Source organism: Aquisphaera insulae, assembly GCF_011064615.1.
In the GTDB taxonomy this organism is placed as follows: Bacteria; Planctomycetota; Planctomycetia; order Isosphaerales; family Isosphaeraceae; genus Aquisphaera; species Aquisphaera insulae.
This window is the reverse complement of sequence record NZ_JAALJH010000040.1, coordinates 1-57,671: the sequence shown is the minus strand read 5'-3', so window position 1 is coordinate 57,671 and position 57,671 is coordinate 1. Positions and strand designations below refer to the sequence as shown.

General features: G+C 68.8%; 38 protein-coding genes. 22 read left to right on the top strand and 16 right to left on the bottom strand.

Annotated features, from left to right (window positions below; genetic code table 11):
* Window positions 1–151: 151 nt before the first annotated feature.
* The 6 genes from G6O54_RS20305 (at window position 152) to G6O54_RS20280 (ending at window position 10,359) form a co-directional block, all read left to right on the top strand.
* Window positions 152–550 carry a BlaI/MecI/CopY family transcriptional regulator gene (locus G6O54_RS20305; RefSeq protein WP_165227494.1) on the top strand — a complete coding sequence of 133 codons (399 nt, stop codon included), beginning with the start codon at window positions 152–154 and terminating at the stop codon, window positions 548–550.
* Between the two features lie 5 nt (window positions 551–555).
* Entirely contained in the window at window positions 556–3,639 is a 3,084-nt protein-coding gene (locus tag G6O54_RS20300; RefSeq protein WP_165227493.1) for a carboxypeptidase regulatory-like domain-containing protein, read from the top strand.
* Window positions 3,629–5,008 carry a DUF1800 domain-containing protein gene (locus G6O54_RS20295; RefSeq protein WP_165227492.1) on the top strand — a complete coding sequence of 460 codons (1,380 nt, stop codon included), beginning with the start codon at window positions 3,629–3,631 and terminating at the stop codon, window positions 5,006–5,008. The genes G6O54_RS20300 and G6O54_RS20295 overlap by 11 nt, the downstream gene beginning before the upstream one ends.
* A 14-nt stretch (window positions 5,009–5,022) precedes the next feature.
* Window positions 5,023–6,195 carry a DUF1501 domain-containing protein gene (locus G6O54_RS20290; protein ID WP_165227491.1) on the top strand — a complete coding sequence of 391 codons (1,173 nt, stop codon included), beginning with the start codon at window positions 5,023–5,025 and terminating at the stop codon, window positions 6,193–6,195.
* A gap of 268 nt (window positions 6,196–6,463) precedes the next feature.
* Window positions 6,464–7,093: a sigma-70 family RNA polymerase sigma factor gene (locus G6O54_RS20285; RefSeq protein ID WP_165227490.1), complete on the top strand. Its 630-nt coding sequence runs from the start codon at window positions 6,464–6,466 to the stop codon at window positions 7,091–7,093.
* Window positions 7,090–10,359 carry a WD40 repeat domain-containing serine/threonine protein kinase gene (locus G6O54_RS20280; protein WP_165227489.1) on the top strand — a complete coding sequence of 1,090 codons (3,270 nt, stop codon included), beginning with the start codon at window positions 7,090–7,092 and terminating at the stop codon, window positions 10,357–10,359. The genes G6O54_RS20285 and G6O54_RS20280 overlap by 4 nt, the downstream gene beginning before the upstream one ends.
* On the opposite strand, the gene G6O54_RS20275 is transcribed toward G6O54_RS20280, so the two are convergent.
* Complete coding sequence (locus tag G6O54_RS20275) at window positions 10,351–11,049, bottom strand: hypothetical protein (protein ID WP_165227488.1); 699 nt, start codon at window positions 11,047–11,049, stop codon at window positions 10,351–10,353. The genes G6O54_RS20280 and G6O54_RS20275 overlap by 9 nt on opposite strands.
* Before the next feature lie 149 nt (window positions 11,050–11,198).
* Here G6O54_RS20275 and G6O54_RS20270 point away from each other — a divergent pair, with 149 nt between their 5' ends.
* The gene (locus tag G6O54_RS20270; protein ID WP_165227487.1) at window positions 11,199–12,632 is read left to right on the top strand and encodes a glycoside hydrolase family 113 protein; all 1,434 of its coding nucleotides are present in this window, start codon (window positions 11,199–11,201) and stop codon (window positions 12,630–12,632) included.
* A gap of 21 nt (window positions 12,633–12,653) precedes the next feature.
* Here the strand turns inward: G6O54_RS20270 and G6O54_RS20265 are convergent, their stop codons facing one another.
* From G6O54_RS20265 to G6O54_RS20255, 3 genes are all read right to left on the bottom strand, one after another.
* A complete protein-coding gene (locus tag G6O54_RS20265; protein WP_165227486.1) occupies window positions 12,654–13,328 on the bottom strand; it encodes a hypothetical protein in 675 nt (224 codons plus the stop codon).
* Window positions 13,329–13,438: 110 nt separating this feature from the next.
* Window positions 13,439–14,233, bottom strand: coding sequence for a 3'-5' exonuclease (locus G6O54_RS20260; RefSeq protein WP_165227485.1), 795 nt, complete (start codon window positions 14,231–14,233; stop codon window positions 13,439–13,441).
* A gap of 77 nt (window positions 14,234–14,310) precedes the next feature.
* Window positions 14,311–14,598, bottom strand: a complete 288-nt coding sequence (locus tag G6O54_RS20255; protein WP_165227484.1) for a DUF3892 domain-containing protein — start codon at window positions 14,596–14,598, stop codon at window positions 14,311–14,313.
* A 295-nt stretch (window positions 14,599–14,893) separates the two neighbouring features.
* On the opposite strand from G6O54_RS20255, the gene G6O54_RS20250 reads away from it, so the two are divergent.
* The 13 genes from G6O54_RS20250 to G6O54_RS20190 all read left to right on the top strand — a co-directional run bounded on the left by G6O54_RS20250 (window position 14,894) and on the right by G6O54_RS20190 (window position 32,080).
* Window positions 14,894–16,474 (top strand): sigma-54 interaction domain-containing protein, encoded by a 1,581-nt coding sequence (locus G6O54_RS20250; protein ID WP_165227483.1) that lies wholly within the window; start codon window positions 14,894–14,896, stop codon window positions 16,472–16,474.
* 139 nt (window positions 16,475–16,613) lie between these two features.
* The gene (locus G6O54_RS20245) at window positions 16,614–19,991 is read left to right on the top strand and encodes a DEAD/DEAH box helicase family protein (RefSeq protein ID WP_165227482.1); all 3,378 of its coding nucleotides are present in this window, start codon (window positions 16,614–16,616) and stop codon (window positions 19,989–19,991) included.
* A gap of 3 nt (window positions 19,992–19,994) precedes the next feature.
* Window positions 19,995–21,083 carry a hypothetical protein gene (locus G6O54_RS20240; protein ID WP_165227481.1) on the top strand — a complete coding sequence of 363 codons (1,089 nt, stop codon included), beginning with the start codon at window positions 19,995–19,997 and terminating at the stop codon, window positions 21,081–21,083.
* A 3-nt stretch (window positions 21,084–21,086) separates the two neighbouring features.
* Window positions 21,087–22,601, top strand: coding sequence for a class I SAM-dependent DNA methyltransferase (locus G6O54_RS20235; RefSeq protein WP_165227480.1), 1,515 nt, complete (start codon window positions 21,087–21,089; stop codon window positions 22,599–22,601).
* Window positions 22,598–23,836: a restriction endonuclease subunit S gene (locus G6O54_RS20230; RefSeq protein ID WP_165227479.1), complete on the top strand. Its 1,239-nt coding sequence runs from the start codon at window positions 22,598–22,600 to the stop codon at window positions 23,834–23,836. Before G6O54_RS20235 ends, G6O54_RS20230 begins: the two co-directional genes overlap by 4 nt.
* A 35-nt stretch (window positions 23,837–23,871) precedes the next feature.
* Window positions 23,872–24,441 carry a hypothetical protein gene (locus G6O54_RS20225; RefSeq protein ID WP_165227478.1) on the top strand — a complete coding sequence of 190 codons (570 nt, stop codon included), beginning with the start codon at window positions 23,872–23,874 and terminating at the stop codon, window positions 24,439–24,441.
* 16 nt (window positions 24,442–24,457) lie between these two features.
* Window positions 24,458–25,471, top strand: a complete 1,014-nt coding sequence (locus G6O54_RS20220) for a 5'-nucleotidase (protein ID WP_165227477.1) — start codon at window positions 24,458–24,460, stop codon at window positions 25,469–25,471.
* On the top strand, window positions 25,468–26,295 hold the full coding sequence (locus G6O54_RS20215; protein ID WP_205678941.1) for a TIGR02391 family protein: 828 nt from the start codon (window positions 25,468–25,470) through the stop codon (window positions 26,293–26,295). Before G6O54_RS20220 ends, G6O54_RS20215 begins: the two co-directional genes overlap by 4 nt.
* 10 nt (window positions 26,296–26,305) lie before the next feature.
* Window positions 26,306–26,599: a hypothetical protein gene (locus tag G6O54_RS20210; RefSeq protein ID WP_165227476.1), complete on the top strand. Its 294-nt coding sequence runs from the start codon at window positions 26,306–26,308 to the stop codon at window positions 26,597–26,599.
* Between the two features lie 1,953 nt (window positions 26,600–28,552).
* Complete coding sequence (gene fabG / locus G6O54_RS20205) at window positions 28,553–29,335, top strand: 3-oxoacyl-[acyl-carrier-protein] reductase (RefSeq protein ID WP_165227475.1); 783 nt, start codon at window positions 28,553–28,555, stop codon at window positions 29,333–29,335.
* Between the two features lie 525 nt (window positions 29,336–29,860).
* Window positions 29,861–30,100: an acyl carrier protein gene (acpP, locus tag G6O54_RS20200; RefSeq protein ID WP_165227474.1), complete on the top strand. Its 240-nt coding sequence runs from the start codon at window positions 29,861–29,863 to the stop codon at window positions 30,098–30,100.
* A 227-nt stretch (window positions 30,101–30,327) separates the two neighbouring features.
* Complete coding sequence (gene fabF / locus G6O54_RS20195; protein ID WP_165227473.1) at window positions 30,328–31,569, top strand: beta-ketoacyl-ACP synthase II; 1,242 nt, start codon at window positions 30,328–30,330, stop codon at window positions 31,567–31,569.
* A gap of 136 nt (window positions 31,570–31,705) precedes the next feature.
* Window positions 31,706–32,080 (top strand): GxxExxY protein, encoded by a 375-nt coding sequence (locus tag G6O54_RS20190; RefSeq protein WP_165227472.1) that lies wholly within the window; start codon window positions 31,706–31,708, stop codon window positions 32,078–32,080.
* 140 nt (window positions 32,081–32,220) lie between these two features.
* Here G6O54_RS20190 and G6O54_RS20185 read toward each other — a convergent pair whose 3' ends face one another.
* From G6O54_RS20185 to G6O54_RS20160, 6 genes are all read right to left on the bottom strand, one after another.
* Window positions 32,221–35,139 carry an MMPL family transporter gene (locus G6O54_RS20185; RefSeq protein ID WP_165227471.1) on the bottom strand — a complete coding sequence of 973 codons (2,919 nt, stop codon included), beginning with the start codon at window positions 35,137–35,139 and terminating at the stop codon, window positions 32,221–32,223.
* A gap of 308 nt (window positions 35,140–35,447) precedes the next feature.
* Window positions 35,448–36,557: an ABC transporter permease gene (locus G6O54_RS20180; protein ID WP_165227470.1), complete on the bottom strand. Its 1,110-nt coding sequence runs from the start codon at window positions 36,555–36,557 to the stop codon at window positions 35,448–35,450.
* 6 nt (window positions 36,558–36,563) lie between these two features.
* Window positions 36,564–37,718, bottom strand: a complete 1,155-nt coding sequence (locus G6O54_RS20175) for an ABC transporter permease (protein WP_165227469.1) — start codon at window positions 37,716–37,718, stop codon at window positions 36,564–36,566.
* A complete protein-coding gene (locus G6O54_RS20170; protein WP_165227468.1) occupies window positions 37,715–39,457 on the bottom strand; it encodes an ATP-binding cassette domain-containing protein in 1,743 nt (580 codons plus the stop codon). Before G6O54_RS20170 ends, G6O54_RS20175 begins: the two co-directional genes overlap by 4 nt.
* Window positions 39,454–40,572, bottom strand: coding sequence for a secretion protein HlyD (gene hlyD / locus G6O54_RS20165; protein ID WP_165227467.1), 1,119 nt, complete (start codon window positions 40,570–40,572; stop codon window positions 39,454–39,456). Before hlyD ends, G6O54_RS20170 begins: the two co-directional genes overlap by 4 nt.
* Window positions 40,569–41,276 carry a TetR/AcrR family transcriptional regulator gene (locus G6O54_RS20160; RefSeq protein ID WP_165227466.1) on the bottom strand — a complete coding sequence of 236 codons (708 nt, stop codon included), beginning with the start codon at window positions 41,274–41,276 and terminating at the stop codon, window positions 40,569–40,571. Before G6O54_RS20160 ends, hlyD begins: the two co-directional genes overlap by 4 nt.
* Window positions 41,277–41,742: 466 nt before the next feature.
* Between G6O54_RS20160 and G6O54_RS20155 the strand changes: the two genes are divergently transcribed.
* Both G6O54_RS20155 and G6O54_RS20150 read left to right on the top strand, forming a co-directional pair.
* Window positions 41,743–45,414, top strand: a complete 3,672-nt coding sequence (locus G6O54_RS20155; RefSeq protein WP_165227465.1) for a serine/threonine-protein kinase — start codon at window positions 41,743–41,745, stop codon at window positions 45,412–45,414.
* Window positions 45,415–45,775: 361 nt separating this feature from the next.
* Window positions 45,776–48,877: a serine/threonine-protein kinase gene (locus G6O54_RS20150; RefSeq protein WP_165227464.1), complete on the top strand. Its 3,102-nt coding sequence runs from the start codon at window positions 45,776–45,778 to the stop codon at window positions 48,875–48,877.
* Between the two features lie 135 nt (window positions 48,878–49,012).
* Here the strand turns inward: G6O54_RS20150 and G6O54_RS20145 are convergent, their stop codons facing one another.
* From G6O54_RS20145 to G6O54_RS20120, 6 genes are all read right to left on the bottom strand, one after another.
* Entirely contained in the window at window positions 49,013–52,966 is a 3,954-nt protein-coding gene (locus G6O54_RS20145) for a serine/threonine-protein kinase (RefSeq protein ID WP_165227463.1), read from the bottom strand.
* 28 nt (window positions 52,967–52,994) lie between these two features.
* Entirely contained in the window at window positions 52,995–54,026 is a 1,032-nt protein-coding gene (locus G6O54_RS20140; protein WP_165227462.1) for a DUF1559 domain-containing protein, read from the bottom strand.
* Between the two features lie 105 nt (window positions 54,027–54,131).
* Window positions 54,132–54,830, bottom strand: a complete 699-nt coding sequence (locus G6O54_RS20135) for an NF038129 family PEP-CTERM protein (RefSeq protein ID WP_165227461.1) — start codon at window positions 54,828–54,830, stop codon at window positions 54,132–54,134.
* Between the two features lie 19 nt (window positions 54,831–54,849).
* On the bottom strand, window positions 54,850–56,157 hold the full coding sequence (locus G6O54_RS20130; RefSeq protein WP_165227460.1) for a hypothetical protein: 1,308 nt from the start codon (window positions 56,155–56,157) through the stop codon (window positions 54,850–54,852).
* Between the two features lie 372 nt (window positions 56,158–56,529).
* Window positions 56,530–57,168: a PEP-CTERM sorting domain-containing protein gene (locus tag G6O54_RS20125; protein WP_165227459.1), complete on the bottom strand. Its 639-nt coding sequence runs from the start codon at window positions 57,166–57,168 to the stop codon at window positions 56,530–56,532.
* Between the two features lie 80 nt (window positions 57,169–57,248).
* Window positions 57,249–57,671, bottom strand: a 423-nt coding sequence (locus G6O54_RS20120; RefSeq protein ID WP_205678939.1) for a hypothetical protein, incomplete at its 5' end; no start/stop codon positions are given.

Here is a 57,671-nt window from a genome sequence, read left to right as displayed (position 1 = left end):
GGCACAACCGGCGAGGACTCAACCCAGGCCCGCGTCCCCCCCTCCGACAAAAGTGCGGCCAGCAATTTCCGCGAGATTTCGCTTGACCTCCCCGAGGCCGGGATCTACTATCCACCGAAGTACTACTCTTCATAGTATTAAAGAGGTCGCCATGGACGAGGAGACGCTCGACAACCTGGGGGACCTCCAGCGGGCGGTGCTGGAGTCGGTCTGGGAGATGGGCGAGGCGACGGTCCAGCAGGTCCGGGACCGGATCGCGGAGGCCCGACGGGGGGAGCTCGCCTACACGACGGTGCTCTCCGTGATGCAGAAGCTCGAGAAGGCCGGCTGGCTGGGCCATCGGGCCGAGGGGCGGGTGTACGTGTACGCTCCCACGAAGTCGCGCGACGAGGCGGACTCCTCCACGGCCCGGGCACTGCTGCGCCGGGTCTTCGGGGGCGATCCGCTCCGGCTCTTCCAGCACCTGATCGCCGACGAGGACCTGTCCGACGGCGACCTCGCCGCCATCCGCAAGATGCTCGAACGCAAGCGGGCCGACAAGAAGAGGTGATCGTCATGACGGGACTCCCCTGGCTGCAATGGCAATCCGCCCCCTGGCCGGCGATCGCGGTTCAGGTCGCCTGGCAATCCACCGTCGTCCTGGCGCTCGGCCTGGTCGCCGCTCGCCTGATCCGGATGCGGCCGTCGCGGGCCCATCGCCTGCTCCTGGCCACGGCCATCGGCGGGCTCGTCGTGACGCCCGCCGCCCTGGTCGCGAAGCGGCTCGACGTGGGCCTGCTCGGGCCGGGGGCCGAGCCGACGACCACGCTCGCGGCCGCGCCGGCGCCGGCATCGCCGGGGCCGCCGACGATGGGGCCAGCGCAGCCGATGCCGACGCCAACGCCAACGCCCAGCATGGTCGACGCCCGCGACGTGACGCCCGAACGACCCGCGATCTCGCCCATCCCGTCGACCTCGACGATCCTCGTCGCGAGCTGGCTCTTCCTCGCGGCCCTCGGCCTGCTGCGTCTGCTCGCCTCGTTCGCCGCGGCCGCGCGGGTCAAGGCCCGTGCCCGCGTCCTCGACGACTCGGCCGTCCTGGCCGCGGCCGATGCGGCGGCCGCGAGCCTCGGATTGCCGTGGTCGCCGCACCTCCGCGCCTCCCGCGAGGTCCATTGCCCGGTCGTCTGGTGCTGGGGACGCCGCCCCGTGCTCATCGTCCCCGACCACTCCCAGGCCCAGCCCGACGATCGCCTCGCGGCGATCCTCTGCCACGAGCTGGCACACTGGAAGCGGGCCGACCACGCCTCCGCTCTCGTGGCCGAGCTGCTCACCTGCCTCCTCCCCTGGCAGCCGCTCGCCTGGCTCCTCCGGTCGCGGATGGCCGACCTCGCCGAGCTCGCCTGCGACGACTGGGCGCTCGCCCATGCCCGCAGCGTCTCCCCCGACGACTACGCCGAGGCCCTGCTCAACCTCGCCGCCAATCGACGCCGCCCGCTCGTGCCGGCGGCCGTTTCCAGCCGATCCGGGCTGGTCGCCCGCGTCCGCCACATTCTCAAGGAGGGATCTCCCATGCCGCGCACCGGTCGATTGTGGAGCGTACTCATCGCCGGGGCCTGCCTCGGCCTGGTCCTCGCCCTGGCCCTCGCCCAGGAACGGCGGGCGAAGGCCCTCGCCGCGGGCGAGCGGCCCCCGACGAAGGAGGCCTCGGACGATTCACAAACAGACGGAAAGGAGACCACCGTCGAGGGCGTCGTCCGCGGCGCGAAGGGCGAGCCGATCGCCGGCGCGGAGGTCCTCTGGATTGGGCCCGATAGCCCCCTCCAATCCAACCTCACGCTACCCCACGACCACCCCGACTACGGGAAGCGGGGCATGAAGATCCTGGCCCGAGCGACGGCCGACGACCAGGGCCGCTTCACCCTCCGGGCTCGGGTCAAGAAGCCGGGGACCAACGAGCCCCGGTCGATGGTCGTCGCCCACCAGCAGGGGCTTGCCCCGAGCTCCGCCTCGGTCGCCCTCGACGACAAGCCCGTGGAGATCCGCCTCGATCCTGCCGTCGGGATCGTCGGCCGGCTCTTCACGCCCGGCGGTGAGCCCGCCGCGGAGGCTACCGTGCGACTCAAGGACTACTCCAGCGGCGACTGGCGAAACTTGAAAGTTCTCCGGTTCATGGACTACAAGCTGGAGGTCCCCGATGATGGCCTCCCCGCGTTCTTCCCCCGCGACTTCCACACCGACAAGTCGGGCAAGTTCTTCATCGACGGCCATGTCCCCGCCGGCATGTTCGCAACGATCTCCGTGCATCACCCGGACTATGCGGTCGAGGAGCTGACGATCTCCACCGGCGAGAGCACCAGTCCCACACCCTGGCAGGAGGCCTTCAGCGTCAAGCCGCTCCCCCGCGAGTTCTCCCACACGCTCACCGTCGCCCGGCCGGTCGTCGGAACAATCACCGACGCGGCCACGAAGAAGCCGCTCGCCGGCATTACCGTCGGCGTCACGCCGATGCGGAAGCACGGCGGCATGGCCATTCGGACGAAGACCGACGCGAACGGCCGCTACCGTGTCTCCGACAAGGAGGGCGAGAGCTACTGGGTTCACGCCTACCCCTCGGCGAGCTCCGGCTACATGTCCGCGCAGAAGGGCGTGATGCGGTGGCCGGCCGGCGAGCCCGAACTGCGGATCGACCTGGCCCTGCGGCGCGGGCCCGTGATCCGCGGCAAGGTCGCCGACGAGGACACCGGCAAGCCCCTCGCGAACGTGAGCGTCCAGTACCAGCCGACCCGGAAGAACTCTAAGGTCACCCGCGCCGACGACTTCCGCAGCCCCGCGCTCACCGACGCCGACGGCCGGTTCGCGATCACCGGCGCCGCCGGCCCGGGCGTGATCGGCGTGGAGGCCCCGGACAAGGGCTACATCCGGTTCGAGGCCAAGCCGCTCGATTTCGGGTACGAATCCGCACCCCGTCTCCATGGCCTCGCCCGGATCGACGTCCCCGAGGAAGGGAAGGGGAGCCCGCCGGAGGTGACGATCAAGCTGAGGAGAGGCACCCCGCTCGAGGCGAGGATCATACTCCCCGACGGCTCGACCGCCGGCGACGTCCTGGCCTGGTGCCCGGAAATAGCGGCGCGTCTCTTCAACAACTGGGTCTCCCCCCAGCCGTTTTCCGATGGCCTCTTCCGCCTCACCGGGGCCGAGCCGGGGCGGACCTATCGCGTCTTCTTCCTGTCGACGGACCAGAAGCACGGCCTCGTCGCCGAACTGAAGGCCGACCCCGCGCGCCAGGGGCCGATCGAGGTGACGCTCCTGCCAACCGCCTCGATGCACGGCCGCATCCTGGACGCCGACGGCAAGCTCCTCGAAGGGTCGCAGATCCTGCCCTGGATCCAGCTCGCGGACAGCGGGGCGCAGGTCAAGGAGCTCGATCACGATGGATCCGCCGAGGTCTACCAGCAGTTCACGACGGAGCCCCTGAAGCAGGTCTACCCGGCCGACTTCCGCTACACCGGCCTGATTCCCGGCGTCCGATTCTTCGTGGGCTGGTACACGCCGGGCGCCGGCCACTCGTTCAAGGCCGTGGAGCCTCTCAAGCCGGGCGAGGATCGCGACCTCGGCGACATCTCATCGAGCAAGAAGGAGGGCCAGGATGGCAACTGAGATCACAGGGGCATGGCAGCACGACCCGGCCGCGGCCTGGGAGCCGTATTCTCCGCCGCGGGACGGGGCATTCCACCTCGCCCGCGCGGCCCACCTGCACCGGCGGGCGGGCTTCGGGGCGAGCCCCGCACGGCTCGAGAGGGACGTGCGGCTCGGCCACGAGGCGGCGATCGCGGCCATCCTCGCGGGCGATCCGGAGGACGCCGCCGGCCGGTCCCGCAGCGAGCTCGACGAGATCGCCGCGGCGATGGTCGACTCCACTCGCCGCGACCCGTCGATGAGTCGCGTCCGCCTGGCCTGGATCTTCCGGCTGCTGAACAGCCCGCACCCGCTCCGGGAGCGGATGACGCTGGCCTGGCACGGGCATTATGCGACGGGCGCCCGCAAGGTGGAGAGCCCGCTCGCCATGCTCGATCAGAACGAGGCGATGCGGGCCCTCTGGGATGCCCCGATCTCGAAGCTCCACCGCGCGATGATCGACTCGGTCGCGCTCCAGACCTGGCTCGACGGCGCGGACAGCGACCGGGAGAAGCCCAACGAGAACCTCGGCCGCGAGTTCCTCGAGCTCTTCGCCCTCGGCGAGGGCTCCTACCGCGAGGCCGACGTGAAGGCCGCCGCCCGGGCGCTCACGGGGTATCGGCGCAGGAACGACGACGACATGCAGACGCGCGTCGTGTTCGATCCGAGGCGCCACGACGACGGCGAGAAGGACCTGCTTGGGCGGACCGGCCGCTGGGGCCCGGCGGACCTCGTCCGGATCGCTTCCGCCCACCCGGCCGCGGCCAACCGGATCGCCGGGCGGCTCTACGTCACGTTCCTCGACGACATCGAGCCGCCGCCCGCCGCGCTCGTCGCCGCGCTCGGGGACCGGATCCGGACCGCCGACGACGTGGACGTCCGCAAGGGGATCGAGATCATCCTGAGCTCGCGGATCTTCCATTCCGAGGCCGTTCGCGGCCGGCGGGTGAAGTCGCCCGTCGACTTCGCGATCGGCCTGGTCCGCGCCAGCGGCTGGCGGCGGCCCGCGCCCGACCCGGCGACGATCGACGTCCACCTCGTCCGGATGGGCCAGACCCTCTTCGACCCGCCCAGCGTCGCCGGCTGGCCCGGAGGCTTCTCCTGGCTGGGTGCCCCCTGGCTCATCGCGCGGGCCAACTTCGTCGCCGAGGCCACCGCGGGGCAGGGGGTCGAGCCGCGGCTCCGCGATCCCGGATCCGACGCTTCGCCCTCCGCCTGGGCCGCCGCCGTCGCCGACTCCTTTCTGGCCGGCGGCGGGGGCCGGGCGGAGGAGATCCGCGCGGCCGCGCCGAAGTCGCACGTCGAGGCCCTCCGCCTGCTCGCATCGTTCCCGGAAGCCCATCTCGCCTGAAAGGAGGATTCGCCATGAATCGCCGCCAGTTCCTCGCGAAGACGAGCTCGGTCGGGGCACTCGCCGGCCTCCCCGGCCTCTGGCAACGGGCCGCGGCGGCCGCGGGGCCGGGCCGGGACGATCGCGTGCTCGTCGTCGTCGAGCTGACCGGGGGCAACGACGGCCTGAATACCGTCATCCCCTACCGCGACGACCTCTACCACAAGGCCCGGCCCACGCTCCGGATCGAGCCCGACAAGGTCCTCAAGCTGGACGACCATCTGGGCCTGCACCCAGCGATGAAGGACCTGCACAAGCTCTGGGACGCGGGCAAGCTCCGCACGGTGATGAACGTCGGCTACCCGAAGCCGAATCGCTCCCACTTCCGATCGATGGAGATCTGGCAGTCCGGCGGCCTCGAGCCGACCCCGACGGCCGGCTGGCTGGGCCGCGCGGCCGACTCCCGCACGGGAGGCGTTCCCCCGTGCTTCGTCGGCCAGGGGGCCGCACCGCTGGCCGTCCAGGGTCGCTCCGTCGCTCCCTTCGCGGTCGCGGACCTGGACAGCCTGCGCCTCCGCCAGGGGGCGCGGCTGGGGGACAACGCCTCGATTCGAGGCGACGACACGGACGACCCAACCCGCCGCGTCGCGCGGGCCATGGCCGCCGCGAGGTTCATCAGCGCGAAGGCCGCGTCCGCCCATCGGGACGTTGCCGTTTCGGAGCCGGGGGGCCTCGAGGCCCGCCTGGCGACGATCGCCGGCCTGATCGCCGCGGGCGTCGGCTCGCGTGTCTATTACGCGTCGCTCGACGGCTTCGACACCCACGCCGGCCAGCAGTACGCCCACCAGGAATTGCTGCGGCAGCTCTCCGCCGCCCTGGCCCGCTTCCAGGCCGGGCTCGCGGAGAGGTCGCTCGAGGATCGCGTCGCCCTCGTCGTCTTCTCCGAGTTCGGCCGCCGGGTCGAGGAGAACGGGTCGCACGGCACCGACCACGGCGCCGCGGCCCCGGTGCTCGTCCTCGGCTCGTCCGTCACCCCCGGCCTGGCCGGCGGCGTGCCCGACCTCAAGAACACGACCGAGGGCGACGTCGCGTTCACGGTGGATTTCCGCGACCTGTACGCCTCGCTCCTGGCCGGCTGGCTGAACCTCGATCCATCGTCGGTGCTGCCCGGCCGGACGCACGCGCCGACGGCACTCTTCCGGTCCTGAAATCCCCGGCCCTCGCACGGTCCCGTCGATGCGTCGAGCCGAGCGGGGCTGAGGACTTTCGCGAGCTCGCGCTTGCGATCCGGTCGGTGGGCTGGTTACCTTCAGTCGGTCGCATGTGGGCGTGAATGAAGGCGGACCCCGGCGCCACGGACCGTCGGCCTCGCAACGGTCCGCAAGGAGCTTGCGACGACGGCCGGCGGCAAGGTCACGCGATCTCGCGAGCGTTCCGCGCCATGACCGGCGGACCCAGGGGTTGGAGGGGGCAAGGATGAAGGCCGGAGAGGTCGACACGGAGGAGCTGCTGAGGCGAGCGGCGGGTGGCGACGCGACGGCCGGCGGCTCGTTGCTGGAGCGGCATCGCGCCAGCCTGCGGCGGATCGTGGCCCGTCGCCTCGATCGGCGGATCGTGGCGCGTGTGGACCCCTCGGACGTGGTCCAGGAGGCGATGAGCATCGCCATCGCCGAGCTTCCTCGGTTCGCGCGGGAGCGGCCGGTCTCGTTCGCCTGCTGGCTGCGACGGCAGGCGATCGTCCGCCTGGGCTGGCTGCATCGGTTCCACCTCCGGACCGGCATGCGGAGCGTCGCGCGGGAGGTCTCCTGCGACCGGGGGGGCCGGTCCGAAGAGGCCGCGGCCATGGACAACCTCGTCGATCCGGGGACCGGCCCGAGCACGGCGGCCACCCGGGCCGAGCGTGCCGAGCATGTTCGCTCGCTGCTGGACGCGATGGCCCCCGCCGACCGCGAGATCCTGGTGCTCCGATACGCCTCCCGGCTCTCGCTGGACGAGATCGCGGAGCGGCTGGAGATCAGCCCCGGCGCCGTGAAGATGCGATACGCCCGCGCCATGGAACGTCTCCGCGCCCTGGTCCGGGGATCGACGGGAGGGAGCCGGCCGTGAGCCTCGGCCAGGACCTGGACTCGAGCTCGAGCCTTGGCCCGAAGGATCGAGACGCCGAGGGCCTGACCTGCTTCGAGCAGCAGGCCGAGTATCGCTCCCTCGTCGAGATCCTTGACCTCGCCTGGCCGGATGGCCGCGAGGAGCCCGATACGGACGAGCTGCCCGGCACGCTCGGCGACTTCGCGATCGGCCGGGTGATCGGCCGCGGCGGGATGGGCGTCGTCTACGAGGCCATCCAGAAGTCGCTCAACCGGCGAGTGGCGATGAAGATCCTCCCGGCCGGCTCCGCCGACGAACCCCGCCGCCTGGAACGATTCCGCCTCGAGGCGATGGCCGCGGCCTGCCTCCGCCACCCCCACATCGTCCCCGTCTACCTGACCGGCTCGGAGCGCGGCGTCCATTTCTTCGCCATGCAGCTCATCGAGGGCCAGACCGTCGCCGCGCTCATCCACCGCCGTATCCCCCACCGCCGGGCCGCCGAGCTCGCCCGCCAGGCCGCGGACGCGCTCCAGTACGCCCACGAGCGCGGGGTCATCCACCGCGACATCAAGCCGTCCAACCTCCTCGTCGACGATTCCGGGTGCCTCTGGGTGGGCGATTTCGGCCTCGCCCGCGTGGCCGGCCAGTCGGACCTGACCCAATCCGGCGCGATCTTCGGCACCATCCGCTACATGAGCCCGGAGCAAGCATCGGGCTCGCGATCCGTCATCGACCATCGGACCGACGTGTACTCCCTGGGAGCGACCCTTTATGAGCTGATCACCGGCCGCCCCGTCTTCCGCTCCGAGGGGGACAACCGCCTGGACCTGATCCGCCGGATCGCCGAGGGGCAGCCGCGGCGCCCCCGGCTCCTCGACGCCTCGATCCCCCGCGACCTGGAGACGATCGTCCTGAAGGCGCTGGCGAAGGACCCGGCCGGACGATACGCGACGGCCGGGGAGATGGCCGAGGACCTTGATCGATTCCTCCGCGATCGCCCGATCCTGGCGAGGGCCCCGGGGCCGCTCGATCACGCGGCCATGTGGCTCCGGCGGAACCGCCGGCCGGTCGCGGCGACGGCGGCCCTGGTGCTCGCCGCGCTGGTCGGTTCGGCCGATCTGCTCCGCCGCCACAACGTCGAGCTCGCCGCGGCGCTCGTACGGGCCGAGGACCAGGAGCGGACCACGCGCCGGCTCCTCTACGCCTCCCGGATGCGGCTGGCCCAGCAAACGGCCACCGCCGGTCAGGTCGAGCTCGCCCAGGAGATGCTCGCCGGCCTGGGCTCCGATGGCAAGGGGGGCGACCTCCGCGGCTTCGAGTGGCGCTACCTGAACCGGGTGCTCCATCGCGAGATCACGGTCCTCGCCGACCACCGATCGACGGCACTGATGATCGGGCCGGGCGGCGACATCCTCTACTCCGGAGGCGGCGACGGGACCGTCCTTCTCTACGACCTCGCCCGCGGCACCGAGATCGCCCGCGATCGAGATCTCGGGAGTGTCGTCAACGACCTGACGCTCTCGCCGGACGGCACGCTCCTCGCATCAAGGCAAGACGGCGAGGTCGGCCGCGGTGGGGTCAAACTCTGGGACGCCCGCTCGGGGACACGGCTGGCGACTCTGCCGGACGAGGACCAGGTCATCACAAGCGCCTGGTTCCTCGGCGACGGACGCACGGTCGCCGTCCAGGATCTCGAACGGCCGACCCCCTCAAAGCACCGCGAGGGTCGGCTCCGATTCTGGCAACTCGCTCCGGGGGGAGCCGCCCCCGCGCCGGGGCTGGAGCCGATCCCCTGCTACTGCACGAGCGCATCCCCGGACGGCCGCACGCTGGTCACCGTAGCGGGGAAAATCTTGACGCTCAGGGACGCGGCGACGGGGCGACCGCTCGGCGAGTTGGCCCGATCCGCCAGGATGATCCACGAGGTCGTACTATCGTCCGACGGCGACACGATCGCGACCGTCGCCGACTCGATCGAATTCTGGGACGTCCGAACGGGCCGCCGGATCGGCGCGGTGCCGGGCAGGCCGGTGGCCCATCCGAGGTTCTCGCCCGACGGCGACAAGCTCGCCGGGCTCCAGACCCCCGACCGACTCTTCCTGGCCGTCGACGTCAGGACCGCGCCGCGGCTCGTCCCTCTCGAGGGGCTCTCGGGCAATCGGATGACGTTCGCCTTCTCTCCGGACGGCCGCGAGCTCGCCGGCGGCGGCGGCGAGTGCCCCGTGAGGCGGTGGGACGCCGCGACCGGCCGCCAGTTGGCCGAGTATCCCCGCGGGCTCCAGGTGGTGCATGCCATTGCCTATTCGGCCGACAGGACGAGCCTGTACTTCTCGGGCGACGACGGCCGCATCCGCGCCCGCCGGATCGGCCCGGCTCCCGCCGCGTTCGACCGGATCGCCGCCCATTCGTCCGAGATCTGGAGCCTGGCCTTCTCCCCGGATGGATCGACGCTCTTCTCCGCCGCGGACGATCACACCATCAAGCTCTGGTCGCCCCGCGACGGCTCGCCGATCGCCACGCTCGCCGGCCACACCTCGATGGTCGTCTCGCTGGCCGTCTCACCGGACGGCCGGACCCTCGCCAGCGCCAGCTTCGACCGGAAGGTGCGGCTCTGGGACCTGCCCGGCGGCAAGGTCCGGCACGTGCTGACGGGGCCCACGGACCGGTTGCGCTCCGTGGCGTTCTCCCGCGACGGGCGGCTCGTGGCCGCTGCGGGCAACGGCGACACCGTATGGCTCTGGGACGCAATCGACGGCCACTCCATCGCGGCCATCTCGACTCCGGCCACGATGATCCGCGCCGTGGCCTTCGCCCCCGACGAACCGCTCCTGATCGTTGCGGACAACGACGGGATTCTCCGGGGACTCGAGATCCCCAGCGGTCGCGAGCGATCCTCGATCCCTCTCCCTCGGCGATTCGGCTCTCTGGCCTTCTCCCCCGACGGCAAGACCCTCGTCGCAGGCGACGACTGGGGGGGCCTGACCATCTGGGACACCGGCATCAACAAACCCACCAGAGTCGCCCGCGACTCCGACGCCACCGTCACGAGCCTGGCCTTCTCGCCCGACGGCAGGACCCTCGCCGCCGCCTGCAGCGACGCCAAGGTCCGGCTCTGGGATCCGAGCACCGGTCAGGTGACCCTGGTCCTGGAAGGCCATACGAAGCGGATCAACGCCGTGGCCTTCTCCCCCGACGGCCACACGCTCGCGTCCTCGGACCACGCCGGCTCGATCATCCTCTGGAGGGATCGCGCCGGCGGACCGGGCGGGCCGAGTGAGTCAGAGTAGGTCGTCCAGCCCCGGCCCTCGCGGCTTCGCGCGAGCGACGCGATCGGCGAGCAGGGCCCGGAGCCGATCGGTCGTGGCGGGCTGGCACGCCGCGTACCGGATCGTCGTGCCGTCGCGGCCCCGGATCGCGACCGGGCCGGATGGGATCGACTCGACGACGGCGATCTCCGCCAGCGAGATCCGCTTCTCCGGGACGATGCCGAGCCAGGGGTGGAATGTCCGGACCTCGTCCCGGTCCACGATCAGGCGATACTGGGCCAGCCAGGTCGAGAGCACCATGAGCGTGCCGAATCCCACGATCAGGTGATGGGGCCACAGGTCCGGATGTCCCCCCTGGATCCGGATCGCGTTGCCGATCCAGAGGCACGCGACCGCCAGGGTCATGACGGCCAGCATCCGAAGTGTGATCGCCTCCGGGAAGACCTCGGGCTCGACGTCCGCCGGCAAGGCCGGCCCTTCCTTGCCGGGGAGGATCTCGCACACGAGCTCACGGCGAGACAGCGCCCAGCGCACGTAAACGAAGAGGGCGAGCAGGCCCCCGGCGAGGATCACCACGAATGCCGTGGCATTGACCCTTTCCGGGAGCCGTAAGAACAGGCCGATGGCCAGCACCGGCACGAGAAACCCGCCGCCGAGGATCAGCAGGACCTCGGGGAGCGGCGCCCATCGTCGCTCGATGAATCGGGCCATGGCTCTTGCCTCCCTCGGCCACCAGACCTCATCGCCAGCCGCGATCTTACCACGAATCTTCCCACCGACCGCTGCCCTTCCGATCCGCGAGCGTCTATCCTGATCGGGCGAGGGGCCGCCGACCCGATCCAAGAAGTGAGGACGATACCTTGTCCGCGATCCTGACCGCCCTCGTGATCCTGGGGTGCTCCTCGGACGATTCGCCGGCGACCGGTCCCTTTGCCCGGCGCGGCTACTACGTCACGCTCATGCGGATGCCGACCTACGACCTGGCCGACTGGCGGCGGATCGTCGACGGCATCCGCGACGACGGCGGCAACACGGTGCTCCTCTGGGTCGGCGGGGCCTTCCGGAGCGCACAGTACCCGATCACCTGGAGGTACAACGCGGATCACGAGAACGTCCGCAAGGACTTCGTCCGCGACCTGATCGACCACGCCCACGGGCGAGGCATCAAGGTGCTCCTCGGCTTCACGCCCTTCGGCTACGACGGCGTGAATCAGTATCCCCTCGAGCACCCCGAGGCCCGGGCGATGGGCAAGGACGGCAGGCCCGCCGCCGCGTTCGGCATCGGCTGCTGGGGCTACAACCTCTGCCCCTCGCGGCCGGAGTCCCTCCAGTTCATGCTCCGGTACGCGCGGGAGCTTGCCTTCGACTTCTACCCCAACGCCGACGGCCTCCTGATCGAGTCGTCCGATTACGCCATCTGCCACTGCAAGGAATGCGGCGAGCACTTCTTCGAACGCGAGTTCGCCTTCGTCCGCCAGATCTCCGAGGAGCTCTGGGCGCGGAAGCCCGACGCGACGATCGTCGTCTTCCCCCATTACTTCAGCGGGGCGCAGGTCCCCGGCTTCGGCGTCCGGGCGGCGCGGCTCCCCTTCGATCCCCGATGGTCGCTGGTCTTCACCCCGCACAGCGCCAACCCGGAACCCGCGCTGATCAAGCGGGCCCGGAGCAGCCTCTGGTGGGACGATTCGCCGTCCCTCCGCCGGCCCCGCGACATCGCGGCCGGAGCGAGGAAGGCGCGGGACCTCGGCGTGACGGGTTACGTCCCGTCCCTGGAAGCCTTCACGTATGTTGCCACCGAGGCCGAGGAGGGCCAGCCCTGGCTCAAGGGCAAGCGTCAGGTCCCGCTCGGCTTCGGCTGGCTAAGGCCCGGCGACGAGCCCTTCGATGAGCTGCCGATGCGGGTCAACCGGGTCGCCTACCGCGAATTCAGCCGAAACCCCGATCTCCCCTTCGAGGCCTACCGGGAGATCCTCGGCCGCGAGCTGTTCGGAGCCTCCTCCACCGCCCAGGCCGTGGACGATGCCCTGGAGCTCCAGGCGATCTTCAGCACCGAGCGGACCTGGTCCCAGCCGTCTCCCCTCGCATCCCCCGACCGCGTCCGCGCGATGAAGGAGCGGGGCGAGCTCTCGGCGAGGAAGCAGGCCGATTATCGTGCGGCGCTCGGGCGCCTGCGGGCGATCGAGCGTCGGCATCGGGAGCCGAGATCCCCGGGCGAACGCGAGCTCGCCCGGATCGCCCGCTGGGTGCTCGATCGCTGGGACAAGGAAGCGCTCGGGCTTTTGGGTGAGCCGTGAACGTTGGCGGGTCCAGACGAATCAGATCAGCTCGTCGAGATCGGCCGACGCCGGTTTCGCCCGGGCCACGCCGTCGGCGAGGGCGGCGAGCAGGGCATCGACCCGCGCGCGATCGCGGCTCCGATAGGCGATCGTGGCCCCGTCGTGGCGACGGATCGTGACCTGCCAGCCCCCCCGGCCCCCCTCGCGGGTCTCGACGGAGTCGATGTCGCCGAACCGGAAGGCCCGATCGGGGACCATCCGGAGCCAGGGATGCACGGCGCGGACCTCATCCATCCCCACGATCAGCCGGACCTCGGACGCCCAGAGCATGAACCCGATGAGCATCAGCGGCGCCACGATAACGAGGCTGGCGGGCACCTTGGACGCGGGTCCCTCGCGGATCGCCGCGAACAGGGTCAGGAACGCGAGCCCGCCGAGGACGACGCTGATGAAGAGGAGGAACGGCAACCCGAGCGCCTCGGGAAAGACCCGGGGCTCGCGGTCGCCGGCCCGCTTCGCGGCCATCTTCCCGCCCCGGACCTCCCGCGTCGTCTGATGCCGGCGCTCCCACCAGGCGAGCAGGGACAGGGACGCGACATACCCGCCAGTCGTGATGGCCAGGAAGCCCGGGATCGCAATCCACTCCCGGATGAACAGCGACGCGGCCATCAGCGGCACGAACAGCGCACCGAGGACCATCAGCAAGGCGTTCATCGGCCCCGACGATCGACGTTCGACGAACCGGGCCATGGTTTCCACACCCTTCCGGCCTGATCGCCGTAAGGCATCGACAGAATCTCCGCCACCTTGCCCGAATCAGGAGATTATCGCGGAATGTCGCGAATGGCCAGGCTACCGGCCTCCGCGAGCGCCAGACGGGCCACGTCCTTCGCCTCCTCGTTGAAGTCCCTGCCGAGCATCCAGTCCAGGAAACTGGGATCGGTCTTCGCCACCTCGCCCACCGGCTTGCCGAGGTGCTTGCCGAAGCCGAAGACAACCGTACCGGTCTCATCCCGAACGAACTTCCCGTCCGGGTCCACGACGTCGGGATACCCCATGGTGCGGTGCAAACCCGAGACGGTCAGGGGGAGATCCTCGTATCGCTCAACTTGAGCTTCGAGGACCCTCAGCGCGGCCAGGACGTCCGCCTCGGCACGATGGGCCTCCTCGTGTTCCCGGCCGCAGTAGAAACGGAGCGCCGCCGCAAGGTCCCTCGGCTCACGCCGGTGGTAGATCCGCATCGGATCGATGACGTGGCGGCCCGCCATCGTGAATGGAACATCGACCCTCCTGAACTCCGCGATCAGGATCCTCAGGTCGAACCGCCAGACGTTGAAGCCGCAGAGATCGCACCCCTCGAGGTAGTCGGCTAGCCCGCGGGCGATCTCCGCGAACGTCCTCTCATGGGACACGTCCACGTCGGTAATCCCGTGGACCTTCGTCGCCTCGGGAGGGATCGGGATGCCGGGATTGAGGCGGCGGGTGTGACCCCGTCGCGCCCCGTCGGGAGACAGCTTGAGGGCGCTGATCTCCACGATCCGGTCGGACTCGACGCGCTTGCCGGTCGTCTCCAGGTCGAGCACGACGAGCGGACGCTCCAACCGCAGGCTTCTCGACATCGCCGTTTTCCTCTCTACGGGACAACCATCGTCCCCGGATGCGTCGTCGTGCCGACCTGTCCACTCAGCCAACTTTCTCAGCCGCATTCGGGCAGCGAGAGGAGATTGTCCGGCTGCTCGCCGTCGGCCTGGGTCTTCAGGTACTTGTGACCAAATCGGCTCACGGCAACGACCACGTTGACGATGTGGCCAGCCCGCCGGACGTAGAACGACCATTCGCCGCTCTCGATCCCGCGGATGGCGTCGGACTGAGACAGCCTCCAGAGGGCGCCGTCGGGGTTCCGGCCGCCCAGGCTCTGGATTCGTTCGTGAGGATTCATGCGGTCGGACTTGGAGATGCAAAGGACTTCGTGACGGGATGGCATGGTCACTCCTCGACCTGAGTTAGGTTCGAACAGACGTGGGGGGCCCATCGCATCTCGAATGCCAATTTGATTGTGATCGTGATGATTTCGATCGCGAACGGGCAGGCGACCGCGATCGGCGGCGATGGGCTGTTCGCAAAGAGCCCTGAATTACCCCGATTTCTCGGCCAATAATGGAGCTGGATCGCTGAAAAGCGGTTCCCGTTCCGCGACGACGGGACCGCGACACCTTGCGTCCGAAGACGGCAGCCACTACAATTCCATTTGTAAAATCACAAACTCAATGGTGACACCGATGAAGTCGCGTCGCATCCTCTTCTCCTGGATCGGTCACACCGACATGCGGGCCATGGCGGCGTCGCTCCCCGCCGATCGGCAGGCGGAGGTCCTGAAAGGGCTGAGCCCACCCACTCCGCTCGCCGGGCAGCCCGGCCCGATCCGGTGCCTCCTCGACGAGGAGCACTTCGATGAGGTCCACCTGCTGAGCGACTACCCGGCGTCCAAGGCCCAGGCTTTCGTGAAATGGCTGGGGGGCTCCCCGATCCTGCATCCGGTGAAGCTCGCCAATCCGACCGACTATGCCGAGATCTTTCGGGTCGTGGACGCAGAGCTCGCCGCGGTCGTCAGCGTGCCGAGGGCCGACCGGCTGGACCTCTGCATCCACCTGAGTCCCGGCACTCCGGCCATGACGGCGATCTGGCTGCTGCTCGGCAAGAGTCGCTATCAGCCCGCCTCGTTCTATCAGACACACGAGAGACGGGCGTGGCTGACCGACGTCCCCTTCGACCTGGTGGTCGATTACGTCCCTCAGGTTCTCAGGGACGCCGACGCCAGGCTCCAGGCGCTCTCGGGCGAGAGCCCCCAGGACGTCCGAGGGTTCGAGTCGATCGTCGGCGATGGCCGCAGCCTCCGCGTCGCGGTCGGCCGGGCCCGCCGGGCGGCCCCGCGGGACGTCTCCGTGCTCCTGCTGGGGGAGAGCGGGACCGGCAAGGAGCTGTTCGCCCGGGCCATCCACGACGCGAGCCGGCGACGGGCCAGGCCGTTCGTGGCCATCAACTGCGCCGCGATCTCGAGGGAACTGCTGGAGTCGGAGCTCTTCGGCCACGTGAAGGGCGCCTTCACGGGAGCCGCCGGGGATCGGGACGGGGCCTTCCAGGAGGCCGACGGCGGCACCCTCTTCCTCGACGAGGTCGGCGAGTGCGACCCCGCCATGCAGGCGAAGCTACTCCGCGTCTTGCAACCCCCCGAGAACGACCCATGCCACCGGGTCTTCTACCGGGTGGGCGACTCAAAGCCGCGGACGAGCAACGTCCGGATCATCGCGGCCACCAATCGCGACCTCCTGGCCGCGGTCGCGGAGCGACGATTCCGATCGGACCTCTACTATCGCCTCGCGGTCATCACGATCAAACTACCCCCGCTGCGGGAGCGCCGGCAGGACATCCCGGCGATCGCCGCGGCCCTGATGGGCCGCATCAATGCCGCATTCGCCAGGCAGGAGCCGGGGTACGTCCACAAAAAGATTTCTATCACCGCCATAGAATTTGTCCGCAAGCACCCGTGGCCCGGCAACGTCCGCCAACTTTTCAACACCCTGACGCAGGCCGCCGTCATGACCGACGGCGAGGTTCTCGAGCGGGCCGACCTGGCCGACGCCGTCGCCGAGGTCCCCGGCAAGGACGCCGTCGACCTCCTGGAACTCCCGCTGGGGAACGGCTTTTCGCTCGAGGACCACCTCGAGCGGATCCAGAAGCACTACCTGCGAAGGGCCATGGAAGAGGCCGGCGGCGTGAAGAAGCGGGCTGCCGACCTGCTCGGCTACCGCAACTATCAGACCCTCGCGGCCCAGCTAGAAAGGCTCGACGTCGACCCCTGAACCGTACCAACCACGATCTGGCATCACGTGTGCAATTAACCGTCGCCCGGTCGTCCCGAGGCGGTATGATGGACAGGTCGGATCGAGGCCGCGAGGCGCCTCGAACGCGTCGGCGTGCTGCGAGGCCGTTGGCTCCACGATGACATCACAGAACTTCGAGTTCCTGAGGCCCACCTGGGAAGACCTGGCGACTCTCGGTGCCTTTGCCGAGCAGTACGCGCTCCCCGACCCGTCGAGCGCCACCGTCAAGCTCCGGACCTTCGCGGAGCAGGTCGTCCAGTTCCTCTACCACCGCCTCGGCCTCCCCCGGCCGTACCAGAACAACCTCAACGACCTCCTGACGAACGCAAGCTTCGCCCAGGCCGTGCCCCGGGTGATCGTCGGCAAGCTCCACTCGCTCCGGATCCACGGCAACAGGGCGGCTCACGGCGAGGCGGTCCCCGCCGAAAGGGCAACCTGGCTGCTCCAGGAGGCCCACGAGCTCGGCCGCTGGCTCCACGTCAGCCACGCCAACGGCTCGGCCGCGGATTGCCCGCCGTTCACGCCCCCATCCGCGGCCGCCGGGACCGACACCGAACGCAAGCTCCGGCGCGAAAAGACCGCCATCCTGGCCCACCTGGCCGCCCAGGAGGTCCAGATGAGGGCCCTGCTCGCCGAGCTGGAAGCCGCCCGGGCCGGTCAGACCGTGCCCGAGGCCACCGGCGCCCAGCTCGACGCCGCACTTGCTCGTGGCCAGGCCGCCGCCGACACGCTTTCCCTCAGCGAGGAGGCCACCCGCCGCCGCCTCATCGAAAGCCTCCTCGCCTCCGCCGGCTGGGACGTGGGCGCCCTCGGCGCCAGCACCGAGTCCGTGGGCCAGGAGGTCACGGTCCTTCACCAGCCCACGCCCACCCGCCGGGGCAAGGCCGATTACGTGCTCTGGGGCACCAACGGCAAGCCGCTCGCCGTCATTGAGGCCAAGAAGACCTCGGCCGACGCCGAGATCGGCCGGACCCAAGCGAAATGCTACGCCGACGGCTTCGAGAAATCCCACGACCAGCGCCCCATCATCTTCTACACCAACGGTCACGACGTCTGGATCTGGAACGACGCCCAGGACGAGCCCCCCCGCAAGCTTTACGGCTTCTACTCGCGGGACAGCCTCGAATACCTCCTCTTCCAGCGCAAAAACCGCGAATCGCTGGTCAAGGTCCAGGCCGACCCGGTCATCGCCGGGCGGATCTACCAGATCGAGGCCATCCGGCGCGTGGCCGAGCGGTTCGCGGCCCGCCATCGCAGCGCCCTGATCGTCCAGGCCACCGGCACCGGCAAGACCCGCGTCGCCGTCTCGCTCTGCGAGCTGCTCCTGAGGGCCCGCTGGGCCAAGCGAATCCTCTTCCTCTGCGACCGCCGCGAGCTCCGCAAGCAGGCCCGCAACGTCTTCAAGGAGTTCCTCCCGGGCGAGCCCCGCACGTATGTCACGGCCTCCACGTCGAAGGAGCGCGACAAGCGGATCTACCTCGCCACCTACCCGGCGATGATGGAGTGCTTCGAAAGCTTCGACGTCGGCTTCTTCGACCTGATCCTCGCCGACGAGTCGCACCGGAGCATCTACAACCGCTACCGGGACCTCTTCGCCTACTTCGATGCCCTCCAGGTCGGGCTCACCGCCACGCCCGTCGAGTTCATCGCCCGCAACACCTACCGGATCTTCGGCTGCGAGGACCGTGACCCCACGGCCTACTTCAGCTACGAGGACGCCATCACCCACACGCCGCCGTACCTCGTCCCGTTCGAGGTCGTCACCCACACCACCCCCTTCCTCCGCAAGGGGATCAAGTACTCGGAGATGACCGACGCCCAGCGCACCCAGCTCGACGAGGACGAGGAGATCCCCGCCGCGATCGAGTACGACCAGGCCGAGGTCGACAAGGTCGTCTTCAACAAGGACACCAACCGGATCATCCTCCGCAACCTGATGGAGAACGGCATCCGCGACGCCTCCGGGACCCGGGTCGGCAAGTCGATCGTCTTCGCCCGCAACCACAACCACGCCGTCCTGCTCCAGAACCTCTTCGACGAGATGTACCCCCAGTACGGCGGCAAGTTCTGCCGCGTCATCGATACCTACGACCCCCGCGCCGAGGCCCTCATCGACGACTTCAAGGGGGAAGGGAGCAACCCCGAGCTGACCGTCGCCATCTCGGTGGACATGCTCGACACCGGCATCGACGTCCCCGAGGTCGTCAACCTCGTCTTCGCCAAGCCGGTCTACTCTCGCGTCAAGTTCTGGCAGATGATCGGCCGCGGCACCCGGCTCCGCAAGGACCTCTTCGGCCCCGGCCGGGACAAGACCCACTTCCTCATCTTCGACCACTGGAAGAACTTCGAGTTCTTCGACCAGCACTACCAGCCGGTCGAGCCCCGCCAGGAGAAATCACTCCCCCAGCGGGTCTTCGAGGCCCGCGTCAGGCTCGCGGAGACCGCACTCGAGCAGGGCCAGCCCGACGCCTTCGAGACGGCCGTCAAGCTGATCGCCGCCGACGTCCGAGACCTCCCCCGCGACACGATCGCCGTCAGGGAGAAATGGAAGGAGGTCCAGGCCGCCGCCAACCTGAACACGCTCCGCCAGTTCGCCCCGGCGACCAGGGTCCTGCTCCTGATCGACATCGCCCCCCTGATGCAGTGGCGGAACATCGGCGGCCACGAGGCGGCGCACGCCTTCGACCTCCACGTCTGCCGGCTCCAGACCGAGCTCCTGAAGGGTTCCGCCAGCGTCCAGGACCTCAGGGCCGAAACGGTCGGGATGCTCGACGAACTCCGGACGAACCTCGCCCAGGTCAAGGCCGTCGCCCCGACGATCGCCGAGGCCCGCACGGCCGAATTCTGGGGCAACCTCTCGGTCGCCAAACTCGAGGAGGTCCGCGACCGCCTGCGTGGCGTGATGCAGTACCGGATGATCCCGGTGACGCCCTCGCTCCCCCCGAAGGTCATCGACGTGACCGAGGATCCCGCCCTGATCGAGCGCGGGACGCACGCGGTCCAGCTCGACGGGCTCCAGTTGGCGGCCTACCGCAACCGGGTGGAGAAGGTGCTCCGCGAGCTCTTCGAGACCAACGAGACGCTCCAGCGGATCCAGCAGGGCCGGCCCGTCAGCCCGACCGACCTGGAGGCCCTCACCTCGCTGGTGCTCACCCAGGACCCGATGCTCAACCTGAACGACCTGGTCGAGTATTACCCCGACTGCGCCGGGCAGCTCGACCTGGCCATCCGCGGCATCATCGGCCTGGACGCCCGGGCCGTCCACGAGCGGTTCACGGGCTTCGTCCAGCAGACCAACCTGACCGCGGCCCAGATCCGGTTCCTGGACCTGCTCCAGAACCACATCGCCCGCTACGGGTCGATCGAGATCGCCCGCCTCTACGAGCCGCCGTTCACGAGCCTCCACACCGACAGCCTCGACGGCCTGTTTCCTGACGCCCTTATCGACGAACTCCTGGCGCTTATTCAATCGTTCAAGGCACCCTCGGCAGCCTAGCTTATGACTCAATACAGATTCAAAGAATCCAGCTTCTCTTCCCTCGATGTTCTTCCGTCCTCGGATGATCGTCCGGGAGATCGCATCGAGTTCATCAAAGCTGTACGGACCCGTCCCAGTTCGATGTTTCGCGCGGCTCTGGAGTCAATCGACGCCGGGACTTCCCTTCTGGCCCTCGGTCAGGTCAGCCAGGCATTTCTGCTGTTCATGCAGGCGTCGGAAGTTTCTCTCAAAGGAGTGCTCGACGAGATCAGCGAGATTGGGACGAAGACGTGGGCGGCCCAAAATCCCGTTCTTGTGAGGAATCTTGCGAACAGCAGCCAGCACTTCGATGAGTCTCGGCTCCGTCAAAGCGTGACCGAGAAGACCTTTATCGGGGCCTTTCGGGAGGTTCAAGCGTACATCGCCTTCACGGATCAGGTCGTGTCCCGACACGTGGCAGTCAACAACACTCGAAATCGCATTGCACACCAAGGTGGGGATCGAGAGCAAGCCAATCTCTACCTGGCTCAGATCATCGAATGCTTGCTGCCATTGCTGGACGAGTTCTTTGACCGACTGATCGGTCAGCCGATCTGTCGCTTCATCGGTCACCGCCTCGCACGAGAACTGATCGTTGCCGCTCGCTTTCTCCGAAGACATAGCTCCGAGATGGATGCCTGGAAAGTAGCGCTGCGTCCGATGGCTGCCGCTTACTTCAGCAACCGAGTCATCGAGCACGGGGCTCCGATCGATTTTGACCCGCATGGCTACGGCTGGAATGATCGAAGTGATTTGAATTTCGAGTGGGAGCAGAAAGTCGCCGGTTCCCTGAAGGGAAATGTGCTCGAAGAAGAGTACACGATCTGCCGGATCTGCGGAGAGCGTTGCTTCGTCGCCACGGAGGGAGAACTTAAATGGCAGGTCCATACCCCGTACTTCGAGGTCTCATCGATGGCGTGCCCTCACTGCCATCTCTCCATCACTGAAGAGCACTCCGACCTCGCACGGATTCACTACGGGCCGATTGATGAGCAGCTCCTCGGACACGAATCCTGGGTCCATTTGGTCCGGGACTTCGGCCTCGACCCATATAACTTGCAGGAATCATGAATCGTGATCACCGGACCGCTCCGCAATCAGATTGACCGGCTCTGGACCGAGTTCTGGACCGGCGGGATCACCAACCCGCTGACGGTCATCGAACAGATCTCGTTCCTGATGTTCGCCCGCCTGCTCGACATCGCCGAGGCCCGGGCCGAGAAGAAGGCCGCCCGCACCGGCAAGTTCCCCATGGGAGCCTTTTCCAGGGACGAGCAGCACCTGCGCTGGTCCCGCTTCAAGAACCTGCCGGCGGAGGAGATGATCCGGGTCGTCCGGGACGGCGTCTTCCCCCACTTCCGGACGCTCCACGGCGGCGGATCGACCTTCGCGGAGTACATGAAGGACGCCCAGCTCCTGATCGTGAAGCCCAGCCTGCTGGTCTCCGCGGTCAACATGATCGACGCCCTGCCGCTGGCCGAGGGGGACACGAAGGGCGACCTCTATGAGTACCTCCTCAGCAAGCTGACCACGGCCGGGATCAACGGCCAGTTCCGCACGCCCCGGCACATCATCCGGCTGATGGTCGACCTGGTGGAGCCGAAGCCCAGCGAGGTCGTCGGCGACCCGGCCTGCGGCACCGCGGGGTTCCTCGTCGGCGTCATGGAGCACCTGCTCGAGAAGTACACCTCGCCCGGCGGCGTGATCGTCCACGAAGACGGCCAGAAGACGTACACCGGCGACCTGCTGGAACCCTACCGCAAGCACATCCAGCGCGGGCTCTTCCACGGCTACGACTTCGACACGACGATGCTCCGGATCGCGGCCATGAACCTGATGCTCCACGGCGTCGAGTCGCCCGACATCCACTACCAGGACACGCTGAGCAACTCGTTCCCCGAGCGGTTCCCGAAGCTGGCGGTCGGCGGCTTCGACGTGATCCTGGCCAACCCGCCGTTCAAGGGCTCGCTCGACGAGTCCGACGTCCATTCCTCGCTCACGGGCAAGGTGAAGACGAAGAAGACCGAGCTCCTCTTCGTCGCGCTCATCCTGCGGATGCTCAAGCTCGGCGGGAGGGCCGCCTGCATCGTCCCGGACGGCGTCCTCTTCGGCTCGTCCAACGCCCACCGCGACCTGCGGAAGATGCTCGTCGAGGAGAACCAGCTCGAAGGCGTGATCTCGATGCCCTCGGGCGTGTTCAAGCCCTACGCCGGGGTCTCGACCGCCATCCTGATCTTTGTCAAAGGAGGAAAGACCGATCGGGTCTGGTTCTACAAGATGGAGTCGGACGGCTTCAGCCTCGACGACAAGCGCGACAGGATCGGTGACGGCCTGGGCGACCTGCCCGACATCCGCAAGCAGTGGTTCGCCCGCGAGAAGACCAAGAAGAACGACCGCAAGGCCAAAAACTTCTTTGTCCCGCTCAAGGAGATCGAGGCGAACAAGTTCGACCTCTCGATCGGGCGCTACCGGGAGTCGGACTACGAGGAGGCCCAGTACGACCCGCCCCGGGAGATCCTCCAGAGGCTCCGGGCACTCGACGACGAGGTGCGGCGCGACATGAACGAGCTGGAGTCCTTGCTCAAATGACCAACTTCAGTCACACGCCGATCGTCGTTGATCAGCGAGCCGATGTCAAACTCCCCAAGGGTTGGGAATGGGTCTCACTTCCCGATGTCGCCCGACTTGAAAGCGGGCATACTCCGAGCCGCAACATTGAAGCATACTGGGGTGGTGACGTTTGCTGGCTGTCCCTCAAGGATATAAAAACACTCGATTCTAAGTATGTGACTTCAACAGTTGATCGGCCCACGATGGAGGGGATCGATAATTCATCAGCACGCATTCTTCCAAAGGGAACCGTGGCGTTCTGCCGAACGGCGTCCGTGGGCAAGGTTGCAATCCTCGGTCTCGATATGGCAACGAGCCAGGACTTCGTGAACTGGGTGTGCGGCCCAAGGATCCTGCCTGATTACCTCTACTACGCATTTCGTTCGTCGGCAGCGGAGTTCGACAGGCTAAAGCAGGGCACGACACACAAAACTATATACATGCCGGTTGCCGAGAGGTTTACGGTACTCCTTCCGCCGCTGACCGAACAGCGTCGCATCACCGCCATTCTCGACAAGGCCGATGCCATCCGCCGCAAGCGGGAGGAGGGCATCCGGCTGACCGAGGAACTCCTCCGCTCGACCTTCCTCGACATGTTCGGCGACCCGGCCATCAATCCGAAGGGATGGCCCATCGTCACTGTCGACCAACTCGTGTCGGAGACCCAATATGGCACCGCCCAAAAGGCGAACGCTGAGGGAACTGGAATTCCCGTTCTCCGCATGAACAACATCACGTACAGCGGCGAGCTTGATCTAGTTGACATGAAATGGTGCGACATCGCCAAGGCTGACATTCCGGCGTATACGGTGCGTAAGGGCGATCTGCTCTTCAATCGGACCAACAGCCCCGAACTCGTCGGGAAGACCGCAGTCTGGGACCGCGACGAGTCCTACGCCTTCGCCGGATACTTGATCCGTGTTCGCTTCGATGAGGTACGAGTCCTTCCAGACTACGTATCCGCATACTTGAACAGCGACTACGGCAAGAAATTGCTCTTCGCCCGAGCCAAGCCATCCAACAACATGTCGAACCTGAGCGCGGGCGAGCTTCGCCGAATCCCCCTGCCAGTACCAGACCTCAAGAGACAACGTGAATTCGCTAGGGCTGTGCTCAAGTGCCGATCGCTTAAGATCCAGCGTCAGGCCGCACTTGCTTGCTCCGGCTCGCTCTTCGACGCCCTGGTCCAACGTGCCTTCCGGGGGGAATTGTAATGATCGAGATAACTCTGACGGACTTCGTTGACTTCGTGAGCAAGGCGGGCACGCCCAAGCTGACGGTCGTCAAGAACGTGAAGCAGCATCATATCGACGGCTATGACCCGCAGACCGACTTCTATCGTGCCATCCGCAAGGGCATCGTCGAGATGCACCGACGTCGTCAGCCGAAGGACGCCCTGGATGTTCTCCTTAGCGGCCTGACCGACAAGAAGAAGCAGACGGCGTACCCGGATCTCGTTGCGGGCTACAAGAAGTTCCTCGGCAAGAAGAGTTACACCTGGTTCGTACCACCGAGATGCGACTGGCAGCATGCGGGAGTCTCCATCTCCGTCAATCCTGAGGTTGGGCTTGAGTATGATGGCGTCCGCCACGTGATCAAGCTCTACTTCAAGGCCGAGAATCTGAAGAAAGTCCAGATGGATGTGGTGACCCATCTGATGACCAACTTCCTGCCACGGCCGCAGAACAAGGACACGAGCTTCGACGTACTCGACATCCGTAAGGCCAAGCTGATTCCCGGACTGCCAACGAGTCCGGCACTGACAGCACTCCTGGAAGGTGAGGCGGCATCCTTCGCACAGATCTACAACAGCATATAGAGAGTCTTCGCCCCCCATGCCCGTCGATCTCTCGAAAAGCCTGGTGATCGGCATTTCCTCTCGGGCACTATTCGACCTCGAAGCGGCGAATCGCGTCTTCGAGGAGGAGGGAGAGGACGCCTACGCCGCCTACCAGCAGGCCAACGAGGAGAAGATACTGGCCCCCGGGATCGGATTTCGACTCATCCAGGCGATCCAGGGACTGAACGCCCAGGCGAGGGGAAATCGCAAGGCCGAGGTCGTGGTCGCCTCTCGCAACAGTCCGGCGACCTCGATCCGGCTGTTCAAGTCCATCGAGCACCACAGGCTCGACATCCAGCGCGCCATCCTGACGAGTGGCACGCCGGTCGCCCGCTACCTCAAGTCCTTCTGCGTCGATCTCTACCTCTCGGCCTACGAGAGCGACGTAGAGGAGGCGATCCGAGGCGGCATCGCCGCCGCCGTCATCTACCAGGCCATCCCCTCAGTCACTACGCAGCCCGTCGAGGCCCAGCGGGAGCCTCTCTTGACCACGACCGAGGCGTTTACGCCTTCGCCCGTCGATCCCTGCGAGGAACTCCGCATCGCATTCGACGGTGATAACGTCCTCTTCGGCGGCGAGGCCCAGGATGTCTACGATCGCGCCGATGGGGAGAACAAGCTGGAGACGTTCCTCGCCCACGAGGTTCAGCATGCCAGCCGCCCCCTCTCGGACGGTCCCTTCGCCAAGTTCCTTCGCACGCTCGCCGTGCTCCAGAAGGACCCGAACTTCGATAAGCCCCCGATCCGCACCGCGCTCGTCACCGCTCGCAGCCTTCCGGCTCACCTCCGCGTTCTGAACACCTTCCGCGCCTGGGACATCAATGTGGACGAGGCGTTCTTCATGGGAGGGGTCTCAAAGGCCGGAATTCTGGCCGCCTTTCAGCCGCACATTTACTTCGACGACCAGGAGTCTCACTGCAAGGACGCTGCGCAAGTCGTTTCGACCGGGAAGGTGCCTATCTCGGTCATCAGCACGACGGACTCCCTGAAGGAGATAGTGATCACATGACGATGATGTCCCGGAACCAGGTGCCCCTCTTCGATGCCCAGCACATGGAGGCGATCTGTCGCATCCTCGGTGACACGGAGAACGGTCTGACCGGCTCGGAGATCGCGAATCTCCTTCGGGATTGTCGCATCCCGGACACGTCGCCAGACATGACGAAGTGGAAGCGGCTGTTCAACGCCTTCATCGAATTTCAGAACAAACACCAGATGGGCAACCACGTCCTCGTGTTCGTGAAACGGGCGATGGCTCCTGCCCGCTACCTTGAGAACCCGGCGAGCTTCCACGCCCGACGAAACCGGCTGAACACACTCTTGGCCCTGCGAGGCATGACGCTGGGCGAGGACGGCCAGTTCCGCAAGGCCGACGCTGCCAAGACCGTCGATGAGGCCCTCGAACGCGCCAATCGCCTCCACGCCGCCCTGGTCCAACGGGACGTGCACCGTGACGTTCTGCGATTCTGTACCGTCGAGATCATCCAGCAGAACTATTTCCACGCCGTCTTCGAGGCCATGAAGAGCATCACCGCCAAGATCCGTACCCTGTCGGGCCTCTCGAACGATGGGGTCGATCTGATCCACGCGGCCTTCGGCCAGAACCCTGGCCCCCCGCTCCTGGCCCTCAACCCGCTCCAGACCGACACGCAGCGGGGCGAGCAGCGGGGCTTCATGAACCTCCTGAAAGGGCTCTACGGCACGATCCGCAACCCTCTCGCCCATGACCCCAAGGTCGAATGGGACATGACCGAGCAAGACGCGCTCGACATCCTGACGACGATCTCGCTGGTTCATCGGAAGATCGATCAGGCCCGCCGGTCTCAACCATAGGAGTTCCACGATGGAGGAATCGCGTCCGGGTCCGCCACCGCGGGATTTCGGCTCGGAGGACGAGCTGGTGATCCGGGACTGGTACGATCACGGGAGGCCGCAATGGTCCCTGGAGGCGACCCGGCAGGCTCCCTCGATCTACGTGATGTTCACGGCACGGTGCGAACTTGTCTGGTCCTTCTCCGGCAACGAGCTGCGCCGGGTCTACCTGGAAGAACCCGAGGCGTACCTCTCGGAGCCGCTCCTGCTGGCGATCCCGCGGTATCTCAAGACCAGGTTGCAGGACGATCTCGAACCTTTCTGATCCGAACGGCCGGCGTCCTCTGCCAGAGCGGGGACTCCCGGGCCTTTCGCGATCCGCACCACGAGGAGCTCGCCGCCTGGAGCCGCAAGGGGGTCGCCTTCGCGTTCCTCCTCGTCGGCGTCCCCGATCAGCCCCTGACGCCGATCCCCGTGGAGTTCGACCCGCTGCCCGAAGGGGAGCGATAGGGCGGGGGGGACAAACTGGCTCCTTCCTGCCTGGCCACCGAGGCTCTTGTCTCGAGGACTCTGCCTCATCGCAGGCAGCGATCTCGCGCTCGGAAGCGGTGACGTACATCGCCCCAGCGCCAGGAGACCAGGCGCCGTGGCACCTGGTCCCTCTGGAGTGGAGATCTCGTTGGCAGGTCAAAGCTCGGCGGAACCGCGCCCTGTCCGGGTAGGGTCGATGGAAAGTTACCAGCCGATTGGATACGGCACTCACCCGTTAGATCGCTGCCGACGAGGAGATTGTCGGCCGCCCCGATCTCGCCGTCAACCATGAATTCGAGCGGCCGATGGTCTTACCGAATAACCCACTCAGGGGCCCCCGGGTCTGAGAAAGTGGGACTTGCCCGGGCGTGATCCGGCACGGTCACGCCCTGGGATGCGGGCTCCTCAGCGGTCTGTCCACCCTCGAATCTGGGAGTATGCCGTCGCGGAGAGACAAGTCGGGCGAACGCACCGGAGAGTTTTTTCGAGAATCGTGAAACTGACCAGGAGAAATTCGGGATTGTATTGAGAGAGGAGGCCGTGCGCGCCACGGCCGCCGGCGACGGCTCCTTGGCAATTCGGTGACGGGACGGGAAAAAGCCGGGGCGGGGAGGGAACCCCCTCCGGAAGAGGGGGACGGGTCGGGAGGAGGCTTCTCGTTCAACCCGACAGGAGGAGGTGACGCTCATCCCCTCCCGGGTGGCCGTGGCGGAAGCGAAGCGCCGCCATGGGATCGCAATGGCTCACGCACGAGACGCCTGCTCGAGGTCCGGCCCGCGCGATCTTGTGGCGTCGCCTTCGGCTCCGCCGCAACCACCCATGCAACTCGACCATCCCTGAGGGGGTCGTCGAGAAGTCTCGTTGGGAGCGACCGGGGACGGCTATCAACGGCCGAGAGATCACAGGGTCCGGGCATGCGACGGGGGACGTCTTCTTGCCGCAAGTCATTCCTTGACAGGACATAGCGTCCTGTTGGCTTCGGTCGTCAAGACGACGAGCGAACCCAATGACGTCGGCCGGCCGCCGTCCGGGAGGCGCCCGGGTGATCCTCACGGGCGAGGCCGAGAGACGAGGAGTTCCGACGGGGCGTCCTCGGCTCGATCGGGGCTGGCTCACGGCGGCAGGAGCTCGGCCAGGCCGGCGAGGTGACGGAGCCGGGAAATGAGGGCCGCGACCGGGCCGCGAAGGGGATCGTCGCAAACGGCGGAGGTTTAGGACGCGGAGAGATCGACAGGTGGCACTGGGTGGCCGTGGTGGAACACCACGGGGGGCAGGCCGAGTGGGTGGACTGGCTCTTCACCAGGGCCGAGGCGGTCCCGTTGTGTTCCACCACGGCCACCCGGAGGGTCTGCGTCGGAGCAAAGGCTGTCAACGTCCGCCATTGCGTATTGCGACAATCCCCCGCGAAGAGCCCTCATTCCTCGCATAAGTTGTTACAGGGTAACCAGTAGAGGCACGATGGGTTCGGTCGTCGAAGCGACGAGCGAAGCCATCGACGGGACCTCGGCGGACGCGGTGGACGTGAGCCGGGCGGGGGCGCGGCCGACGCAGCGCGCGGGACGGGGGCCGGCAATCCTCTCCGCGGACGACTTATCTGGGGTTGCTGACCCTGGGCGGGCACGACTATAAACGACCCCAATTTCCCGCCGACGGGTCCAGGGATGGCATCGAGCTCCTTCGGGATCTCCGGCCCGACCGTGGCCGGATCAGGGCGGGTCTCCTTATACCGAAGCAGGACGAGGCGAACATGGCCGAGGGTGCAGCCGCCCCCGCGCGGGCGAACTATGCGGTGGACTTGACGGGGCAGGTTGCGCTCGTCACCGGGGCTTCGCGGGGGATCGGCCGGGGGATTGCGGTCCGGCTGGCGGCCTGCGGGGCCACCGTCGCCGGGGTGGCCCGGTCGCTGGAAGCCCTTCAGGGGACGGCGGATGCGATCAAGGAGCAGGGCGGCACGTTCGTCCCTTATGCGGCCAGCGTGGCGGATCCGGACGACGTCAAGAAGGTCGTCGAGGACATCGAGGCGAAATATCAGAAGATCTCCGTCCTGGTCAATAATGCGGGCGTGACCCGCGACGGGCTGTTCCTCCGGATGGAGGACTCGGCCTGGGACGAGGTGATCGACACCAACCTCAAGGGGACCTTCCTGTTCTGCCGGGCCGTGGGCGCCGTCATGATGCGGGCGCGGTACGGCCGGATCGTCAACATCAGCAGCGTCTCGGGCCTGGTGGGCAACCCCGGGCAGGCGAACTACTCCGCCAGCAAGGCGGGGGTCATCGGCTTCAGCAAGACGGTGGCCAAGGAGATCGCCTCGCGGGGGATCACGGTCAACGTGATCGCGCCCGGCTTCATCACCACCGACATGACCAACGTCCTGCCGGACAAGGTCAAGGCCGAGGTGAAGGACCGGATCCCCCTCAAGCGGTTCGGGACGCCCGAGGATATCGCCGACCTGGTCTGCTACCTGGCCAGCCCCGCCGCCAGCTACATCACCGGTCAGGTCATCGCCGTCGACGGCGGCATGACCGTCTAGTCGGGTCGGGCCCGGTTCGGCCCGGTCCGGTCCGAGAAAAGTCGGGCGGGGCCGAGGGGAGGCGGGGACGATTCGCGTCCGGTCGGATCGAGGGCCGCGAACCTTCACGGGACGGCCGTCGGGGCTTCCTGGGACCTCCCAGGTTGACGAGGACGCCCGGATGGACATTCCGACCTCGCCATGCTAACTTGACACATTCCCTCGAATAAGGAGTTCAACGACCCAATGGCCTCCGGGCCGCCCCGGGTCGTCCGCTTCGGTTCGATAAGGATCCAGCCAAGCCAGGAGAAGAGACTCTCGGGCCAAGGGCTCGGGGCTCCTCACAAGGATGTCCCCCGGGGCGCAGGGCATCGAGTCCATTACGTCAACGGTCCGCGATCAGGGACCGTCGTTGCGAGAATTATTCCATCCCCGAAGAACTTTCATTCGACACCCCCAGGCCCCCGAACGGCAGTCAACCCGGGGCGGCGCCTGGCCATGATCGATTGATCGATCGACCGTTCGCGAAGATGAGGAGGTTGGGCCGTGGCCGTGGAAGATCGCGTGATCGAAATCGTCAGCGAGCAGATGGGCGTCTCCAAGGATCAGGTGAGCCGGGAGACCTCGTTCGTCAATGACCTGGGCGCCGATTCGCTCGACACCGTCGAGCTCGTGATGGAATTCGAGGAAGAGTTCGACATCACCATCCCCGACGACGAGGCGGAGAAGATCCAGACCGTCGGCCAGGCGATCGACTACATCGAGCAGCACGGCAACGCCAAGTAACCGCCGCGCGTGCCGGGCTGCCGAGGCCGGATGACGGCAGGGCCCGCGGGCGACGCCGAACGGGACGGAACTGGGCCGAGTCGGCCCGGGCCGGGTCGGGTCGATGGCGTCGCGAGCCAGGCCGATCCGATCCGAGCCGATCCGAGTCGGAGCGAGGGCGAATCGGGACGACGTCGGGCCGCCGCGGCATGCAATCCCGCGAAGGGAAGGACGAGACGAGTACGACCATGGGACATTCGCGCCGCGTCGTCATCACGGGCCTGGGAGTGGTCACGGCGCTGGGTCAGACCCTGGACACGTTCTGGGAGGCGATCTGCGCCGGCCGGAGCGGAGTCGGGCCCCTGACCCTCTTCGACACGACCGAGTTCAAGGTGCACTTCGGCGGCCAGGTCCACGACTGGGATGCCCCGGCGATCTTCGGGGTCAAGGAGGCGAGGCACCTCGACCGATTCGCGCAGTTCGCGCTGGTCGCCGCCGAGGCCGCCGTGGCCGACGCGGGCATCGACTTCGCGAAGCTGCCGGCCGACATGTGCGGCGTGTTCATCGGCTCGGGCATCGGCGGCCTGAGCGAGTTCGAGGCCCAGCATTCGACCCTGGTGCACAAGGGCCCGTCGCGGATCAGCCCGTTCACCATCCCCAAGCTGATGGTGAACGCCGGCAGCGGCCAGGTCTCGATCCGCTGGGGCCTGCAGGGGCCGTGCTCCGCCGTGGCCACGGCGTGCGCCTCGGCGGCCAACGCCATCGGCGACGCCTACAAGCTGATCCAGGCCGGGCACGCCGACGTGATGATCACCGGCGGCAGCGAGGCCGCGATCACCCACATGGGCCTGGGCGGGTTCGCCGCGATGCGGGCGCTCTCCACCCGCAACGACGACCCCCAGCGCGCGAGCCGACCGTTCGACAAGGATCGAGACGGCTTCGTCATGGGCGAAGGGGCGGGGATCCTGGTCCTCGAGGCCGAGGAGGTGGCCCGCGCCCGCGGCGCGAGGGTCCTCGCCGAGCTGAAGGGCTACGGGATGTCGGCCGACGGCTGGCACATCACCGCCCCCGACGAGCAAGGCCGGGGCGCCGCCCGCGCCATGAAGCGGTGCCTGGCCGACGCCGGGCTCCCGCCCGAGGCCGTCGGCTACATCAACGCCCACGGCACGAGCACCCCGCTCGGCGACCTCGCCGAGACCATCGCCATGAAGTGCGTCTTCGGCGACCACGCCCGCTCGATGATGGTCTCCAGCACCAAGAGCCAGCTCGGCCACCTGCTGGGCGCCTCCGGGGGCGTCGAGCTGGTCGCCTCCGTGCTGGCACTCCGCAACGGCGTCCTGCCCCCGACCATCAACCTCGAGAGCCCGAGCGAGGGCTGCGACCTCGACTACATCCCCAACGTCGCCCGCGAGGCCCGCGTCGAGCACATCATGTCCAACAGCTTCGGCTTCGGCGGGCACAATGCCAGCCTGCTGATCGGGAAATACTAAACTAACCACAGAGGCACAGAGGCACGGAGAAGATAGGGACGGGGGGAGACAGGAGAGAGAAAGGGAGAGCAGGAGAGAGAAGGGAGTAGAAGAGAGAAGGAGAAGTAGGAGAGAGATCAAGACGGGAGAGGGGAGGATGATCGAGGATAATGAGCTGACGCGGCTCGTGATCGGGGCGGCGATTCAGGTGCATCGGGAGATGGGGCCGGGATTGCTGGAATCGATCTATCAGGCTTGCCTCGAGATTGAATTGCGGAACGCCGGGATCGATTTCGTCTCGCAGTATCGCCTCCCCCTCGTCTACAAGGGCCAGGAACTGAAGGACAACCTGGTCCTCGACATCTACATACCCGGCCGGCTAATCGTGGAGCTGAAAGCCGTCGAACATGTCCTGCCGGTCCACGAAGCCCAACTCCTGACCTACCTAAAGCTCAGCCATACTCACATAGGATTGCTCATTAACTTCAATGTCCCCGTATTGAAAGATGGATTAAAGCGCATAATCCTTTGAAAGACATCCTCATACCGGCATTTCTCTCCTCTCTCTCGCATCCCCTCTCTCTTTCCTCCCTCCCTCCCTCTTCCTTCCCTCCCTCTCTCCCCCTGCCACCCTCTTCTCTGTGCCTCTGTGCCTCTGTGGTTAGTTCCGTATTAGTCCGGTATGCGGGAGAGCATGCGGCTGTTGCGGGCCAGGGCGGGCTGGCCGGGGCCGAGGACCTCGCGGGAGCGTCTCAGCAGCCAGTGCCCGCACGGGACCAGCAGGGGCCGGACGAGGATCGCGTCCACGGTGATCCCGACCACGAGGGCGAAGCCCAACTGGCGGAGCGACGCCAGCGGGCTGAACAGGAACGAGGCGAAGCTGCACGCGGTGATCGCGGCGGCGGAGCTGATCAGGCCGCCGGTCTGGCCGATCGCCCGCACGATCCCGCCGCGGAAGCCGTGCCGTGCGGTCTCCTCGTGGAGGCGGGCCATGAGGAAGACGTTGTAGTCCACCCCCACCGCGACCAGGAGCACGAAGAGGAAGTACGGCACCTTCCAGTCCAGCCCCTCCGCGCCCAGGATGGTCACGAACAGGAGGTGCGTCGCCCCCAGGGCGAAGAGATAGGTGAGCACCATCGTGGCGACCAGGTTGAGGCAGGCCCATGGGTCGCGGAGGGCGACCAGCAGGACGAGGAAGACCCCGATCGGCACGACGAACCAGCTCTTCACCTGGTCGTCGTGGGTGAGCACCCGGACGTCGGCGGACTCCGCGTTCGCGCCCGCGATGGCGGCCTTCACGTCGATCCCCTGGTACTCGCCCAGGTACTCCCGGAGCCGGCGGCGGATGGTCTCCACCTGGTTCATCGCGCTGTCGGAGAAGACCCGATCGCCCTGGGTCACGTCGATCCGGGCCCGATGCCCGTCCTCCGTGATGTAGTGGTTGAAGCTCGCACGCAGCTCGGGGTTCTCGTCGATGTTCTGGGGCGTGATGAGGAGCCGGTCGAGGGCGTGGCGGCCGACCGGATCCTCGAGGATCGCGGACACCTCGCGATGTGCCCGCTTCGCCCCCTTCGCGATCTGATCGGCGCCGTCGGCCGCCCGAGTGATCTCCGAGAGCAGGACCTCGGCCGCGCCGCCCTGGGCGGGGGCGGATGCAGGGGCCTGTGCGGGCGAGGAGGCGGTCTTCGTGCCGCGATCGGAGGGGGCCGCGGCGGCCCGCTTGACGGACTCATCGGGTCGGCCGGCGGGCGTGGTTTCGGTCCCGGAGCCGGGGCCGGCGACGGGGCCCTGCGCGGGCCGGGAACCGGCGAGGAGGTCGAAGGCCCTGGCGTAGTTCGTGAGGTCCCACGGGGGCGTACCGCCGGGGGTCATGCCCATGGTGGCGGCCGCCTTGCCCAGGCCGGAAGCGACCGCCCGGGCCGCCTGCTGCGGCGGGGAATGGGCCGAGTCGGCCGCGCTGCCACCCCCGCCGACGGCTCCCGCGGGGCCGCCGAGGTTCAGGCCCATTCGACGGCCCAGCCAGAGGGCGGCCCGCAGCTTGGCGGCTCCTTCCGTCAGCCCCCGGCTGAGGGTCGTCGCCCCGTCGGCGAGCTGCCGGAAGCCCTCGTTGACCTCGCCCAGCCGGGACGACAGCCGGGCCCGGGCGAGCGGCTCCGGCGAGCCCAGCGGCTGGGTCGCGGAGCGGACCTCGGTGAGCCTCCGCTGGTGCGAGAGCAGCCGGCTAACGTCATCGATCAGGGCGAGCCCCTCGGAGCGCCTGAAGTCCGTGTCCGACTCCAGCACGACGGTCAGGGGGGCCATCATGCCGGGGTCGAACTTGTCCGCGACCAGGCGGAGCGTCTGGGCGGAGGGGGTCGCCCGGGGCATCTCGGAGAGGAGGTCCATCACGAACCGGGTCTGCACGCCGAGGACGGCCAGCGGGATCATCACCAGCATCGTCAACCCCCAGCTCCGGAGCGGGCGCGACATGGCGAGCCGGCCGACGCGATCCCAGAGGTCGCCGGCGGGGGCGGCGAAGCTCGAGAGCGACCGCGGCCGATACCGGGACAGCAGGAGGAGCAGGGCGGGCGTGAGCGTGAGCGTGGCGGCCAGCGAGATGGCCAGCCCCATGGCGACGCTCGGGCCCGTCGTCGAGAAGAGCTTGAAGCGGGTCGTCCCCATCAGCAGGAGGCCGACGATGATGGTCCCCGCGCTGGTGACCAGCGGCACGAACGACCGGGCGAGGATCAGCCGCATGACGCCCGGCGGGTTCCGCTCGTTGAAGTGCTCCGCGAACCGCCACGAGAGGAACAGGCAGAAGTCCGTCCCGGTGCCGAAGAGGATCGCCACCAGGAAGAGCTCGACCAGCGGAGAGACCTCCCAGCCGCCGAGGCAGAGCCACGCCAGCAGGCCGCGGGCGATGATCAGGCTGGCGCCGATGGTCGCCAGCGGCACCATCGCCAGCCAGATCGAGCGATAGACGACCAGGAGCACGGCGAGGAGCAGGACCACCGTGGCCGCCGCCGCCCGGTCCAGCGAGGTCTGGACCTGCCTCATGTAGTCGCCGCCGAGGACCGCGTCGCCGGTCCAGCGCAGCTCCAGCCCCGCGAGGCCCCCGCCGGCCTCGCGGCGGAGCGTCTCGGTCTGCCGCTGGAGCCACGCCACGGCGCGATGCGTCGCCGGCGCCACGTACGAGGTATCGAGCGGGACGACGATCAGGCTCAGCGTCCGGTCGCCGCTGATCAGCCGGGCCGCGATCGCCGCCCCGGAGCTGGGCCCGAGGACGCGGAGGATCTCGGCCGGGCGGTCCTCCCGCTTGAACCGTCCCTCCGCCCTGGTGGCGAACTCGCGATCCGCGTCGGTCAGGCCCGATGGGCGATGGACCGCCAGGACGGCCGTCGATTCATAGGCCTGGTCGTGCCAGGAGGCCCGCACCAGCTCGGCCGCGCGACGGCTCTCCGCGTCGCCGCCCAGGAGCTTGGATTGGCCCTCGGCCGCGAGCCTCGTCAGGCTCGGCGACCCCAGGCCGACGACCGCCGCCAGCCCGAGCCATGCGGCCACGACCCAGCCCGGCCGGCGGGTCAGGAACGATCGCACAGAGTCCAGCGGCATGAATCCCGACTCCTCAAGGGGCACCCCTCTGCGTCGATCCGTCCCGCCGGGGCGCTCAACCGCCCGGCCGGCCGCGAGGAGAACGGAATGGGTCGAGTCGACAAGCCTCTCGCCGGCATCGGCGAAGCCGCGCGGCATCCATCGTCATGGCTAGCGGTGCGTGATGAACATCGCCGACAAATGTCTGGGCGACGCGCCGATTATAATCCGCAAAGTCAACCCGATCAATGCGGTTCGAGCCCCCGCGAGGACCCGCGATCGCAGGCCAGCCGGATGGGCCGTCGGGGCCGGGGACCGAGGCCCGGCGGTCATTCGAGCCTCCTGCGGAAGAGCCAGCTCGCGGAGGTCAGCGTGCAGGCCGCGATGATCGCGAGGGGGATCAGCCGCCGCGCCACCTCGGCGGCCGGCAGGTCCTTGAGGAAGAGGCCCTTGAGGATGGCCATGAAGTGGCGCACCGGGTTGGCCAGGGTGATCGCCTGGAGCCAGTCGGGCATGTTCTCGACGGGCGTCGCGAAGCCGGACAGGAGCATCGCCGGGACCATGAACATGAAGGCGTAGAGGATCGCCTGCTGCTGCGTCCGCGCGATGCTCGAGACGAGCAGGCCGACCCCGATCAGGGCGCACAAGTAGACGACGATGCTCAGATAGAGGAGGGCGATCGAGCCCCGGAACGGCACGCCGAAGACGAGGACGCCGACGAGGATCATGCCGGTCCCCTCGCCCAGGCCGATGATCAACGCGGGGACGCTCTTGCCGACCAGGATCTCGGTCGGCGAGAGCGGCGAGACGAGCACCTGGTCGAAGGTGCCGAGCTCGCGCTCGCGGGCCACGGACATGCCCGTGATCATCAGCCCCATGAGCGTGCTCAGGATCGCCACCAGGGCCGGGACCGTGCTCCACTTGGCGTCCAGGTTGGGGTTGAACCAGGCCCGCGCCACCACCGCGGTGGCCGGCGGCGGGCCGCGTCGCGCCGCGGCGAGCCCGGCCTCGTAGCGGCCGACGATCTCCGTGGCGTAGCCGGAGAGGACGCGGGAGGCGTTCGACCGGCGGCCGTCGAGCAGGAGCTGGACCTTCGCGGGGCGGCCCGCCGCCAGCTCGCGCGAGAAGTCCTGGCCGACGCGGACGACCATCGCGACCTCCTGGGCGTCGAGGACCCGTGCGGCCTCGGCGTCGGATCGGACCCGGATCACCCTGGCGAAGTACGGCGAGCCCTCGACGAGGGCAAGCAGGTCGCGGCCGGAGGTGCCGAGGTCCTGGTCGAAGACGGCGACCGGCACGTCCTTGACCTCCTGGGTGGCGGCGAACGTGAAGATCAGCATCTGGATCAGGGGCGGGACGATCAGGATGATCCGGCTCTTCCCGTCCCGCCAGAGGGCCAGGAACTCCTTGATGATCAGGCAGCGGATCCGGCCGAGCATGGCGGGTCACTCCAGTCGGGTCGGGGTCGCCCGGACCAGCAGCGCCAGGAAGACGGCCGCGAACGCCAGCAGCACCAGCCCGTCGGCGACGAGGATCGACCGCACGTCCCCCGCCAGGAAGATCGTCTGCAGGGCCGAGACGAAGTAGCGGGGCGGCAGGATCCGCGTGAGGGCCCGGATCGGCGCGGGCATGGCGTCGATCTCGAAGACGAAGCCGGAGAGCTCGAACGCCGGCAGGAAGCCCACGATCAGGGCGGCCTGGCAGGCCACGAACTGGTTCCTGGTCCTGGTGGAGATCAGCAGGCCGAGCGTCAGCATGGTCGCCAGGTACGCCAGCGAGGTCGCGACCAGGGCCAGGATCGAGCCCCGGAACGGGACGCCGAAGATCCAGACCGCCGCGCCCGCGGAGACCGCCATCGCGACCAGGCCGAGCCCCAGGTAGGGGACGATCTTTCCGATGAGCATCTCTCCGCGCGTCGCCGGCGTGGCGAGCAGGGACTCCATCGTCCCGCGCTCCCATTCGCGGGCGACGACCAGCGCGGTGAGGAGCGTGCCGATGAGCGTAAGGTTGATGGCGATCCCCCCCGGCAGGAGCGAGGACCGGCTGTCCAGGTTGGCGTTGAACCAGTATCGCGGCTCGGCGGAGACCAGGGGCCGGGCGGAGGGCCGGTCCACCAGGCCGGCCCGCGACGTCGCCTCCTGCGCGATCCACCCCTGCCAGACCCCCTGGACATATCCCTGCACGAGCGCCGCGGTGTTCGGATCGCTGCCGTCGACGATCACCTGGATCGGCGCCTGGTCGCCGCGCCCGAGCCGCTCGGAGAAGTCCTCGCGGAGGACGACGATCCCCGCGAGCCGACCGGCCACGAGGTCCGCATCGACCTCGGCGCGGTGCCGAGCGACGCGGACGCGGAAGTAGGGCGAATTGCGGTAGGCGTCCAGCAGGCTGGAGGTCTCCGGGCTCATCTGCTCCACCACGACCGCCAGGCGGACGTTCCGGAGGTCGAGCGAGACCCCCGTGCCGAAGATGAACAACAAGAGCAGCGGCAGCACGCCCGCGATCAGGAAGGCGCTGGGATCGCGGAGGATCTGGAGGCACTCCTTGCGGACGAGCGCCCGGACCCTCAGGAAGCTGGCGCCGGCCCCGCCGATGGCGGTCATGCGACCCCCCGATCGGCGTCGAACGCCGTCACCAGGTCCACGAAGGCGTCCTCGAACGTCGGCTCGGGGTTCTCCGCGGTCCGCACCGACTCCTTCAGGTCGTCGGGCGAGCCGGCCGCGATCACCCGCCCGCGATAGACGAGGGCGACGCGGTCGCAGTACTCGGCCTCGTCCAGGAAGTGGGTCGTGACCAGGACGGTGGCCCCCCGCTCGACCATGGCGTTGATGTGCGACCAGAACTCCCGGCGGGTGAGCGGGTCGACGCCGCTGGTCGGCTCGTCCAGGAAGAGGACCGGCGGGTCGTGGAGGATGGCGCAGGCGAGGGCCAGCCGCTGCTTGAAGCCCAGCGGCAGGCCGCCGGCGCTCAGGTCCATGTAAGGCTGCAGCTCGAAGGCATCCACCATGCGGCCGATGGTCGCCCGCCTCCGGGCGCCGGCGAGCCCGTAGACCCCGGAGAAGAAGTCGAGGTTCTGGCGGGTGCTGAGGTCGCCGTAGAGCGAGAACTTCTGGGCCATGTAGCCGAGCCGCGCGCGGGCCGCCCCGCCGGTCCGCGAGAGATCCGCGCCGGCGACGCGTGCCGAGCCCTCTGTCGGCTTCAGCAGCCCGCAGAGCATCTTGAAGGTGGTCGACTTGCCGGCGCCGTTGGGGCCGAGGAGCCCGAAGATCTCGCCCCGGCCGATCTGGAAGCTGACGCGATCGGCGGCCGTGAACGCGCCGAATCGCTTGGTCAGGTCGCGGGCCTCGACCATCGGGCCCTCGCCCGCGTCGGCCGGCCGCAGCTCGCCCGCCAGCGGCGATCCCCCCTTCGGCCCGCCTCCGAGCAGGTCCACGAACGCGTCCTCGAACCGGGCCGCGGTGGGGACGATCTGCGGGTCCGGCCCGCGGGCGTCGATCTCGTCGAGGCCCGGCGGCGCGGCCCCCTCGGCCAGCACGAGCCGGACGCTCCGGCCCTGGATCACGCCGTCGACCACGGCGGGCAGCCGCGAGGCCGCGGCGAGCACCCGGCGCTTGCGGTCGGCCCCGCGGACGAGGTAGCTGCGGCCCTCCGCCCGGGCCGTCAGGTCGCGTGGCGGCCCGTCGAAGAGGATCCGCCCTCGATCCAGCGTGAGGACCGACCCGCAACGTTCCGCCTCGTCCAGGTAGGCCGTGCTCCAGACGACGGCGATCCCCTGGTCGACCAGGTCGTAGACGAGCTTCCAGAGCTCCCGGCGCGAGATCGGGTCCACGCCCACGCTCGGCTCGTCGAGCAGCAGGAGGTCCGGCTTGCGGACGAGGGCACACGCCAGGCCGAGCTTCTGCTTCATGCCCCCCGAGAGCCGTCCGGCCAGCCGATCGGTGAACGGCCCCAGCCCCGTGAACTCCAGCAACCGGGCCGCGGTCCGTCGTCGCTCCTCGCCGACCACGGCCCGCAGGTCGGCGTGGAACGCGAGGTTCTCCGCGACGGTCAGATCCTCGTAGAGCCCGAACCGCTGCGGCATGTAGCTGACGACCCGGCGGATCGCATCGAGATCCTCACCCGTGTCGATCCCGCAAGTACGGAGCGATCCCGACGTGGGCAGCAGCAGCCCGGCCACGAGTCGCAGCAGCGTCGTCTTGCCCGCGCCGTCGGGCCCGACGAGTCCCGTCACCCGGCCGGGCTCGATGCGGAAGCAGAGCGCGTCCACGGCCGGCGGCGACGTCGCGTCGAACGTCTTGGTCAGGCCGTCGGCGACGACGAGTGGTTCGCCGCTGGTGTTCATGGGGGAGTCGCCCCGGATTCGGCCCTCGGCCTCGGAAGACGCACGGTCACCGGCATCCCCTGGCGGAGGCCGCCGTCGGGATTGTCGACGACGATCCGGACGCGGTAGACGAGCTGCGTCCGAAGCTCCGGCGTCTCCACCGTCTTGGGCGTGAACTCCGCGGTCGGCGAGATGTAGCCGACATGGCCGCGGTAGGGAGACGACGGCCGGGAGTCGGTCAGGACCTCCACCTCGGCGCCGGGCCGGACGTCGCCGAGATCGGGCTCGTCGACGTAGGACCGGACCCAGACCGGCGTCGTCAGGGTGAGCGTGAAGACCACCTCGCCCGGCTGCACGATCGCGCCCACCTCGCGAGCCCGGGTCAGGATCACGCCGTCCCCCGGGGCGACCAGGCGAGAGTCCTCGAGCTTGCGGTCGAGGCGGACGAGCTCGGCGTCGGCCTCCGCGAGCTGGGCCCGCGCGTTCTGGATGTCCTCGACGCGCGGGCCGATCACCGCCAGGCGGAGCGCCTCGCGGGCGGAGTCGAGCTGAGCGACCGCGACACGCGCGGCGGCCTCGTCCCGGTCGTATTCCTGCCGCGAGGCCGAGCTCCGCTCGAGCAGGGTCGCGGTCCTGGCGAAGTCGACCTGCGCCCGCTTCATCTCGGCCTCACGCTGGGCCACCATGGCCCGCGCCTGGGCGATCTCCTCCGGCCGCGAGCCGTGCTCCAGCCGGGCCAGCGTCGCGGCGAGGGCGTCGCGGCGAGCCTTCGCCGCGCGGATCTCGTCGTCGAAGTAGCGCCGGTCCAGCGAGGCGATCACGCCGCCCGCCTTGACGGAATCTCCCTCATCCACCGCGAGCGCTTGGATCCGCCCGTCCACCTTGAACGCCAGGTTCACCTGGCGGACATTCACGTTCCCCAGCATCACGATCGTCGAACGATCCGCCCCCGATTTCCAGGAAAGCCGCTCGCCGATCCGGCCCGCAGGGAGGAGCCCGAGATACCAGCCCACGCCCCCGGCCATGATCGCGACGGCGATCGCGATCGCGATCCGCGGCGGCCCGTGCCGCGACGCGGATGGCGCGGATACGGACGAAGGCGTGGCCGACCTCGCGACGACGAGCGTCCCATTCATCGCTTGCTCCTTCTCGCCTCACGAGTACGACTCGATCCCGCGGTTGCCGGCCCCGGAGCCAGGCCGCGGAAGAAGAGCTCGAGGTGGTCGCCGATCATCGCGGGGCCGTCCAGCGGATGGTCGTCCACCGGCCCGAACGACTTGCTCCAGATCGCCGTCAGCAGGATCGGCGCCACCAGGCTGAAGAACGCGTGCTCGGGATCGACCTCGCGAAACTGCCCGCGCCCGATCCCCTCGCGGATGGCATCCACCACATACCGACGGCCTCGCGAGATCACCTCGTCCAGGTAGAACTTCGCGAGCTCCGGGAAGTTCGACGCCTCGGCGATCACCAGCTTGGGGATCACCGCCAGCGGCGAGCCCAGCACCTTGCCGACCATGAATCCCACCAGCCGCCTCAGCCGGGCCTCCGGATCTTCGCCCGCCACCGCCGCGCCCCGGAGGGCCTCCTCCAGATTCGGGAGCAGCGATTCGCGGATCACGGCCTTGAACAGCTCCTCCTTGTTGGGGAAGTACAGGTAGACCGTCCCCTTCGTCACGCCCGCCCGCGCCGCCACGTCCTCCAGCCGCGTCGCCGCGAACCCCCGCTCCGAGAAGCACGCGAGCGCCGCCGCGATCAGCTCCCCCGGCCGCGCCTGCTTCCTCCGGGCCCACTTCCTCTCGGACGTCGCCGCGGCCTCCGTCGAACCGCCGTCTTCGGACATGCTCGGCCTCCTCGAGCCATCTAATAACTGACCGATTAGTTATTAAGATTCTACGATCCGCCACGGAGGAGTCAAGCGGAGATGGATCGGCCCCCCGTGGGCGAGTCATCCGGGGCGGTTTCGAGAGGCCGTCGCCGCCGACGTTCACGGGGGGGACATTCTCGTCGAGGGAGCTCGGAATGGGCGTGGCATCGCGGGCACGTCGGCCCGGCGATCGGGCCTTGGGCCGCGCCGCCCCCCCGCCGACATGGCGGCCGCCGGGTTGGATCCGATTGCGGGGTTCCGGCGGAGGGAAGCCGTAACGACGGCTGTGGTTACGCCCGCCGCGAGGTGAACCCGCTCTCGGCGGCTGGGATTGGCCCGATGGACATGCGATGGTATCGTCGAGCCGTCCTCGAATCGACGCCCGATCCAGGACCGGCCGCCACGGGCGCGGCCGGCTGCACGCCGTCGGAGCACCTCTCGCATGGCCTCCCATCACGACATCCTGTTCGCGCTGCTCTCCTCGCAGAACGGCCTGATCGACCAGGCCCAGCTCATCGCCGCCTTCCAGGCCTGGAGCCGGGACCGGTCCCGCCCCCTGGCCGATTACGTCATCGAGCGCGGCGATCTCGATGACACGGCCCGCGCCGGCGTCGAGGCGATGGTTGCCCTGCACCTCAGGAAGTTCGGCGACGACGCGGAGCACAGCCTCGCCTCCCTGCCCGTGGGTCGCTCCACGCGCGAGCGGATCGAGGCCCTGAACGACGCCGAGCTGACCGCCACCATGACCCGGGTCGCGGCCGACTCCGGGTCGGGCGGGGGGGACGGGTTCGTCGTCGCCACGGCCGCGTATTCCATCGGCTCGAGCACGGCCGACGGCCAGCGCTTCCGCGTCCTCCGGCCCCATGCCCGGGGCGGCCTGGGGGCCGTCTTCGTGGCGCTCGACGACGAGCTGAATCGGGAGGTCGCCCTCAAGCAGATCCTGGACAACCACGCCGATGACCCCACCAGCCGCCAGCGATTCCTGCTCGAGGCGGAGATCACGGGGGGGCTCGAACATCCGGGGATCGTGCCGGTGTACGGGCTCGGGGCGCACGCCGACGGCCGGCCCTACTACGCGATGCGGTTCATCCGGGGCGACTCGCTCAAGGAGGCGATCGAACGCTTCCACCAGGACGCCTCGATGAGGGCCGATCCCGGCCGACGCTCGCTGGAGCGGCGCAAGCTGCTCGGGCGGTTCCTGGACGTCTGCAACGCGATCGATTATGCCCACAGCCGCGGGGTGCTGCACCGCGACATCAAGCCGGGCAACGTGATCGTGGGCAAGCACGGCGAGACCCTGGTCGTCGACTGGGGGCTCGCGAAGGCGAGGGGGAAGGGGGAGGCGCTCGAGCCGACCGAGGAGCGTCCCCTGGTCCCCTCATCGGCCAGCGGCTCGGCGGAGACCCTGCCCGGCTCGGCGATCGGCACACCGGCCTACATGTGCCCCGAACAGGCCCGGGGCGACCTGGAGGCGATGGGGCCGCCCTCCGACGTCTACAGCCTGGGCGCCACGCTCTACACCCTGCTGGTCGGCCGCGCCCCGTTCGGGGGGAACGACCTGGGCGCCCTGCTGCGCGACGTGCAGGCCGGGCGGTTCCCCGCCCCGAGCCGGATCGAGCCGACCCTCGACGCGGCGCTGGAGGCGATCTGCCTGAGGGCGATGGCCACGAAGCCAGACGACCGATACGCCACCGCCCGCGCGCTGGCCGAGGACATCGAGCGATGGCTGGCCGACGAGCCGGTTGCGGCCTACCCGGAGCCCTGGACCCGCACCGCGACCCGCTGGCTGACGCGGCATCGCACGGCCGTGACGGCCATGGCGGCGGCCGGTCTGGTGGCGCTGATCGGCCTGGGCTCGGTGGCCGCGGTCCAGACGCAGGGCCGGGCCGCCCTGGCGACCAAGAACGGCGAGCTGGAGGCCGCCAACACGGCCCTGGCCGAGGCCAACGCCCAGGTCCAGGCTCGCTTCGAACTGGCCCGCGACGCCATCCGCTCGTTCAAGCAAGGCGTCGAGGACGCCGAGGCGCTCAAGGAGGATCGCCTTCGCCCCCTCCGCGACCGGCTCCTCGGCTCCGCCCGCAAGTTCTACGACCGGCTCGGCGAGCTCCTCGAAGGCCGGCCCGACCCGGCGTCGAAGGCCATGCTGGCCGAATCCTACATGGCCCTCGGCAAGCTCATCGAACAGGTCGGCCAGAAGCCGGAGTCCCTGGCCGCCTACGGCAAGGCGGTGGCGCTGCGTCGCGAACTGGCGGCCCAGCCGGGCTCGGGCCCGGCGACGCCGCTCGCGCTCGCCGAGGCGATGAACGAGTGGGGAGCGGTGGCGAGGCAACTCGGCAACCTCACCGGTGCCCTGGCGGCGCATCAGGAGGCGGTCGCCCTGACCGAGCCGCTCGCATCCGGCCCGGCCGCGACGAGCGAAGCCCGCCGCGTCCTGGGCACGTCCCTGATCCGGGAGGGCCTGGTCCTGGCGGCGACCGGCGCGAACCCGCGAGCGCTCGAGGCCTATCGCCGCGGCCGAACCGTGCGCGAAGCCCTCGCCCGCGAGGAGGGTGCACCGCCCGCCGACCGGCGGGATCTCGCCGCCGCCCACACCCTCGTCGGCGAGATCCTCGAAAGGTCCGGCGACCTGGCCGCGTCGCTCGCCGAACACCGCGCGGCCATCAAGCTCCTTCAGCCCCTTGCCGAGGAATACCCGGACGTCGCCTCCTATCGTCGCGAGCTGGCCGTCGGTCGGGCCTGGGTCGGCCGCCTGCTCGAGCGGGCCGGTGACCTGACGGGGGCGCTGGCCGAGTCGCGACAGGCCCTCGAGATCTCCAGGGCCCTCGCCGAGAGGTATTCCGGCGTCACCTCCCTTCGCTACGAGCTGGCCGTCAGCCATGGCGCGATCGGCACCCTGCTGGAGAAGTCCGGTGACACGGCCGGGGCCCTCGCCGCGGATCGTCGGCTCCAGGAGCTGATCCGTACCCTGGCCGAGGAGCACCCGGAAGTCCCCCAGTACAGTCGCGACCTGGCCGTCAGCCATACGTTCGTCGCCGGCCTCCTGGAACGGACCGGCGACACGGCCGGGGCGAAGGCCGAACTTCGACGCAGCCGGGAGATCCTCCTGGCCCTGGCCGCGCAACACCCCGAGGTCCCTGACTATCGCCAGACCCTTGCCTCGATCCACGCCCGATACGGCAGGCTGCTGGAGAGGGCCGGCACCCGAGGCGAGGCGATGGCCGAACAGCGACGCGCCCTGGCGCTGCTGGAGATGCTGGCGAAGCAGCACCCCAACGTCGTCCTGTACCGGCGGGAACTCTCCGTCGCCCACACCGTCTCCGGGAACCTGCTGGAGCTGGCCGGCGACACGGCCGGGGCCATGGCCGAACATCGTGCCTCGATCGAGATCCTCCAGGCCCTGCCCGAGCGGCAGCAGGCCGCCCCCGATATCCGCCGCGACCTGGCCCTGGCCCATTGCGCGATGGCCAGGCTCCTCACCACCGCGGGCAGGCCCTCGGAGGCCCTCGCCGAGCTGGAGCGGGCGCGACCGACCTTCGAAACCCTCGTCCGGGACAGCCCCGATGTCCCCGACCACAGGACCAATCTCGTGTTCGCCCTGATCGCCTCCTCCGACGCCCTCCGCGACCAGGGCAGCCGCTCCGAGGCCATCAGCCTCATCGACCGGGCCATCTCGCTGGCCGAGGCCCTGGTCCGGGCCCAACCGCGGGCGACCCCCGTTCGCGCCCAACTCGCCGCGGTCCTCCGCCGCCGCGCCCAGCTCGCACTCGACGCCGGCGACACGGCCGGAGCCGTTGCCGCCTCCCGCCGCGCCCTCGATCTGTTCGAGGCCCTGCCCGCCCGTAGCGGCAACGACTGGTTCGGGACCGCATGCGCCCTCGCCACGCTGGCCACCGCCCGTCTCACCAACCCGAACGCATCGACCTCGGAGTCGAACGTCCTGGACGGCCAGGCACTTCATGCCCTCCGCCGGGCGGCCGCGATGGGATTCCGCAATACGCCCCTCTACCGCCACGAGCCGGCCCTGAAACCCCTCCGCGACCGCGACGAATTCCGCACCCTCCTGCTCGACCTCTCATTCCCGGCCGATCCGTTCGCCCGCACCCCCACCCCCTGATTCGGCGATCGCGCCATCGCAAACAACACACCCCTCCGAGGCGGGCTCCCGGGAAGCCGATGCGCAGAGGCGATCGGCCTCGGAAGAAGAGCTCGCAGAGGGCGCGAATGGACGGCCGGATTCGGGACCAGCGACCCGCGGATGACGACCTTGAACAGCTCCCCCTTGTTTCGGAGTCGGCCGGCATGGGAATTGATCCTCGGAGTGCGTGCAGGCGCCGTCCCATCCCGTGCTGCCGGGGATTGGGGGCTTTCCTTGGCGTGTAATCCGGCGAGAATGCAATCGACCTCGGGGCCGATCCCCGGCCCCTCGACCCGATGGCGTGGCACGAGAGCCTTGCTGGATCCCCGGAGACGAGTCCATGGCCGCCACGCGTGATCTGCTCTTCGGGCTCCTGGCGCTGCAGAATGGGCTGATCGAGCAGGGGCAGCTCGTCGCCGCGTTCCAGGCGTGGACCCGGGACAGGACCCGGCCGCTGGCCGAGCATCTCGAGGCCCGCGGCGACCTGGATGCGCAGGACCGGTCGGCGATCGAGGCCCTGGTGACGCGCCACCTGAAAAGGCACGGCGGCGACGTGGAGAAGAGCCTGTCCGCCGTCCCCGCCAGCCGGGCGACACGGGCCCGGCTGGCCGCCCTGAGGGATCCGCGCCCGGATACCACATACCCGCTCCCCGGCAAGGAAAGGGGGCCCGGCCTTTCGGCCACCGAGGTCGACCCGGGCGAGGACGACGACCGCACGGCGGCCCATGTCCCCTCCGGCCTCGCGAGCGACGGCCAGCGTTTCCGGGTGCTCCGGCCTCACGCCCGGGGTGGCCTCGGGGCCGTCTTCGTGGCCCTGGATGCCGAGCTGCACCGGGAAGTCGCCCTCAAGCAGATCCAGGATCAGATCGCCGACGACCCCACCAGCCGCCAGCGATTCGTGGCCGAGGCCAGGATCACCGGCGGGTTGGAACATCCCGGCATCGTCCCGGTCTACAGCCTGGGCTCGTATGCCGACGGCCGCCCGTACTACGCCATGCGGTTCATCCGCGGCGACTCGCTCAAGGAGGCGATCGATCGGTTCCACCGGGACGACGCGATCCGGGGCGACGCCGGCCGTCGGTCGCTCGAGCTGCGGAGGCTGCTCCGCCGCTTCCTGGACGTCTGCAACGCGATCGACTACGCCCACTCGCGGGGGATCATCCACCGCGACCTCAAGCCGTCGAACATCGTCCTGGGGAAGCATGGCGAGACCCTGGTGGTGGACTGGGGGCTGGCCAAGGTGATCGGCCGCGAGGCCCCGACCGCGGTCGAGCCGGTGCTCACCGCCACGCTCGCCGGCGGGTCCTCATCGACGCTCCCCGGATCGGCCCTCGGGACGCCGGCCTACATGAGCCCGGAGCAGGCCGCCGGGGCGCTCGACGTCCTGGGGCCCAGGTCCGACGTCTACAGCCTGGGCGCCACGCTCTACTGCCTCCTGACCGGCGTGCCCCCCTTCCAGGGCGAGGACGTGGCGGCGATCCTCCGGGCCGTGATGGCAGGGACCTTCGATCGGCCCAGCCGGCACGATCCCTCGCTCAGCAGGCCCCTGGAGGCGATCTGCCTGAAGGCCATGGCCACCCGGCCGGAGGATCGCTACGCGACGCCGAGGGCCCTGGCGGAAGACCTGGAGCTCTGGATGGCCGACGAGCCGGTCTCCGCGTATCCCGAGCCGATCCGGTCGCGGGCTCGCCGCTGGGCGCGTCGCAACCGGACGATCGTCTGGGCCGGCGCCGTCGCCGGGCTGGCGGCCCTCCTCGGGCTGGGGGCGGTGGCCGCGGTCCAGGCCAGGGCCAACGTCGAGCTCCGCTCGCTCAATGCTCGCCTCGGGGCGGTCAACGCCGACCTGGCCGCGGAGAAGACGCGGGTGCAGGAGCGGTTCGACCTGGCCATGGAGGCCATCCGGACCTTCCACACCGGCGTCAGCGAGGATTTCCTGCTCAGGGAGAGCCGGTTCAAGGACTTGCGCGATCGGCTGCTCCGGTCGGCGGCGGACTTCTACGGCAGGCTCGGCTCGCTCCTGAAAGAGCGATCCGACCGGACCTCGCGGCGGGCGCTGGCGAGGGCCCAGTTCGAGCTGGCCGGGCTGACGGGCAAGGTCGGCAAGGTCCACGAGGCGGTCGCCCGATACCGCGAGGCGCTGGCCCTCCGCGAGGCGCTCGCGGCGGAGCCGGGCGCGGACGCCGAGGCCCGGGCGGAGGTGGGCCGCAGCATGGTCGCGCTGGGCGGCGTCCAGAATCAGGCCGGCCGGTCCGCGGAGGCGCTCGAGACCTTCCGGGCGGCCCAGGCGTGGCTGGACCAACTGGCCCGGGCCGAGCCCGCCTACCGCGCCGACCTCGCCGCTGCGGAGGCCGCGCTCGGCCGGATGTTTCACGAGTCCGGCCGGCCGGCGGACGCGATCTCGTGGCTCGAACGGGCCAGGGAGACGCGTACGTCGCTGGTGCGGGACGATCCCTCGAACCTCTCCCTCCTCGCCGACCTGGCGGTGAATCACCAGGAGTTGGTGTTCATCCTTAGCGCCAGCGGCCGGCTGGAAGAGGCGCGGAGTTTGCAGCCGCGGACGCTGGAGATCCAGCAACGCCTCGTCGAGGCCGATCCGACGTCGATGCGCTACCAGGCGGACCTGGCGACGAGCCGGCGGAGATTCGGCCTGCTCCTCAGCCACGTCGCCGGCAAGTCCGCCGAGGGGATCGTGGAGATCGAAGCCGCCGCGGAGGGATACCGCCGCCTGGCCCAGGCCCATCCCGCGGTCTCGGAGTTCCGGGAGGGACTCTCGATCACGCTGGTCAATCTCGCCAGTACGCTCGAGACGTCCGGCCGACCCGCCGAGGCCCTGGCGCCGGCCCGCGAGGCCGTGGCGATCGCCGACGAGCTGGCCCGAGACAACCCCGACGTCTACGACTACGAGCAAGGGTTGGTTAGCGCTCGGTGCCGGCTCGGCAAGACCCACGTCGTCCTCGGTCAATTCCAGGAGGCACGCGAAGCGGCCCGCCAGGCCGTGACGAAGGCCCGCAAGCTGCTGGCCTCCAATCCCGAGAGGACGGACTCCCGCTTCGTCCTGGGGCAGGCGCTCGTCCTGGAAGGGCGGGTCGAGGAGAGCCTCGGGCACGGGGCCGAGGCCGCGACGGCCTTCCGCGAGGAAATCGACGTGCTGGGCTCGATCCCCGAGTCCACTCGCAAGCTCGTCACCCGCTACAACCTCGCGTGCGGACACGCCCTGCTTGCGGGCGTCCTCGGACGGATGGGACCGGTCGCCGCCGGCGAGGCGCAGACCGAGGCCGACCGGGCGATGGAGGGCATCCGGGACGTCATCGCCCGGGGCGATCGCGACGCCTACAGCCTCCGCAACGACACCGACCTCGCCTCGATCCGACAACGGCCGGATTTCCAGGCCCTGCTCATGGACCTGTCGTTCCCCCGATGGCCCTTCGGGACGGCGCCCTGATGTCACGGAGCCTCGGGCCTCGTCACCGAGGCTCGCGCATCCAGCAGAGCCGCCTCGTGAACGGCCGCACGACGCCGAGTGAGGGGTGCCGGGCCGGCGACCGCTGCGCGGCCTCGGGATCATGTCGGGTGCGACCTACGAAGGCCGGCCCTCGGCCTCCGGGACGACGGCGCCCAGGTCGTGGAGGCCCTGCTCGCCGCGGCGGCGATACTCGTCGGATTTCGCGGAGATGACGAGGGAGGCGTCGAGGTAGGAGCGGGCCAGCTCGTAGCGAGCCCCCAGGGACTCGGCCGCGGCGATCGCCCGCTCGAAGTATCGCGCCGCGGCGGTCGACCTGCCGAGGGCGGCCGCGGCCCGCCCGCTGACACGGAGGGCGTGCGGCCCGTAGTTCGGATACCGCCAGCCGACGATCCGGGCGATCCGGCTCTCGCGCCAGGCCTTCCGCGCGGCGGCCGGGCTCGGCCCAGCCTCGGCCTCGGCCCAGCGGGGACCGAGCAGGCTCTCGACCAGGAGCGGGAAGGTCGGGCCCACGAACTCGAAGACGCAGAAGGCCCGGACGGCGGCGGACCTGGCCCGCTCGAGCGCGTCGCGGGCCCCCGGGTAGTCGGAAGCCTGGAGGCGGGCGAATCCCAGCACGCCGAGCGCGATTCCCAGGCTGGTCGACCCCGCGGGCAACAGCTCGACCGCGCGGATGGCGAGGGCCTCGGCCTCCTCGGCTCGGCCGGACCGGGCCAGGACATTGGCCTTCCCGTAGCATCCCCACGCGAGGGTGTCGCGATCTCCGCGGTCCTCACCGATCGCGATCTCGTATTCCGCCTCGGCCAGTTCCCTGGGGGAGTCGCCGCGGACCGAATGGATGTGCCGCAGGATGTGGTGGCAGAACATGCCGAACCAATCCCCCACCTTGTCGAGAGGACCGACCGCGTCGCGCAGTTCGACCTCGGCCTCGGCGAGCCGGCCGCGGAAGTAGTGCCCACAGCCCAGGTAGGCCCTGGCCGTCGCCTGGACGAGGGTTTGCCGGCACGTCGCCGCGACCTTCTGGGCGGCCCGGAGGTAGTGCATGGCGGCCCAGCCGAGCGAGAACATGCCGCAGTTCAGGCCCTGCTTCGCATGGGCCTCGAACAGGCGCTCGGGAGAGCCAAGGACCTTCGCCAGGGAGATGGCCTTGTAGGAGCAGAACGTGTAAAGGAAGACGTCGATCTTGCTCTGGATCTGGCAATGGCGATGGTAGACCGAGCAGGCGAGATCCAGCTCATTCGCCAGGTCCGGTCGGCCGTGGCGGGGGCTGAGCCGGGCCGGGACGAGGTAGACGTAGACCGCGGCGCGGCACGCCTCGGCGAGATGCCCGAGGACGCTCGCGGGTCGCGGATGCCCCAGCTCCCGCAGGGCCTCGTCGAGGTGGCGGGTCGCCTCGGCCGCCGTGCACTTGCGCTGGTAGGCCTCGGCGATCCCGGAATGCGCCCTCGCGTGAGCGATCCCGGGCTCGCCATGCTTCAGGGCCTCGGCATAGGCCGAGATCGCGTCGTCGAGCCGGCCCGAGGAGCCGCAGGCGAGGCCCCGCCGCTCCCAGAGGCGATACCGCGTCGCCTCGCCCGCATCCTCCGGGCAGGCCCGCTGCGCCTCGTTCAGGTGACCGATCGCGTTATTGAAGGCGTAGGCGTCGATCGCCGCCTCGGCCGCCTCCATCGCATAGGCGAAGGCCCTGGGCCGGTCGTCGGCATTCTTGAAGTGGTCGGCCAGCACGGCGGGGGCGACGGCCTGCCCCCGCTCGCGGCGGAGCGCGAGCCGCTCGCCGACGCGGCGGTGCAGGCTGCGGCGACGCGTGGCCGAGAGGTCGCCGTAGGGCAGCTCGCGGAGCAGGTCGTGCACGAACTGGACGCGGCCGGCATTCTCCGTCTCGCGGAAGACCCGGCGGGGCAGCAGGACGTCGATCGCATCCAGAACGTCCGACTCGGTCAGGTCGGGGAGGACCTCGCGGAGCAGGTCGATGTCCACCACGGCACCGATCACGGCGGCGGCGTTGAGCACGTCCTGGACCTTGCCCGGGAGCCCCTGGAGCCGCAGCCGCATCGCCTCGCGCACCGTCTCGGGCAGGTCCGTCGAATCGGCCGCCTCGGTCGCCAGCACCCATCCCCCATCCGCGCGGGTGATCGCCTGCCGCTCGTACCATTCGCGAACCGTCTCGGCGACGAAGAAGGGATTCCCGCCGCAAAGGGCATGGACGCGTCCGACCAGGTCGTCCGCCAGCTCTTCGGGCCGGCCGTTCAGGCGGAGCGCGATCAGCTCGCGCGTCTCTCCCTGGGTCAGGGGCGGCAGCCGCAGCTCGAGCAGATGCCGCTGCTCGCGGAGCGGAACGAGCGCCGCCTCGAGGGTCGCGTGGCCGGTCCGTGCCGAGGCGACGATCACCAGCCTGGGCGTGCCGGTCGAGGGACCCTCGGGGCGGCGAGAGGCGGCCAGCGCGGCCGCGAGGTGGCGGAGCAGGTCGAGCGAGCTCCGGTCGGCCCATTGCAGGTCGTCGAAGCTCAGGCAGACCGGCTGGATCGTCGCGATCTCGAGGAAGAAGGCCGCCAGGGCGCGGTAGATGTAGTCGGCTTCTCGGCCGTAGTCGACCTGCCGGTAGGCCTCGCCCGGGAGATACTTCCGAAGTTCGGGGGCGATCCGGAGCAGCTCTCCGCGGAAGTCGTCGACGACATTCAGCAGTCGCACCAGCGACTCGACGGGCAGCCCGGCCACGTGCGTGCCCGTCAGGTCCTGTGCGGCCGCCGCGGCCCCGCGTCGCTCCTGCAGCCTCAGTTCGGCGATGAGCTGACGGAGGATCTCCACGAAGGGCTGGAAGGGCGAGAGGTTGCCGTCGAAGCACCGTCCCTGGTAGACCTGGCAGCCGTGGCTTCGGGCGATGCGCTGGGCCTCCTGCACCACGCTGCTCTTGCCGATCCCCGGCTCGCCGCTGACGACGACCAGCGAGACGGGGACGTCGTCTCCCGAGGGGACCGGACGCAGGCAGCGCCGGAAGACTTCGTCCAGGACCCCGGTCTCATCCGCGCGGCAGACGAAGCCGGTCACCGAGAGCCCGGGCCGAGGGGACGGGATCGAGAGGCCCGAGACGGAGGCCCGCTCGTCGATGCCGAGCACCCCCGCGATCGCCGCGCGGAGCGACGCGGCCGAATCGGGCCGGCGTCTCGGCTGCTTGCGGAGATACGCCCTCACCGCGTCGGCGATCGGCCGGGGGACATCGGGCTCGACCTCCGTCAGGGGCCTCGGCTTCTCGTTGAGCTGCGCCTGGATCAGGGGCCGCATGCCGGCGAGCCGGGCCTCGGGGAAGGGATAGCGCCCGCCCAGCAGCTCATAGGCCACCAGTCCCAGGCAATAGAGGTCGGCACGATGGTCGAGCTCGTCGAGGTTGATCTGCTCCGGTGCGCAGTAGGCCACGGTGCCGACGAAGCCGGCCTCGGCGGAGAGCGAGGACTTGACGCCGTGGTACTTCGCCAGGCCGAAGTCCATCAGGCGGGTCTCGAATCCCCGCGAGCCGTCCTCGCGAGTCGCGGGGCGGACGAGGATGTTGGAGGGCTTGACGTCGCGATGGACGATGCCGTGTCCGTGGATGTAGTCGAGGGCGTGGGTCAATTGGAGGAGCGGCTCGAGCCGCTCGACGAGGGGCCGCGACGCCAGGCTGGTGATCGGCTGGCCCAGGAAGAGCTCCATGGTGAAGAACGGCCCGCCGGCGAGCTCGCCGTAGTCGTAGACCCCCAGGCAATGGGGATGCCGCAGCGCCGAGAGCGACCGGAACTCGCGCTCGAAGCGACGGCGGGCGGTGCCGGCCAGGGCGCCCTTCAAGACCTTGAGCGCGACCTCTCGACCATCGCGACCGTCTCGCGCGCGATAGACGACGCCCATGCCCCCTTCGCCGAGCCTCTCGCTGATTCGGAATCGCTCATGGCGGAGGTCGGGGGCCGGGTCGGCCGGGCGTGGGTCGTGCTCCGCGTCGGTGGTCGTCGCGGATGCGGGCGCTTCCGCCGAGACGCTCGTGCCGAGGCCGGACGGCGCGTCCGTGACGTGATCGGTCGTCGGGTCGGCACGCAGGGTCGGCATCGGTGAGGTCCCGGTGGAGGCGTCGGCGTCAGTACGAATCGGCCGAGAGGACCTCGCCCCCGCGGATGGTGTTCAGGCCGATCCAGGTGACGGGCGAGATCGAGTCCTTGACGAACCGCACCGAGCCGTCGCCGAAGCCGGCATTGACGCCCCCCGGGTGCCGGCTGCGGGACCCGGAGTAGAAATCGAGGAACGGGAACGGGACCATCGTGCAGGGGAGCTTGTCGCCCGGATCGTTCACGCAGAAGCCCGCGCCAAGCCGGTCGCCGCCGCCGGCGGTCGGGTCCGCCACGCCGTAGAAGTCCTTCGAGCTGTTGGGCGTGAACCGGCTCATGAACACGGCGCCCAGCGTCCAGACCGCCCCCCGCACGTCGTTGTCCCGGCCCTGGAGCGTCTCGGCGGTGAAGACCGTGTTGCTCGTCCCGTCGGCGACCGACGCCAGCCGGACCGGGGAGTGCCCGAAGGCCGAAGTCATGTAGACCGCCGGCGTGTTGAGCGTCGCCGTGCCGCCTGCGGAGTTCTGCTGGCCCCACTGGGTATTGCCCCAGCTCGTCACGTAATTGCCGCGGCTTCCGAGGATCACGTAGCCGTTGGTCGGCCAGATGAGGTTGAGGGGACGGTCGTTGTCGCTCGGGCATTGGAAGGCGGAGAGCTTGGTCTGGTAGACCGTCGAGTTGATTGCGAAGCCGACCGGCATGCCGTCGGAGCCGAGGGGGCCGTTGATGCCGGTGGCGAAGTTGTAGGCGTTGTACAACCCCTGCTGGTCGAAGAAGCCGAGCATCTGCGTGAACCAGGTGGTGTTCTGCTCGCCCATGAAGAAGGTCGGGAACGGGATGCCCGGCAAGGGAGCCCAGACGCGCCCCAGCGGGAGCATGGAGTTGGCCGACTCGTAGTTGTGGATCGCCAGGCCCAACTGCTTGAGGTTGTTGACGCACTGGGCCCGCCGGGCCGCCTCTCGCGCCGACTGGACGGCCGGCAGCAGCAGGGCGATCAGCACCGCGATGATCGCGATGACGACCAGGAGCTCGATCAGCGTGAAGCCGCGGGTTCTTCGCAACATGAGCCCCGTCCTCTCCTCGTCCTGCCCATTTGATCGAGACCCAGGAATGGCTTCACCGATGCCCAGGCGGTCGATGGGCCAAGTGAGTCTCGGAGCCTTTTCGCGTCATTCCACCCCGTCGTCGTCGAGGACGGACACGTCATCCCCAGCGTCGATGAGTCGATGTCCCTGCCCGGCCCTGATCGGGATGCTTGCCAGCAAGGCGACGAACCCGGTTCCCAGGAGTAACAGGCCTGCTGGTTCCGGGACGGAGGCGAGGCGGACGATCGGAGTGGGATCGGTCGAAGCCTGCGGAAACGTCAGGGTCGAGACTGTCCCCTCGGCATCGAGATCCACGGTGAGCACGCTCCCATTGGGATCGGTCGTGAGCAGCGGGGTCACGCCGGAGGCATCGTAGAGGGACAAGGCGAACGACGATCCGGCGGAGCCGCCCGGGCTGTCCAGGGCCGGGCCGGTCAGGGTCAGGGTGAAGGAAAACCCCGTCCCAAAGGTGAATCCCTGGAAGACGTCGTTGTAGGCCGTGCTGTTATTCAGCGTGAGTGAGCCGGGCAACGATCCGGATGCGTCCCCCGTGCGCGTCGGGGGCTGGGCGACGACTCCGCCCGCGGTCAGGAAGTCGGTGACCGTCGCGGTCGCGGCCCCGGAGCCCGAGCCTCCAGGATTGAACTGGAAATCGAGGTTGCCGTCCTGACCGGTGATGGCCGTTGTGTTGACCTCGACGAGGTAGCTGATGGATCCCGCGCGGACGGTCCCGGGATGGCAAGCGCCAAGGAGAAGTAGCAGAACGGCCGCGAGATCGCACACGTTTCGGCGCGCGGGTTGTTTACACATTGAGGATCGTCGCCCCGTAATGGAGGAGCTTCTTGCCCGGGTTGCTGAATTGCACCGCAAAGGTGACGGATTGCCCCGGGGCCAGTGTGCCGCCGGGAAGGCCGACGAGAAGATAGGGTTCGCCATCCGCCGTGTAGCCGCTCGCATTGGCCACCGTCACGCCGGCAGGCAGGCCCGTCAGCACGACCTCGAACAAGGACGTGAGGGCCGTGGTGCCCGCGTTGGTGAGCGTCATCGTCCCGCCGAAGAGGTGGGTCGCGCGATTGTAGACGAGACCGGAACTGGCGAGATTCACCTGGCGGGAGACGTCTCTGGGGCCGACGGTCAATGTGCCGCTGGCGGTCGTCCCGGCGAAGGTCCCGTCGCCCAGGAACGTGGCCTGGATGGCGCCAGCGTCGGTGCCCAGGCTCGCGCCGGCGATGCTCACGTCGGGAAGGGTCGCAACTCCCTGAGCATCGGTCGTCGCCTTGCCGAGTGGTGTCGCGACCCCGTTGATGACGAGGGCGAAGGACACCTCCTCGGAGTTCAGCGGCGAGGCTCCCGAGCTGAGCGTCGCGGTCAGGGTCGCCGTGCCGCCGAATGCCCCGCGGCCGGAGACGGAGGAGAGGCTGGACGGGAGCGCCGGCGGGTAAAGCGCCAGAGACTCCACCTTGCTGGGATCGGCGGGGAGCAGGCTATTCGCCGGATCAACCACCGTCAGCAGGTACGTCGCGTCCAACGGACGACCGCTCAGCGCATCGGAAAAGGCATGAAGCGGGTATCTCCCCGCCGCCGTCTCGGTGGTCTTCCTGGCAATCGGACCGCCGATCTCGGTGTCGGGCGTCGTCCCGCTTGCCCAGTAAAGGGCGATGGTCGTGGCCTGGGGCAGATCCCCGCCGTTGATCTCGTACCCGTAGTCAACCCCGCCGTCCGAGGTGAAAGACATCGCCGTGGGTTCGATCGTGATCACCTGAACGGCCGACTCGATGAGGATGCCGGCGTCGCCGATTTGCGATTCCAGCGGCTTGCGACTCGTGTCAACCATCGACGAGGAGGACGCCGTGATCGAGAGGGAGAACGTCGAATCCATGGGGAGGTACAGGTCCGTCACGATGGGATCGCCGGCCCCGCTGACGTGGAACACTCTCCCGCTGTTGCTGTAAGAGACGATGGGTACGTTCGTGCCGCCGAGCGTGTACGACGCCGAGATGAATACGTCCGTATTCCCGCCCCCGCCGTAGGCATCGGCGGAGAATCGGGTCGTCAGGGTCACCTTGCAGAGGGCGAAGTCAGGATCGTCCGGGCCGGGTTGAACTTGCATCTCGAGAGGCCCGCCGGTCGTCCCTTCGGTGTCGGTGATAAGGCCCGGGTCTCGAGGGTAGATGGTTTCTCCCGAACCCACGTCGATCCCCCACGGATTGGTCACATCGCCGGGATAAATCACATTGCCTGGGCTGAGCACCTGGGTATTGAGGGCGACAAGGTAGGCCATCAAGCAGCGGGATTCGAGATCCTCGACCCGAGGGGCGGATCGGAGATGCGACCGTGAACCGCGACGATTTCGTCGTGGCTCGGAGTGCGGACCGCGTGCGGAGCCGTGGCCGAGAAGTCGCATCTAAGGCTCCCTACCTTCAGAGGGCCGGAGGGGGGGGACGACGACAACACTCGGGAGGGGCGAAGTCATCAAGGCTGCTTACCCCGCCCGAGGCACGGTCGCATGGCGGCGGGCCCGAGCCGCGAGGCCGACGGTCCCCAGGCCGCCGACGGCCAGCAGGAGCGACGACGGCTCGGGGACCGATGCGGCGCCGATGTTGACCGTGAAGAAATCCGCGTTGGCGCCGGTGCCCCAGGTCCAGGTGTAGGTCCCGGGCGTCAGGCCGAGGCTGGCGAACGTTTGGCCGACCCAGGTGGCGCTCGAATGCAACTCGGAGCCAAAGTCCAGATCAAGCGCCACGTAGAGGGAGGGGGAAGGCCCGCCCGCGATGCCGATGTCATCGCCGGTACCGCTATCGGCGTCGACTCGAACGGACCCGCTGCCGAAGCTCGACGGTCCGTCTATTCCCTGGAAATTACCGTCTCCGACATAACCGTCTCCGCGAGACCGGGGTGCACCGAGAAGTGCAAATCCCTCGGAAGGTCCAATTACGGGATCCCAACTGTTACCGCCATTGACTGTGATTGACAGGTCCGTGGTGTTGATGGTCCCGCTTCCCGTGGCCACGACGTTGCCTCCGGACTCCACGATGTTCACGACATAGCCGGCGTGGGCCCAACCGCCGAAGGTGATGGCGAACAGCGTCGATGCGGCGATCAGACGTGTCACATAGGTCATGAATTCACTCCGTAGGCTCGACCCCGTTGTTGCTCCGTCCCCGTTGCTGCTCGTCCCCGATGATGCTTCCTCTTGACGCTCTAGAGTGTGGTCGCCGTCCATCTGCTGCCCTGCCAGGCGAATTCCTGCACCTGTCCGTCCGAGCCAACGAAGTAGATGCGAATGCCAGCAGAGGGCTGATAGAAACAGGTCAGAGCGCCGTCCTTCTTCTTGACCGAGACACCTGCCGCCATGGATGTGACATCACTGGCAATCCAGGTTCCCTGAAGACTCAGCTCTCGCACATGGAAGTTCTTGTCGATGTAGTAGACGGCGGTATGCGCACCATCGTCAACGCAGGTGATTGTGCCCGAGTCGGGCGGAACCGCCCCTCCGGACGCCGTGATATCATCGTCCTTCCAAACGCCGTCCTTGCGCACCCAGTGCACGTGGTCATCAGTGCCGATGTAGAAGACCCGCCCTCCCACACCCGTGTTCGTGGAGGTTAAAGAGTCATGAGACCT

Excerpts from the sequence above, each read along its gene's own strand:
- G6O54_RS20305 (WP_165227494.1), top strand. The coding sequence starts at position 152 with ATGGACGAGGAGACGCTCGACAACCTGGGGGACCTCCAGCGGGCGGTG.
- G6O54_RS20300 (WP_165227493.1), top strand. The coding sequence starts at position 556 with ATGACGGGACTCCCCTGGCTGCAATGGCAATCCGCCCCCTGGCCGGCG.
- G6O54_RS20295 (WP_165227492.1), top strand. The coding sequence starts at position 3,629 with ATGGCAACTGAGATCACAGGGGCATGGCAGCACGACCCGGCCGCGGCC.
- G6O54_RS20290 (WP_165227491.1), top strand. The coding sequence starts at position 5,023 with ATGAATCGCCGCCAGTTCCTCGCGAAGACGAGCTCGGTCGGGGCACTC.
- G6O54_RS20285 (WP_165227490.1), top strand. The coding sequence starts at position 6,464 with ATGAAGGCCGGAGAGGTCGACACGGAGGAGCTGCTGAGGCGAGCGGCG.
- G6O54_RS20275 (WP_165227488.1), bottom strand. The coding sequence starts at position 11,049 with ATGGCCCGATTCATCGAGCGACGATGGGCGCCGCTCCCCGAGGTCCTG.
- G6O54_RS20265 (WP_165227486.1), bottom strand. The coding sequence starts at position 13,328 with ATGAACGCCTTGCTGATGGTCCTCGGTGCGCTGTTCGTGCCGCTGATG.
- G6O54_RS20260 (WP_165227485.1), bottom strand. The coding sequence starts at position 14,233 with ATGTCGAGAAGCCTGCGGTTGGAGCGTCCGCTCGTCGTGCTCGACCTG.
- G6O54_RS20255 (WP_165227484.1), bottom strand. The coding sequence starts at position 14,598 with ATGCCATCCCGTCACGAAGTCCTTTGCATCTCCAAGTCCGACCGCATG.
- G6O54_RS20250 (WP_165227483.1), top strand. The coding sequence starts at position 14,894 with ATGAAGTCGCGTCGCATCCTCTTCTCCTGGATCGGTCACACCGACATG.
- G6O54_RS20245 (WP_165227482.1), top strand. The coding sequence starts at position 16,614 with ATGACATCACAGAACTTCGAGTTCCTGAGGCCCACCTGGGAAGACCTG.
- G6O54_RS20240 (WP_165227481.1), top strand. The coding sequence starts at position 19,995 with ATGACTCAATACAGATTCAAAGAATCCAGCTTCTCTTCCCTCGATGTT.
- G6O54_RS20230 (WP_165227479.1), top strand. The coding sequence starts at position 22,598 with ATGACCAACTTCAGTCACACGCCGATCGTCGTTGATCAGCGAGCCGAT.
- G6O54_RS20220 (WP_165227477.1), top strand. The coding sequence starts at position 24,458 with ATGCCCGTCGATCTCTCGAAAAGCCTGGTGATCGGCATTTCCTCTCGG.
- G6O54_RS20215 (WP_205678941.1), top strand. The coding sequence starts at position 25,468 with ATGACGATGATGTCCCGGAACCAGGTGCCCCTCTTCGATGCCCAGCAC.
- G6O54_RS20210 (WP_165227476.1), top strand. The coding sequence starts at position 26,306 with ATGGAGGAATCGCGTCCGGGTCCGCCACCGCGGGATTTCGGCTCGGAG.
- fabG (WP_165227475.1), top strand. The coding sequence starts at position 28,553 with ATGGCCGAGGGTGCAGCCGCCCCCGCGCGGGCGAACTATGCGGTGGAC.
- fabF (WP_165227473.1), top strand. The coding sequence starts at position 30,328 with ATGGGACATTCGCGCCGCGTCGTCATCACGGGCCTGGGAGTGGTCACG.
- G6O54_RS20190 (WP_165227472.1), top strand. The coding sequence starts at position 31,706 with ATGATCGAGGATAATGAGCTGACGCGGCTCGTGATCGGGGCGGCGATT.
- G6O54_RS20185 (WP_165227471.1), bottom strand. The coding sequence starts at position 35,139 with ATGCCGCTGGACTCTGTGCGATCGTTCCTGACCCGCCGGCCGGGCTGG.
- G6O54_RS20180 (WP_165227470.1), bottom strand. The coding sequence starts at position 36,557 with ATGCTCGGCCGGATCCGCTGCCTGATCATCAAGGAGTTCCTGGCCCTC.
- G6O54_RS20175 (WP_165227469.1), bottom strand. The coding sequence starts at position 37,718 with ATGACCGCCATCGGCGGGGCCGGCGCCAGCTTCCTGAGGGTCCGGGCG.
- G6O54_RS20170 (WP_165227468.1), bottom strand. The coding sequence starts at position 39,457 with ATGAACACCAGCGGCGAACCACTCGTCGTCGCCGACGGCCTGACCAAG.
- hlyD (WP_165227467.1), bottom strand. The coding sequence starts at position 40,572 with ATGAATGGGACGCTCGTCGTCGCGAGGTCGGCCACGCCTTCGTCCGTA.
- G6O54_RS20160 (WP_165227466.1), bottom strand. The coding sequence starts at position 41,276 with ATGTCCGAAGACGGCGGTTCGACGGAGGCCGCGGCGACGTCCGAGAGG.
- G6O54_RS20155 (WP_165227465.1), top strand. The coding sequence starts at position 41,743 with ATGGCCTCCCATCACGACATCCTGTTCGCGCTGCTCTCCTCGCAGAAC.
- G6O54_RS20150 (WP_165227464.1), top strand. The coding sequence starts at position 45,776 with ATGGCCGCCACGCGTGATCTGCTCTTCGGGCTCCTGGCGCTGCAGAAT.
- G6O54_RS20145 (WP_165227463.1), bottom strand. The coding sequence starts at position 52,966 with ATGCCGACCCTGCGTGCCGACCCGACGACCGATCACGTCACGGACGCG.
- G6O54_RS20140 (WP_165227462.1), bottom strand. The coding sequence starts at position 54,026 with ATGTTGCGAAGAACCCGCGGCTTCACGCTGATCGAGCTCCTGGTCGTC.
- G6O54_RS20130 (WP_165227460.1), bottom strand. The coding sequence starts at position 56,157 with ATGCAAGTTCAACCCGGCCCGGACGATCCTGACTTCGCCCTCTGCAAG.
- G6O54_RS20125 (WP_165227459.1), bottom strand. The coding sequence starts at position 57,168 with ATGACCTATGTGACACGTCTGATCGCCGCATCGACGCTGTTCGCCATC.